This is a genomic window from Sulfitobacter litoralis, assembly GCF_900103185.1.
Taxonomy (GTDB): domain Bacteria; phylum Pseudomonadota; class Alphaproteobacteria; order Rhodobacterales; family Rhodobacteraceae; genus Sulfitobacter; species Sulfitobacter litoralis.
Genome location: NZ_FNJD01000007.1, coordinates 1 through 57,671 on the forward strand (window position 1 = coordinate 1; position 57,671 = coordinate 57,671).

The following is a 57,671-nucleotide window of genomic DNA, read 5'->3' on the forward strand; positions in this document are numbered from 1 at the left end:
CTTAAAGTTACCAAAGTAACGAAAAGCCGTCCAAACAGTGAAGCTGACACCGAATAATCGCTAAACACATAAGTGCGTCGCTATCGGCGCGATATGAAGAGGTTGATCCATCGAATGAACCAAACCGCCCACATATCTCTTCAGATATCAAATTTTCAAAGAGCGTTGAGACAAAAGAAACCAAGATGCGCCGTAAAACTTTCAGCGCGCCCCGCCTCTATTACCTCTGAATTTCCCCGCTACGTAAGCTCCGAACCTCAGCTCGTCGTCCCCGTCTAGCGCCCCGTGTCTGCTTGTCTGCGTCTCCGGTAAGGGGCGTTCTAAGGTTTGTTCCAAATACCCGCAACCCCTTTTTTAGGATTTTCGCATTTTCGTCAAAAAACCTTCACAAACGCCTGTTTTATTGGCCTTTCGGGCCTAGGATATTTTCAGGGCCGACCAGTTCTAGAGCTCTAGCTACGCCAAAAACGCGCCTTTCGCCGTCAACCCACCACCTGAAGTTGCATTTACCCGAGGAATCGCCGACTCGCTCCGCCAAAACGTCGTGAATCCGTTCGCGACCTATAACGCGTGAACCGTCACATCCGTTCCGCACGCTTCTTTCGCGAGGTCGACCACATGCTGGTGGTGGGTCAGGTATATAGCCTGCCCTTTTTTTCCGACCCGCTGCATTAATCGGCATGCAGCGCGGGTACGGTCCTCGTCGAAGGTTTCGAACACATCATCACAGAAGAACGGCAGCACCGTTCCAGTAGACGCCATCTGCTCGTATGCCGCTGCCCGCAAAGCAAGATACAGCTGGAACCGCGTGCCCTTTGACATGGCGGCCGCTTCTTTAGATACGCCGTCATCTGCCTGAACCGCCATCAAGACATCGCCCTGCGGGCCAGGCTGCGTCGTGAGTGCGCGATATGCGCCTTGGGTAAGATCGCTGAACGCCTGCTCGGTGGCGGCTAGCATACTACTGCGATGGGTGTCTCGGTAGCGGCGGATCGCTTCCTCGGCCAGCGTGTGACCAAAGCGTCCTGTGAGATAGCGCAGCAGTACGGCCTGCATCTGTTCTTCTACTGTACGCTTTCGCGAGGTCAGTGCTGCAATATCGCCATCCCCGCCCACCGCGTCCAATGCGGCCTGCGCGCGGGCCCGGGTTGCAATCGCGCCATCCAGCTCAGTTTCGAGCCGCGACAGATCGCCGGCAAGATCCGCAACCTCCGCCTTGGCCTGCTCTATCGGGGTGGCTGCCAATATATCATGCGCCTGCCCCCAGGTGCCGACATTAAGCGCCGCGCGTATCCGGCTCAGGACATCGGCGCTTTGGTGGCGCAATGCAATAGCTTGCTGCGCGGTCGCGGTCGCGCGGCGCAAGGCATCCAGCGTCGAGGTGTCGATCATACTATCAAACGCGCGCGCCAGAAGATGAGCCTGATCGTCAAGCACGGCGATCTCGCGCTGTGCCTCCTGCACTGCCTCTTCCGCATCCGCTGTCCGTGCGGCCAGATCACGGCGACGGGTTTCTGCCTGACGGGCCGCCGTCACCGCTGTTTGCAATGCGGCATAGCGGATCAACGGCTGTTCTTGTGCGGTAGCACCGCCATCCAATGCATCCAGCCGTTCAATGAAAGCTGCGCGATCAAGCTTGATGCCCGCAATCTGTCGCTGGACGCCCACCATCCGAGCGTTGACCTCGCGCAGACTGCGCAATCCGGTCAGACCGTTCCATGTATCCACATCTGCATCAAGCGCGGGCAGATGTTCAGCGACGCAGCTGCGCCAGTGGTCCAGCGCGTCGGCGACCGCGGCTTGCGCTTTTTCAGACGCGGCCGCGCGGCGCGCCGCTTCGGTGCTGGCGTGCCTCATAGTGGCTTGCGCCAGCTTTTGGGCGTTCTGATGTGCGTGCAACGCGGTGATCTGCGCCTTGGCCATTTGCACAACCGTCCGCAAGGAGGCTTCCCCAGCGTGTAGACGGGCGGCAAGATCGTCGCGCATCTGGTCGGCGTCGCGCAAAAGCGCGGCATGGCTCTGCGCAATCGTCTCGCACTTTTCTGCTGCACTTTGCGCCGTTTCAGCATCGCGCAGCCAGTCTAACAACTCCTCAGCCGAGAGGGTTTCAGGCAAGCCGATTGACTGTAGATGCGACCTCAGCTCGGCCGTCAGCTTTTGATGTGCGGCCTCTGCCCTATCGCGTTGAGCTGCGGCAGCTGCATGGGCCTCGCCGGTCTCTATCACCCTGCGTTCTGCTTGCCGCATTTCCGCAAGAGACTGACTTTGGCCGGCACGCAGAGAGGTTTGCGCGTCATCCGCCTGCATCGCGGCTTCAAAAGCCGTGGCCGAGGTCCCATCCAACACTTCTTTATGCACCGCCCAAAGCGCATCCCGCTTCTGGCGGCCACGGGCGGCGGCATCATCGCTTACCAAGTCAGGCGTTGCGGCAACGCTGCGCTGTGTTTCGGCCTGTGCAAGCCGGTCGGCCGCGGCGATTTCAGCCTGCTCGGCCGCACGCAGGGCAAGCTGCGCATCGGTTAAGCTTTGCGCCAGCGCTTGCGCCCGACGTGGGGAGACAGGGAGCACCGGCACCGCATCAAACGTTACCCCCTGCCGCGTCAATCGACGCAGGGATGTATCCGCCTCTTGCCGCGCCGTTGCCAGGATGCGCAGGGCATCACTATATCTACCTATTAAATCCTCGGCTTCGACCTGAAGGAACAGCCGTTCGATATCCGGATCAACGGCGGTCTCTTGCTCTGTTTCATTCAAGGCACGGGTTGCATCTTCGTGTCTGTCGCGTGCGATTGCAGCCTCGCCCTTTGCGGTCTTCAGATGTTTGCGCGCATCGTCCAGCTGCACGCGCGCGTTCTCGAGCGTTGCGAGAGCAGGATCGGCGAGGATGAACTGCGCTAAATCACCGTCGGCGGCGAGGCCCAAGGTGGCCAGCTTGCTGCGCATGTCGGCCGTATCGTGCAACAACTGGGCTTCGCGTTTCGGCAGATCGGACTGCCCGGCCTCTACTTTGCTCTTCGCAAACGCAAGCGCATCCACCTCGTCCCCTCGGGTCAGATCGGCTGCATCCACAGTTATTGCATCATGTTGCGCGCGCAAGGTGCCGGCCTCGGTGGCAGAGCGTTCGAGCTTGGCAACAAGCGCGATACGTTTGGTCATCATTTTAATCAAGTCTTCGCCATCAAGCTCCAGCACCTCAGGATAATGCGAGATCGGGGTCAGCTGGGCCTGAACTGCCTGCCACTCTGTCGCCAACGGATGCGCTTCCAGAATGGCTTCAAGACAAATTTTCCGAAGTGAAAGCTCGGACCTGGCTCTGCGCAGACGGTCTTCCTCTGCGCGCGCGTCTGTCCGCGCTAGACGCAAATCGCGAAAGGCCAACGCGCTGATGTCGTGCTCTTTGATCTGCTGGACCAGATCCGCATGAGCCGACTTAAGGGCCGCGAATTCGGATTTTGTGCCGCCTTTTAAATAAAGCTCGCGATTGCCCTGCTCTACCCGTCCCAGTACCTGCGACAAATCGCTGATGCCCGCCGCCGCCGAAAAGAGAAGCTTGCCGATATCGCCTTCGCTTTTAGTAATCTCTTCGCCGCCGGCCTCGATGGTTTCATCGTCGAGACAAAGCAGGCTCTGGTATTCTTTTCGCGACACCCCGCGCAAGGCGGCAGACAATAGGGCATCCGGAACCGGTTGGCCCGCATCATCCACAAGGTTTCCCGACCGCTTGGGCAAACGCGCCAGCTGGTGGATCTGCCCGTCGATATCAAGGGTACCGCTCACCCGAAGGTTCGCGCGCGGATGTTTAAAGGCATAGGGCTCGCGTGCAGCAAACCCATACAGCAACCTCAAATATCCCTCCATCAATGTGGTTTTGCCGGCTTCGTTGCGGCCGAAAACGATGTGGAAATCAGACCCGTCAGCGGGGCGCGCCCCAAAGTCCAGCACACGGTCAGTGAAGTGGCCAAAGCGATCAAGCGTCAGCTGTTGCAGCCGCATCATGTCCCCGTCCCCCGCATCTGCGCCGCTATTGCCAGCACCGCGTCGTCGGTAAGCTGCTGCAACAGTGCCTCTTGTGCCTCGGCGTCGGGGGCCAAAGCGCGGCGCTGTTCTGCGGGCAAAAGACCCAGAATTTGGCTCAATTCCTGCCGCAAGCCGTCACGGGATGCCGGTTCTGCCGCGACCTCTGTCATCAGTTGTTGCACCTCGGAAACAGCACTGTCTGCGGCGTCCTGCGATAAAGGCGTCACGTCCAGCGTCATCTTTTCGATCCAGAGCGTGCCGATGCTTTCCGCGATCTCATCCGCTTGGGCGCGCCATGCGTCTGCCAGCTGCCTGAGTTGCCACGCCAGCGATGTTTGCCCCATCAGGCGCAATCGCAAAATCGCCGCGCCCCTCCCTGCCTGCGCCTGCAGCGCCGACCGTAGTGCCGCGCGCATATCTTCATCGGTTTCCACACCGGTCAGATCACAGTCGCACCGCCGAAACTCTACCACCGACGTTGCGACTTCGGACACCGATATTTCTCCGCGCTCGACCGTCAAGAGGGTCGCTGATTTTGGCCCTGCCTCTCCGATATCGCGCCCTTGCGGCATGCCGGGCATGACGACCCAAGGGGTTTCACTGTGCACCGCGCGTTTATGAATATGTCCCAAAGCCCAATAATCAAACCCGGCCCCGACCAGGTCCCCCACCGATACAGGCGCATACAGATCGTGCCCCTCTGCCCCGGCAAGCGAGGTGTGCATCATCGCGATGTTGACCGCGCCAGGTTCGGGCGCGGTGTATTTCGGCAGCAAGCTTTCCGGCGCATGGCGGTCGCGAAAACTGACCCCGTGAATAAAGAGAGGATGCCCCCCCAATTGCACCTTTTCACCCCGCCCCTCGAACACATGAACGTTGGATGGCAGATCAATCTCGCCCGCGATGGGGTTTTCCGCATCGTGGTTGCCCTTGATATAGAACACCTGCACCCCGGCCTGCGCCAATCGGTGCATCTGCGCAGCAAGATAGGCGGCGGTTTTCGCGCTCCGCTCTTGTCCGTCGTACAGATCGCCCGAGATCAAGAAAGCCGCGACATCTTCGTCGATGCAATACTGCACCATCGTTTCAAGCGCTTGCCGGCTTGCACTGCGCACCTGCGCCGCCAAACGGTCGTCTTTCATCGCGAGACTGCGAAGCGGCGAATCCAGGTGCAGGTCGGCGGTGTGCAAAATACGAACGGTCATGGTCAGCCACCTTGGTCGGGGAAACAGATACTGGTCTTGTCACGTAGTTCACATTCCGTTGCAACGGGCCTGCTGAACCTGCTTGCAGCCTTGCCGCTCAGGTCCAGCAGGCTAAGACTGTTTCAACGACGTGAAGGAAGGCCACCCCATGCACCGCAGCGATATCCCCCTGACCCAAGATCTGGTCATGATCGGTGGCGGGCACGCCCACGCGCTGGTCTTGCGCAAATGGGGGATGAACCCGCTGCCCGGTGCGCGGCTGACCGTGATCAATCCGGGCCCGACAGCACCCTATACTGGCATGCTTCCCGGCCATATTGCAGGGCATTATTCACGTGAAACACTAGAGATTGATCTTGTCCGGCTATGCCGTTTTGCCGGGGCGCGGTTGATCTTGTCCCATGCGACGCAAATCGACCGGGAGCAGCGTTTGATCCACGTCGACGGACGCCCGCCCGTTGCCTATGATGTTGCCTCCTTTGATATCGGGATTACCGCCACGATGGATATCCCGGGTTTCGCGACCTTTGGGGTTGGGGCAAAGCCTCTTGATGTTTACGCCCGCCGCTGGCGTGATTTCCTGTCCGCCGTTGAACAGGGTGACACCGCCCCCGAAGTTGCCGTGATCGGTGGCGGGGTGGCTGGTTGCGAGCTCTCTCTTGCTATGGCCCACGCGCTACGCGCCAAAAACATCCAGCCGCGGGTGACCCTGCTTCATTCCGGCCCTTCGCTTTCCGGCCTCGGCAATCTTGCCCGTCAGCGCATCGAAGCAAAGCTTCGTCGCGCCGATATCGACATCTATACCGGTGTCCGGGTGACAAAGGTCGCCGCGGACCACGTCGCCCTGCACGACGGGAAAAAGATCCCGTCGCGATTGACCGTGGGTGCCGCCGGTGCCGTGCCACACAGCTGGCTGAGCCAAACGGACCTACCGCTGAGCGACGGGTTCATTGAAACGACCCCTGATCTGTCGATCAGAGATGACCCCAGCGTCTTTGCCGTTGGCGACTGCGCCGCGATGCCCTTTGCGCCACGCCCTAAAGCCGGTGTATTTGCCGTGCGCGCGGCCCCGGTTCTGTTCCACAATCTGCGTGCGGCCCTGACCAACGGCCCCCGCAAGCCCTTCAAACCACAGAAAGGTTACCTAAAGCTTATCTCCCTCGGAGAAAAATCGGCGTTGGCGGAAAAATTTGGGCTGGCGCTTTCGGGGCCGATGCTTTGGCGCTGGAAAGATCGCATCGATCGCGCTTTCATGAAGAAACTGGACGATCTGCCGCGACCACGGCCTGCCGCATTGCCTGACCTTGTCGCAACCGGTGCACGCGAGGTGCTGGGATCAAAACCCTTGTGTGGGGGCTGTGGCGCAAAAATCGGCAACACCGTTCTAAATGACGGGCTATCGCTGCTGCAACATCCGACCGACGATACCATTCTGTCGACCCCGGGGGATGATGCCGCTGTATTAAGACAACCCGGTGGTGGCTTTCAGGTGATCAGCACCGACCACTTGCGCGCCCTGATCCATGATCCGGCTGAAATGGCACGCATCGCTGCCGTCCACGCTTTGGGCGACATCTGGGCCATGGGGGCGCAGCCGCAAGCAGCCCTGTCGAGCATCATACTCCCCCATATGTCACCGGCGCTACAGTCCAGAACGCTTGGTGAAATCACCGCGGCGGCAAACGATGTGTTCTCTCGTGCTGGGGCAACGATCGTAGGCGGACACACAACAATGGGTGCCGAAATGACCATCGGCTTTACCGTGACTGGCACCTGCACGTCGTCGCCGATCTCTTTGTCCGGCGCGCAAGCGGGCGATGTCCTTGTGCTGACCCAGCCCATTGGATCAGGCGTTTTAATGGCCGCACATATGGAGGGGTCGGCCCGTGGCGCGGATGTTGCTCAGGTCCTGGCCGAGATGACGCAGCTGCAAGATCGTCAAGCGTTTCACCTGCGTCACGCACATTCCATGACCGATGTGACCGGCTTTGGCCTTGCGGGGCATATCGCTGCAATCTGCCGGGCGTCGCATCTAAGTGCTGAAATCTTGGCAGATGCGGTTCCTGTTTATGCCGGTGCGCGCGCCCTGTCAGAGCGCGGGGTACAATCGTCGCTCTTTCAACCCAATATCGAAAACGCCCCGACGCTGGGGCGGCAGGACCCGTTGTTTCACGATCCCCAAACCGCAGGCGGGCTACTGGCGGTTTTGCCCCCCGCAGACGCCGAGGCTGCCCTTTGCAATATGGCTGCCGAAGGGAAAAAGGCGTGGATCATCGGGCGTATGATCGACGGCGAAGGTGCAGTCACGATCCTATGAATACCGCCACCAAACACGCGGCTACATCGTTTTTGAACGGTGCAGGCTGGGGTCAGCTGCGATTTTGCGGCACAGTTTCAGAAAATCCTCCCGCTCGCTATCCGTGAGACTGCCCAGCATCTCGTTCTGCCGGGAAAGCACCTTGGCTTTGATTTCGGCCAACAGCTCTGTTCCTTTGGGCGTCGCATAAAGCAGCTTTGCGCGGGCATCGGCTTTCGAAACCTCTTCGCGGACAAGATCGCGATCGACAAGCAGACGCACGACGCGGCTGATCGAATTCTGGGGCCGCGGAAACAGGTGTTGGATATCCTTGCTGCGCAGACCGGGAAAGGACGTGATCGCATAAAGCGCTGACCATCCGTGCACCGGCATCTGATATTCACGCTCAATATGTCGACTGGTGACCTGATTATTGCTCAACACGATATAGCTCACGGCCAAAAGGTAGCGCAGCTCTGAGCCGAACATCTGATCGAGCATTTCCGTCGCTGGTTTAGAGCCTTCGTTAATCATTAATACCCCCTGCCGGAGTTAAACGAAATTTTATCTTGCAAGATACATCCATATGGAACAATTGTGTCGCGCGAGCGGCCGGACCCATGTCAGTACAGCCCCGACGCGTCTTATCGCCACCAAAGGATTTTCGTTATGCCACAGTTAATTGCCTTCTCTCTACTCGCTGCCATTCTATACATAGGCGATGTGTTGTCGACACGAACGAAGTCCTGGTTGCCGTCGGTTTTCGTCTGCGCGGTCTTGTTTCTTTTGGGCTACTGGACGTTCTTCCCTGCCGATATCGTGGCGATCGCCGGGTTCCAGACGCCGATTGTCTATCTGGCGATCTTCCTGCTGATCACAAACATGGGCACGCTTCTTTCTGTTCGCGAATTGATCGCACAATGGAAAACTGTCGTCGTAGCGCTGTCGGGCATCGCAGGGATCGTCGTGCTGCTGTTCACCGTGGGTCTTTTGGTGCTCGATTGGGAAACGGTCGTCGTCGGTGCGCCCCCGTTGGTAGGCGGCGTCGTTTCGTCCCTCATTATGTCACAAGCCGCCGCAGAGGCCGGACTGACCAGCCTGTCGGTATTGGCCATCTTGATCTATGTGATGCAGGGCTTTGTTGGGTACCCGCTGACCGCCATCATGCTCAAGCGCGAGGGAAACACTGTACTTCGCCGCTATAGAGAGGGCACTTGGCAGGTTCAGGCGGACCAACAAACATCGCCCGTGAACGCCGAACCAGCCCCCGCGCGCTTGTTCGCGAAACTGCCAGAGGCCTATAACACCGTTTACTTCAAATTTCTTCGGCTTGGGCTGGTTGCCCTGCTTGCATGGGGCGTTTCTCAGGCTGTTGACCCGATCTTCACCATCAGCCCCTTCGTTCTTTGTCTGATTTTTGGCGTCATCGCCACCTCGGTCGGGTTTCTCGAGCGTGAACCGCTCCGCTCTGCGAATGCTTTTGGCTTCACGATCCTCATTTTGATGGTGTTTATCTTCGATGGACTGAAACGCGCCACGCCGGATATGCTTGCCGAGCTGGCAGTGCCCATGGTGGGTCTGATCGCCATCGGTATCTTGGGGATGTATATCTTTTCCTTCATCGCGGGCAAGCTGGTCGGAATCAGTACAGCGATGGCTTTTGCCTGCTCCCTGACCGCGCTTTATGGTTTTCCGGCAGACTATGTGATCACCAAAGAAGTCGTGAACGCGTTGACCGATGACGTCGAAGAACGCGAGATCCTGACGGCGCATATGCTGCCGCCCATGCTGGTCGCAGGGTTTGTCACTGTAACGATGGTTTCCGTCGTCATGGCCGGCATCTTCGTGGGGCTGCTGTGATGACAAATTTCGCAAATCCCGACCGCATCCAGTCAATGATTGACGGTCTGGACGCCTTTAACGCGACACCGGGCGAAGGGACGACACGCGCGACATTCAGCCCCGAGTTCCGGCAAGCTAGCGACTATTTGCGCGCCCAGATGGAAAAGGCGGGTCTTGTTGTGCGCGAAGATGCTGTTGGCAACCTCTTTGGGCGACTGGTCGGGCGCGACCCCGCTCTTGCCCCCGTGCTTGTCGGGTCTCATTTTGATTCCGTGCCCCATGGCGGCAAATTTGACGGGCCGGCGGGTGTGATCGCGGGCATCGAAACAGCCTTTCTGTTTCAAGAGCTGGGCATTACCCCCACCCGCTCCATCGACGTCATCGCCATGATCGAAGAAGAAGGGAGCCGCTTTGGAAGCGGCCTCATGGCCTCGCGGTTGCTGACAGGAAAACTGCCCACGCAGCAGCTGTCACAGATCAAGGACGCTGCCGGCATCAGCTTTACAGAAGCGATGCGCAGCTATGGTCTGGACCCAGAACAGCTAGACAACGTCCTCCTGCCCAAAGAGGCGGTTCATGCGTTTCTAGAGCTGCACATTGAACAGGGGCCGGTGCTCGGAGCGCAGGGCGAGGACGTAGCAATTGTTGATAGCATTGTCTGCCTGACACAGCTGCGCGTCCGTATCTATGGGGCCGCAGGCCATGCAGGGACAACGCCGATGAATGCGCGGCGCGATGCGTTGGTCGGCGCGGTCGCGGTCTTGTCAGAGCTTCCGGGCCTTGCGAAGGATATTGGCCAGAATGCCGTGCTGACGGTCGGCAAAGTCGACGTAAAACCCGGCGGTGCCAATGTTATTCCCGACGAGGTGGAATTCACAGTCGACATCCGCGCACCAGAGGAAGACGTGGTACGCCAGCTGGTCGCGCAAACACGTGCGGCAGTGGCGCGGGCAGAAAACATTGGATTTAGAACCGATGTGGTCGAAGACCTGTTCGCCCAGCCGACAATGCTTTCATCCGAGATCCATACCCGTTTAACCAAACATGCAGATCAGCTTCAGCTCAAATCTCGTAGCATGGTCAGTGGTGCCGGGCATGATGCTATGATTATGGCGGATTATGTCCCGACAGGTCTGATTTTCGTCCCAAGCCGGAACGGGGTATCCCATTCGCCTGACGAATGGACGGATTATGATCAGCTGGCCCGTGGGGTTGATGTGATCTTTGCCACCATTCGCGAGATGACGGAGTAAAACGCCGTCCGCAGGGGCGAAAGACGTTACTATACCCCTGAAAAAAGCCCTTTTCCGAACCAGATCAGGAGAAGGGCTCCAGCAATCCAAGGACCAAACGCGAGGCGCTCTTTGCGCCCGTGGCCTGACAGCACTGCGTACCCAAGGGCACCCAGAGCCGACAGAAGAACGACCCAAGGCAAGGCGAGAACCCCAACCCAAGCACCCGCTGCCGACAGCAGCTTTGCATCGCCCAGGCCCAACCCTTCTTGGCCACGGCTGCGAAAATAGACAGCTCCGATCAGCCAGAATACGACATAGCCAAGGATCGCGCCCCAGATCGCCTCCGTCGGAAGGGCACGCTGCGCCAGCGCATTCGTCCCCAGTCCGGCCCAGATCAGGGGAAGAGTATAGTGATCCGGCAAGCGATGTTCGCGCAGATCAATACGCACAAGCTGACCCAAAGTCAGAATCAAAATGATCGAGGACAAGATGAACACAGGCATTCGCGCATAAAACACGGCAGGCAGTGAAAACGCCAGTGTGCCTAGGTTCCAACTAAATGAGATATTTTATCATGACCTGTGAAACTTTCTCGGCGGCGGCACGTGACTCGTTCAATGCGGGTAGTGAATAGCATTTTTCAGCGCGCGCAGGGCGATCCGATGACCGTTGGTCTCGGTACATAAATAAGCCAACTAGGGAGTGGAAAATGACTTTTAACCTTCGTACCTTGTTGCAGGGAAGCTGCGCGACAGCGCTTTGCCTGACAGCAAGCATTGCATCTGCATCATCGCACCGTGAGGCACCGGGTATCACCGAGCAGCCAAAGATCGACGCGACAGATTTCTACATGTTCAAAAGCTACGAGGCAAACCGCGGCGACTACGTGACCCTCATTGCAAATTATCAGCCTTTGCAAGCCCCCTATGGTGGACCCAACTATTTCACCATGGACCCCGACGCTATCTATGAAATCCATGTCAGCAATGACGCCGATGCCGAAGAAGAGATCACCTTTCAGTTCCAATTCGACAACAATCTGAAAGACGGCACTGGTATCCAGCTGGACATCGGCGGCGAGAAAGTCGGTATTCCGTTGCGCGCCGCAGGCCAGATCACAGCCAGCAACCCGACCGCTGCTCTGGGTGAAACCGAAAGCTATAGCGTGACCATGATCACGGGGGACCGTCGCAGTGGCAAAAGAACGTCGCTGTCGCATGGCGGCGGGACGACCTTTACCAAGCCGCTCGACAACGTTGGCAATAAGACCCTGCCTAACTATGCCGAATACGCAAACGCCTATATCTATGACGACGTAAAGATCCCGGGATGCGGAACGGGCCGGGTTTTTGCTGGCCAACGCGCAGAGGCGTTCGCGGTGAACCTAGGCGAAATCTTTGATCTGGTGAATCTGGTGCCAGTGCAGGGACCAGACAATCCGATGTGGTCCCAGTATAACGATCCCAATTCCAACGCGAACGGGATCGTGCAGGACCGCGCCAATGACGACCTGATTGGCAAAGCCAATGTTACAACGCTGGCTTTGGAAATCCCGATCTCCTGTCTGACCCAAGGCGATGAGCCGGTAATCGGGGCATGGACAACTGCCAGCCTGCCACAAGGCGAATTGGAAGATCCGTCGCCCACCTACGAGAAGACCTCGGTTTATGGTGGCGCTTGGGTACAGCAGTCGCGCTTGTCCAACCCGCTGGTCAACGAGGTGGTCATCGGCCTTTCCGACAAGGATCTGTTTAACGCAGCAGAGCCCACAATCGACGAGGCACTGGCAGTCTATGTGACCAATCCGACCCTGCCTGCGCTGCTGGACATTCTGTTCCGCGACGCTTTGGGAGCATCGGGCAATATCGCGCCGTCGAACTTCCCGCGGACCGATCTTGTTACCGCGTTCCTCAGCGGTTTCCCCGGCGTGAACCAGCCTGCTGGTTTCGATGCGGCGACAGACCTGTCTGAAATGCTGCGTTTGAACACGACGTTCCCAGCGACACCTGCGTCCGAGCAGCACACCTTTGGCCTTCTGGCTGAAGACCTTGCGGGTTTCCCAAACGGTCGCCGTCCAGCGGATGACACTGTCGATCTTGCGCTGCGCGTAATGATGGGCCGGTTGTGCCATGACGTGCCTCTGGGGCAGGAGCTTAGCGGTGACCCAAGTGCCGAAGACAACGTAAATCTGGGTCTTTGCGGTGCAGGTGATCCCAACGATACCGCGCCTGCTGGCCAAGTACCGTTGACCGATGGGGCACCTTTGCGCGCCACCGAATTGCAATCCGTGTTCCCCTACTTGAACACACCGATTGCTGGTTCGCCGAACAACTAAACCCATAGAATAGGAGAATTCCGATGTTGAAGAGTATCTCAGTTCTTGTGGTTGTGGCTGGCGTTCTAGTCGCTTGTGGTAGCAGCGGCGCGCTAAACGGCATTTCCAAATTGGGGGCAGACTTTGCGCGCGCCTTCAACCAGGATCGCAATGCCGAGCCGATCTCCCTTGCGGGGGTCACCCTGCCACGGTTCCCGACAAGCGAACCTTTCAACCCTTAGGTTGATCGGCTGCCCTTGAAGGGTACGAGAACAGACAAGAGGCGCGGCGGCTCGAAAGAGTGGCCGCGTTTCGCATTTTATCCCTTAGGGACGGAAGGGCGTTGGGACCGGCAAGGCCCCCTTGGCTGCAAGATGCGCTGAAAAGCTGCGCTCGATCGCATAGGTGTCTTTCTGCCCCAGCCTGTCTTCGCGCAGCAACCGTGATGTCAGAATAACCGTGTTGCCATCGACTTCTGCGCGGCTTTCCACGTCATATACGTCTGACGTGAAACCAATACCGTTCAGCGCGACAATGCCAGCGTCGGTCACGGCCCCGCGCGTGAGGAAACCGTTTTGTTCGCGCCGTTTGACCAACTGTCTCGCGGCGGTTGGCGATCCCAGCACTGCCGCGATCACCGCTTCGCTTGCAGTGTTGATGTTCACGTCCCCGGGTTGCGGCAGCAGGCTGACATGTGGGGCCAGTACCGCGCGCGTCTGCGCGTCCAAAAGCTCGACCTCGGACAACGCGCGTATGGGGCCGCGGCGGGAAATTCGGTCGTTGATGTCCAACGCCACGCTGTCGGGCAAGTCCAGAGATTTGACCAGCCGCGCAAGGATTTGCTGTTGCAAAAGGCGGCCCGCTGCAAGCCCGTTTAGATCAAACCGCGCTTGGGCATCTGATACGCTGATCGCAAAGCTACCCGTCTCTAGTTGCACCTCTTCTTGTGCCGCTAGCGCCCATGGTTCGGCCATATGGTCCGTCTCTGGTGCGACGTCCATATCCCGGCGTAACGCCACGATAATCGAGGTCTCCGCACCCAAGGCCAGCGCCTCGGCTTGGGTCGCCGCGGCCGCACGCTGGGTGCGTTCCATCAGGGTCTCTTGCGAGGTAAACATCAAGACAACGATCGCCGACCCCAAAGCGAGCGCCACCAGCACATTGATCAACACGACGCCGGCGTCGGGATATCGCATACCGGCGTGGTTCATCGGGGCGCAGGACGGGTCAAAGACGAAAGCCGCCTGAGACTGCCAATCGCATCGATGTCCACGCGGATATCCACGGCCAGCGCTTCATTCTCGCCGGCGGGGTCAGGCCACGCCAAATGCCAGTTGCGATCCCTATCAAGCACGCGAAACGTCACCGCGCTCACATCCGGTATCAGGGCTTGCCGCAACAGGTCGTCCGCGTTTCGGGGGCCTATCTCGCGGCTGAGCGTATTTGCATCGTGCAGATATTGGCGTTTGGTCTGGCCATCATGCCCGAGAGTGGACAAGACACCATCCTGAAGCGTCACCGTACGTGGGTCCGCCTGCACAATATCGCGCCCGAAGATCAGCAGTGCCCGGTCCAATTGCGCGAGATGCTCGAGCCGGCCATCGGTGCGTTCGCGCACGCGTAAGATTGTGTCCAACGTGGTAAACGAGGCAATGCCGACCAAAGCAAAGACACTAAGCGCGACCAGCATCTCGATCAGAGTCACGCCAGCCTCTTGATCGCGGATAGCAGTCATGCGCCGGTGGAGCCAATCAGGTTATTCGCGCCGGTTGTCACGCTCAAAATAGCCAGCCCGCGTGCGCATTGTCCGTCCTTTTGGAACCGGTAGGGGCCGACGACACCGTCGAAACCGGCTTCGCGCAGCAGCCCTTTGCGGTTCTGCTGGCCGATGCGCCCAAGGATTCGCGCCATTTCGACGGCATCAAAGGCCAACCCGCCAAGCACGCCCGCTTCGGTTTCACTGAACGCGGTAAAGGCTGTGGCAAAGGCTTCGAAACGAACAGGGTCGGGTGCGGCAAACCAACCATCCTGCAGTGCGTCGATCCGGTAAGGGGTGATAGAGGCCCATTGTTCCGAGCCAAGCAGCTGTATCCCCGCGCCCTTGATCGCCGCGGCCTGTTCTTCAAACGGGCCGCCCACAACGGGCAGATAAACCGCATCCGGAAGCGCACCGCCGTTCGCGGCGCGGATTTTGTCGATCAGGCCAGCGGCGGATGACGCGACAATCGCTGCCGGAGCCGTACCACCTGTCGCCGCGGCGACGGATTGCGCTGCCTGCGCGGACAAGGCACCAAATGGCCCCGGAGGAACAACGGTAACAACATTGCGCTTGCCGCGGGTTGCCGCGAAGCCGAGGATTGATTTCGCTGATTGCTGCGGTGTGATGCCGAATACGAACAGGTTATCTCCGGCGATAGAGCTGTCGTTTGACAATGAAACAACGGGCGTACCGCGCCCGACGGCTTCGGTGACGGCGCGGCTCTGGCCTGAGAAAAGCGGACCAAGGAACATCTTCGCCCCTCCGTCCATCGCTTTTTGTGCGGCAGCAACGGCTGTTTCGGGGCTATCGCCGGCATCGACCACCTCGACCTCGGCCCCCGGTCCGGTCGCGTTGCCGCCAAGGCTTGCGGCTGCCAGCATGATCTGTCCTAATGACGCTCGCGGGCCGGTAAGCGGGGCCAGCAAAACGGCCTGCCCTACCGCATTTTCCGGCGGCAGTTCAGTGTCACCTGTCAAAGACAACCCGCCGCAGCCCGACAAACCAATGAGCGCCGATGACCCACCAAGACCCAACAATACCCGCCGCCGCGACAGAGGGGAAAAGGCACCGGAAGCCACGCTTTCGATGGATTTTATCGGCTGTGCTTTTGGCATCTTTTGCATTCCTCGTTTACGTGACGACATTGATTGTCACCCTCCCGGCAACGGCCTTGCGCCGTATTGCCGTCATCCCTGCTCCGATTACTGACCTGTATGGCGGCCTGTGGGAAGGGCGTGCTGTGCTGGACGGTGGATATTCGCTGGATTGGGACCTGCGCGGCTGGCCTTTGTTCGCTGCACGCGGGGTCGCGGACTGGACCCTGCAAGGGCCCGATACCCAATTGACCGGCGTCGCGACCTTTACCCCAGCATCAATAAGCGCGGCAGATATCGTGGGACGGATCGGGCCCGGTTTGGTCGACCTGATCCCCGGGGCCGCATTGAAAAACTGCACGTCGCAGGCCGTCGTTGATGTGCAGCGGATGAGCTGGCGCAAGGGTGCCGCTGCTGCTGCGGGCGCGGTTCTGATCAGCGAAGGGCGATGCAAAGATCTATTGGGACGCGACACAACAGTGCCGCAGATGACGCTGGACCTGACAACCGAAGGCCGCGACGCCCAAGCCCTGTTGAAGGACCGTGACAGCACGCTGGCCAAGGTCACGGTAACAGGGGAACGGCGGCTGATCGCGCGTATTGAGCCCGAAGGCGCCGTGCTTGTGCCGGGCATGCCGACGAGCGGGCCGATGATCATCGAAATGCCATTCTAGTTCACCAGATTGTTGAGGTTAACGATCGGCAGCAGGATTGAGAGCACCAAAAGCATCACGATTCCCCCCATGATCAGCAGTACGGCCGGTTCAACCAGTGCCACCAGTGCGGCTACCAATGCATTCAGATCGCGCTCCTGATCGTCAGCCGCGCGGGTAAGCGTTGTCCCCAGCACGCCCCCCGCTTCGCCACTGGCGATCATCGCGATCAGCATCGGGGGGAAAACTTTGGCATCGTCCAGCGCCCGTGACAGCGATGTTCCTTCGCGTACGCGTGCCGTTGCTTGCGCCACTTTTTCGCGGATGTGCAAATTCGGCACAGTCTGCGTAGCAGCGGTCAAGGCATCAACAAGCGGCACGCGACTGACGGTCAACGTCGCCAAGGTACCCGCGAACTGCACCGAGTTTGTCTTGAGAGAGAACCCCCGCGTCAGCACCGAACGCGATAGAAACCGATGCCAGCGCAGCCGCATCGCCGGTTGTCGCAGCAGGCTGGCCCCGCCAAGGATGATGGCAGCGAGCACGCCCAACATTACAATCCCCCATGCGTTGATAAAATCGCTTACGGTGATTAACGAACGGGTCAGGAACGGCAGCTCCGCCCCGCGAGAGGTAAAAACGCGCACAATGTCAGGCACGACAAAGGTCAACAGCGCGACGATTACCGCAAGCGAAACGACGGCAAGGATGGCGGGATAAAGCAAAGCAAGCTGCACCGTCTGCCGGTTCTTGGCGCGGGTTTCCACGAAGCCGGACAGATGTTCCATCACTTGGCCAAGCTGCCCCGAGGTTTCCCCCGCCGCGACCGATGCGCGGTAGAAGTCGCCGAACACCTGAGGATACGCGCCAAGCGCCTGCGCAAAGCTGCGCCCCTCGAGCACTGAGGCGCGTAGGTTCAACAACAATGATGTAACGGCAGGCTTGTTCTGCTGGTCTGCCACTGTCTTGAGCGCTTGTTCCACACCGATCCCCGAACCGATCAGCGTGGCAAGCTGCCGGGTCAGTAGGGTCAACGCGCGGCGCGAAATCTTGGCCCTGCCAAAGCCCGCCCCCTTCGTCGCCTTCCCCTTCTTTGCAACTGTTGGTTCAACCGACAGCGGCGCGAGGTTGCGCTGGCGCAGACTGCTGCGTGCGGCGGCGGCACTTGCGGCCTCTATGATCCCCTTGGTCGACTTGCCCGCGGGCGTCATCGCTTCATAGGCATAGGCTGGCATTATTCATCCTCTTGTGATGCGGCAAGCGACACGCTGGGCTGCGGCGGGGCACCGTCGTGGATGGCGCGCGCGACTTCCTGTGCAGTGGTGAGGCCCAAACGCATTTTGGCGATGCCGTCGTCCAGAATGCTCGGGCCGCGATCCCGCGCCGCGGCGATCAATTCTGCCTCGGATTGTCCTTCGTGCATCTTGCGTTCAAGCGCGCCGTCGACCTCGATAATTTCATATAACGGCAAACGTCCGCGAAAGCCGCTATCTTGACAGGTATCGCAGCCAAGCCCTTTTCTGACGATCTCTCCTGGCTTTATCTTATGCCCCAAAAGATCGCTTTCGGCCTGCGTGATTTCGTGGTCCCCCAGACAGTCGGTGCAATTGCGCCGCACCAGGCGCTGCGCGATCAGCCCGCGCAGCATAGGGGCCAGCAAGAAGCGTTCGACGCCCATTTCGACCAGTCGAGAGACGGCACCGATGGCCGTGTTGGTGTGCAAAGTCGAGATGACCAGATGCCCGGTCATGGCGGATTCCACGGCGATCTGTGCCGTCTCGCGGTCCCTAATCTCGCCGACCATAATCACATCCGGATCTTGCCGTAGAATGGCGCGCAACCCTCTGGCAAAGCTAAGATCGGTCTTGGCGTTGACCTGCATCTGGCCAACGCCGTCCATCGTATATTCAATCGGGTCCTCGACGGTCATGATATTGCGCTGCCGGTCGTTCAGCATATCCAGACCAGCATAAAGCGTCGTGGTCTTGCCCGAACCGGTCGGGCCAGTCACCAGCACCATGCCGTCGGGCAGCGCCAGAATACGTTTCAGCACCGTATTATCGCGATCCGACAGGCCAAGATGGTCAATCCCGCGCAGTGTCTGCCCGCGGTCCAAAAGACGCAGCACCACGCGCTCGCCAAATTGAGAGGGGATCGTCGAGATGCGCACATCAAGGTCATACCCACCGACCCGCAACGACACACGGCCGTCCTGCGGAAGGCGCTTTTCAGCGATGTCGAGTTTGCCCATCACCTTGATCCGGCTGACGAGCAGCGGCGCGAGCGCCCGTTTCGGGCTGATCACCTCGCGTAGAATGCCGTCGACCCGAAAGCGCACCAAAAGCCGCCGCTCTTCGGTTTCGATATGTACATCAGACGCGCCTTCCTTGACCGCCTCCAGCAGCAGGGCATTGATCAAGCGCACCACTGGCGCATCGTCATTTTGGGCCAGCAGATCGTCTATCGAAGCGGCCGTGTCCGCCAATGAGGCCAGATCATCGTCTGCATCTGCGGCCACTTGCGCGGCCTCGGACGCGGAATCGCGGTAGATCGTGCCAAGGGCCGCTTCAAATTCGCCAGCCGATATTTCTTCGAATGTCACAGCCGCGCCAGATACGCGTTGCGCTTCGATCAGGGCTTCGAAAGAGGCATCATGGCGGTATTGGCAGTGCGGCTCTGCGCGGTCTTCAGAGACAGATAATAGAATGACCCCTTGGCTTTGCGCGAAACCATAGGAAAGGCGGGTCTGGGTGCTGGCATTGGTCATTGCGACGATCCTAAGAGTAAACGCGCCGAGACACGACCCGGTGCCGGGCGTCGATCCACCTCGAGCGCCTCTACCTTCACGTCGTGCTGCGCTTCCAGATCAGAGAGCCACAGCAATATCGTCGCAAAGGGCGTATCATCCAAAGTGACCCGAATGCTGTCATTTTCAGGCTCAATGCGCCGCAGGGTCAGATTTGCCGCGGATGCCGAGGTGGTGATCCGCGTGGCGAGAGGCGTGTCGTTGAGCGGTGCCACTGCCACGATCGTGTCGAATGACGCAAGCGCAGCTGTGTCCTGAACAAGGCGAAACGCCAGAATATCTGCGCGTGCTTCGGCCTGCGCACGTTGAAGGGGGGCCCAAAAGAATTGATAGCCCGCAACCACGATGGCGAGGGGCAGCACAATGCTCACCAGACGCTTTTCACGCGGGTTGAGCGCGGCAAAAGCTTTCATCCGCCATCCCCCCGCCCGATCCGCATTTCGACCTCTGCACCGCCATCGCCCGCTGTGGCGGCACCGCTGCGCACAGCGAAGCCTGACGCCTCTAGGGTCTGTTCGATGCCTTGCAGGTCATCCAGACCAGGGCCCTGCATGAGCACCACCAACGTATTTTCGGTTGCGCCCCATGCCATGCGCCTGAAACCAACCGGCGCGTCCGTCAGCACGCGTGAGATATCGCTGAGCAGGGGCAAAAAGCTGCTTTCCGTTGCAACCACCTGCGCGGGCGTCAGGCGTGCCAGAACGGGTCCGACCTCTCGGGTTAGGGTCATGCCGGGCAGGATGTCCGATATGGCCAGCTCTGCGGCGCGGCGCTCTGTCTCGGCGACTTGACGGAGGGAGCGCACGTTGAAAGCCGCGACGGCCAAATGCAGCACCAAGGCGGAAACCACGGCGGCGGCGGCCCATTTCCACGCAGCCAATCCGCGCGCTGCAGCGTTGCGCGGCCGAGCAAAACTAAAGGCCGCGTCCTTCGGGTCCGGTGGCGGTGGGGCGTCCGACAGGTCTTCGGCTGGAAGAGCACCACCCAATGGTTCGCCGAGCGCGCGCAATGACGGTCGGCCAGCGCGTTGCCACAAAAGCGGTAGCATATCCACATTTGCTGCAAAGCCCGTCCCGTCCGAGCAGCGCACAACCGCGCGATTGCCTTCTCTCCAGACAGCCCAAACGGGACCGGCATCGAAAGGAGGCCGCGGGATAAGAAGATATTCGGGGAGGTGCGGCGCATCTTCCTGTGTCACCTGCGCCATCACATCATTGGACAGGACAAACGCCAGATGATCCCCGGACGCGGCACCGGAAAGCGGGCCCTGGACGATCTGCACGGACTGCAGCGGGGCGGCGACCCGCTCTTCGACGGCAAAGGTGATCAGCGCCTGCCGTTGCCGCGCGTTGGATTTGGGGACATGAACGATAAAGCTGCTGACATGTTCTGCGCTGACCAGTCGGGCGGCCAGCCCATCGACCTGTGGGCAATAGAGTTCGGCACGTGCAACCATGGCCAAATTTTTCGTCGTCAAAGGCACCCTCAAAGCATCAGACGCGGGCAGCCGTACAGGGCGCTCCGAGGCGTTTAAATCTGGCTTAATGCCTTGACTTATCACGAAAAATTACCTTTTCAATCGTCCCGTTGTTGCAATAGTATACGGAAAGCCACGTAACAGATAGGGAAACAGTTTCATGCGTCACTGGAAAAAGCTGCGGGGCCGCCCCGCGTCCCACCGCAGCCGCCGCGACGGTGAAGCGGGCGTAACTCTCATCGAGATGATGGTGGTGCTGGTCATTATCGCGCTGGTGGCGGCGATCATCGTGCCCAACGTTATCGGGCGTCCTGACGAGGCACGTGTGACCGTTGCGCAGTCGGACATCCGCGCGGTTGGCTCTGCGCTTGAACTTTACCGACTGGACAACCGCACCTACCCCACGACCGCACAGGGATTGCAGGCCTTGGCCGTGCGTCCCACCGCGCCGCCCGAACCCCGCAACTGGGTTGCGGGGGGGTATCTGACGGCTGTGCCGGTTGATCCGTGGGGGAATGATTACATCTACGTCTCTCCGGGTGCGAATGGTGGGTTCGATCTGGTATCGCTTGGGGCAGACGGTGCACCCGGCGGCGACGGGGTCGCGGCAGATCTTGCACATGGGCAGTTGCAGGCCAGCAGGTGAAAATCACGGCCACCCCTGCACGACACCAAGACGCGGGCGTAACGCTTGTTGAAGTGCTCGTGGTGTTGGTGCTGGTTGGGATTATGGCCGGGATTGTCGGGCTGAGCATCGGCACCGGATCACGGGGTGATATTGCCAAGCAAGAGGCCGATCTTCTGGTCGCCAGGCTCAATCGCGCAGCGGACGATGTGATCCTGACGGGGGTGCCGATGGGCTTCGTTTGGGGCGCAGAGGGATATAGGTTCGATGTCTATGACGGAGAGATCTGGGTGCCGCATCCTCTGCCCGTCCTGAAAGAACCGCATCTGCTGGCCGGTCGCACGCGGATCGCTGGAAGCGCTGGCACGATCGTCGTTTCCACAGATTCGCGCCCGTCCGAGGACAGCCCCTTGTCGCTTGAGCTGCGTGCGGGAGACGGCGCGGCGGAATATGTTCGGTTCGACGGCATCAGCGCGGCGCACCTTCAGGAGGTAGAATGACACGTCAGGGCGATGCAGGATTCACGTTGATCGAGGCGCTGGTGGCGATGGCCGTCCTTGCCTTGGGCGCGGTATCGCTGCTGTCGGCCACGCAAGGGCATAGCAAACGCATCACCGAGCTGTCGGATCGGGTCGCGGCACGGTGGGCCGCCGAATACCGCCTTTCAGAAGTTCGAGCAGGCGTGCCAACCGGTGCCGAGCCGCTTGAGGTCTACGGCATTGAATTCGATCTCAACGTGACGCGCCGTCCGACGAACGATCCCGCGGTGCAGGCCGTCTCTGTCGACAGCGCCCTTTCCGGGACGGATCAGGTTTTGTTTATTCTAGATGGATATGTCGCGGCAGGAGACCCGTTATGATGCGCTTTGATCATGGGGCCAAATGGCTTCGGTTGGGCGTAATCATGACCGCCGTTTCCAGCGTGGCTGCGGCGGGTGCGGAAGCGACTTGGCATGTGCTGGGCCATGATCGCGTCATCCCCCCTGTCGCGAAGCTTCGGATCCCCGCACAAGAACCTGAGGCACCGCCCGATCTTGCGCCTGCGCTGGCTCTTGCGCCGTTTGGCGCTGCGGAAGTCGTGGTGGTAGATGCGCAGACCGCCGCGATTCCACAGGCCCTGATCTTGCTCGGGGTCATCGTGCGCGATGATCCGACCCGCTCGCTGGCGTTGCTGCGGTCAGACACAACCGAGGGCAACTACCGCATCGGCGATGAAGTCGTCCCCGGTACAACGCTTACCGCTATTTCACAAAACCATGTGACCGTGCTAACGAATGGCACCGAAAGCCGCTTGTATTTTGCTGGCGCGGATCTGGTCGCCGATGGTCCGCAGGTCCCCACCGGCGCAGAACGGCTGCTGGCGCTTATGACCTCTGGGCAGGGCAGTTCCATCAGTGAACAGGTGGATGCCGCTGCACGCGTTCAGCCCGTGACAACACAGGATTACATCGACATGTGGCGCGACCGCATCATCGCCAACCCCGCTGAGGTTTTGGATACGATTGGCTTGGTGCCAGGGGAAAAAGGCTATACCATCGCTGAAAAACACGACGTAGGCGTAAACCGCGCCGGTCTGAGAGCAGGTGACATCGTGACAAGCGTAAATGGTGAAAGCGTCGGCAATGTTGATCAGGATCGCGCGCTGTATGACGTGATCGCGGCCTCTGGCTTGGCCCGTATCGAAGTCGAAAGGAATGGCCGAACGATCGTTATGTCATTCCCGCTGCAGTGAATATCGCGCTTCGCCATATAGCGGCATTTGTCCTTGCAGTTTTGCTGATGTTGCCCGCCCCTGTGCGGGCCCAGGAAACCTTTGTCATCAACCTCCGAGACGCTGACATCTCTTTGCTTGTTGAACAGATTTCCGAGATTACAGGGCGCACCTTGGTGCTTGATCCGGGATTGGTAGGCGAAGTGACTGTCGTCTCCGCGGAGGCGCTGGACAGTGAAGGCGTCTGGTCGTTGTTCCAGTCCATTCTGCGGGTACGCGGATTTGTTGCCGTTCAGGCCGGATCGATCTGGCAAGTGGTCCCCGAGGCCGAAGCACGCACTGCGAGCGGACCCAATCTAGGCGAAGAGGTCACCGCCGGCAGCCAAGACTTCGTAACCGAGATGTTGCGCCTGAACCGACTGCCTTCTGCCGAGGCCGTGCGCGTCCTGCGCCCGCTCGTCGCGGAATCGGGCTATATCGAAGCCGTCGAAGATCCCAATGGCGTGGTCATTACCGATACCCGCGCCAATGTGGACCGGATCATGGCCATTGCGCGCAGCTTTGACGGGGATGCCCTTGTCCGCTCTGAGGTGCTGCGTTTTCGCAGCGCCGATGCGGTCACCGTCGGCAGTGCTATCCTAGAGGTGCTTGGCCAAGCGGGCACAGGCGCGCGCCTGTCCGTTGATGCAGGGTCCAATCTGCTGCTGGTACGTGGCACGCCTGAAGACATTGCAGAAATTCGCAGCCTTGCCATCGCCATGGACGTCGCGCCGCGCAAAGACCCGCGCGAAGCCGTCGCCACGACTGTTTTCAATCTCCAGTATGGCGACGCGCAGATCATCGCGGACATCATCAAAGGTACGGTGGGGGATGCCACTAACATCACCAACGCAGTTGCCGCCGACGTGGGCGCACAGACAGCCGAAGCCACTGCGGACGGGCAATTTGTACCGCTAAACCGCGTCGTCGCCCCTGATGCTGTCAATATCACCGCCTCTGTCGAAACCAATTCTATCGTTGTTCGCGGCACTGCGGCGCAAGTCCAGGAGGTCGGGCAACTTGTTCACGCCCTTGATGTCCGTCGCCCGCAGGTCATGATCGAAGCAGCTATTGTCGAAGTGTCCGGCGAGGTCGCAGAGCGGCTTGGCGTGCAATTGGGGCTTGGCCCGAATGTGCCAAACGGTGCAATCGCCGCCTCGAACTTCTCTAATGGGGGGGGCGTATCGCTGGGGTCCGTGCTTGCTGCTGTTGGTGTGCCCGCCGGATCGGCTTTGTCTACGGGGCTGACGCTTGGTGCCGGTGGCAATGACTTTGGTATTCTGGTGCAGGCCCTGTCTCAGTCCACGAGCGCGCGGCTTTTGTCGACGCCATCGGTCACGACGCTGGACAATGAACCCGCGACCATCGTGGTCGGCCAGAACGTCCCCTTCCGGACAGGCAGCTTTGCCACCGACGGGAATACGGCGACCCCATTCACCACGATTGAGCGGCGCGATGTCGGCATCACGATGAATGTCGTGCCCCGTATCACGGCCGGAGGTGTGGTTCAGTTGGTGATCGAACAGGAAATATCCAGCCTGACCAACGCCAATGTCGAAGGTGCTGCGGATCTGGTGACCAACCGGCGGGTGATCAACACAACTGTAATGGCCGACAACCGCGGAACGGTCGTGCTTGGCGGACTGATAACCGACGACCGGATCAATGGCAGCAGCAAGGTGCCCGGTCTTGGCGATCTGCCGGTGGTCGGTGACCTTTTCAAATCACGCAATGCCCGCAATACCCAGCGTACGCTTTTTGTCTTTCTAAGGCCCACAATCCTGCGCAGTCGTGAAGATATCACCGAAGCCTCTTCGCGCCGGTACAACCGCCTGAAAGCAGCCGACGCCACACAGCAGCCCAGAACGATCCTTAAAAAACAGGAAGTGCAGCAATTGCCGCTGGAAATTCAGGGTCTGTATTGATCCCAGCCGCCGCCCCCCAGCCACTAGGATGCTGCTACCGTGCAAAGGTGAGCGACGCCCAGTAGCTGACCCAGTCAAAATTTTCATGCTTTACCGGCAGCAACTTTACACTGTTGATCATGATTTCACCGCGAATGTCATCCGGAAGCGCCAATATGCCATCCGCATCCGTCGCCATATGCAGCGGTTCGGTCTCGGCCCCGGACGCAGCGTCCCGCGCAAACACCTGCACCGGTTGATTGGCGTTTGCTTCGCCATTCAAGAGCAGTTGAAAGCGGAGCGGTCCCTCCAAAGTGACGTAAGGGTTGTCCAGCGCTACCCATTCGTAAACTGCGCCATATGCATGATCTTGCCCCTTTTTGTCACCAACCCCCACCAAGGTCTTCGCGTAGCGGAAATAGGCTTCTCTGATGGGCTGATCTGGGCTGGTGCCAAAAACTTCGGCCCCACGCCCTACGGTTTCGGCAAATTCACGAAAATCGGCAAGCGTGTCATGCTTTAACGTGCTTGCATTTGAAACAAGCACAATAGCGTGCAGCCCGTTTTCGCCCGACTGGAGGCTCAGAGACGGATTGTCCTGACCGGTAAATGCCAGTTCTGTTTCGACGCCGTTTCTGGAAAATCGGGCCGAGCTGTACCCTTTGGGAATGAAAATATAGTCCTGACCGACAAATTCGGACCCGACGAATAGATCGGCTGCAATCGTTGACTTCGATTCGAAGGTATAGGCGCGGGGTTCAATCCAAAATTCATGCGCCAAGCCAGAATGGGAGGCCAGCAGCCATATTACAAAAGACTTGCTGTAAAGTGTCATGATCATACCGTCTCCAGGTTCAGCCAACCTTGGCGCAATGCGGGATGGAAGGATACTAACCAATTGGTGATGCGGGACCGAGTCTGAGATTTCTGGGCTATCCACAGGATGCCGCGCAACGGTTCTGATGCCGTCCGCGGTCATGTGAATGTCTCTGCTCAGCAGCTTCGTGCGCGTTCGGTGTACCTGTCCATTCATGTGTTCACGAGCACAGTTCTACGCATGCGACGGTGTCTCCGGCAGACGAGGTGCACTTGGATCCGCCACATGTCGCTTAGCAGCTCTGCGGCGATTTTCCTCTATCAAGGGTGGGGATGAAACTGCGCAAAAGTGAGGCGTATCGGCACTTTGGGGAATTGGCGAGCCGTGGAGGACTCGAACCCCCGACCTGAGAATTAGAAGTTCCCTGCTCTAATCCAGCTGAGCTAACGGCCCGCACTTTGTGTTGAGGGTTTCTGTCGAGGCCCTCAACATTGTCAATGTTGGCAGGCTTGCGACATGCCTACCATCAAAAAAAATTCGTTCCGTTTCAACAGCATAGAAACATGAAAGTGCTCGATGCACCATCTTGCTTCAATCCAATTGGAAAACGCGGACGCATTTGGGGAGCTTATCCGCTTGATGCTAACGCGTGTCAATACGCGGTGGCTACTTGTGCCGCCTACCGCCTTGGTATCACATGGTCTAAGCGCGTGCCCTTCAGGGGGCTACTTCTACCTTAATGCCGCTAAGCCTCCGGCATCAGGCGATTTTCGATGCCTCCTATTGATGCGCTAAATGACAAATGGCACATGGCACAGCTAATGTCGTTTCAAAAGCGCGTAAGTTAAGGGCTTGTCCGAGGTATGTAAGGCGTTGACCGACAAACGATGCACCCATTGAACCGCGCCTCTCCCTCAGGAGATAGCGCACGACCGACACCAAAGATGAAATCTGCTAGTGCGCTGTTGTCATGCGCCCCCAGAATTATTCACCTGCCGATATGCCGTCTAGCGGTTCAAGCATCCCCTCAGTGACCTGAGTGCCAAGCATTTTCTTGGCGCCCAACCGTCGACGATCCCAGGTTATCCCAGATCGTACAACGCGCGCAGGCACCCCAACCGCAAGAGAATGCGAAGGGATCGCCCCCATCACCATCGACCGGCTGCCGACAACGGAATGCTGCCCAATGAGCGCTCCCTTCATGATCCGTACCCCTTGGGCCAGCCAAACATGATCGCCGATCTCAATATCCTGCGCTGGGTTCAGCCGCGCACCTGTCTCAGCATCAAGAATAGAGTGCATGTCGCTAACATCCATCATGATGTCCCCTGAAAACATGCAGTCCTCGCCGATCGTGATGGTCCCCGCTTCATGCAGACTGAGATGCGCCATCATCGTGGTGGTACAGTCACCGATTAAAATAGATGTGTTCCGCGCGCGGCATCGAAATGATCCCGCGAGACGGCAATTCGCGCCGATACGTATCACGCTATCGTGGTTTCGCATCTCGATTAGGCCGGCAGAAATGACAGTCTCTTCGCCGATAATCACGTGATTATTGTTCCCATGGAAAACGATGCGCGCCCCACCAGAACACGCAAAATTTGGGGCAATATCTACCTGATTATTATGGCCGTTATCCATCACGGATATGCCGCCCTGCGATCCGCCCACCCAGGCTACCTCCATCCGATGCGCCTAACATTTACCTCAAAAACCAGAATAAAATTAACCTCTCCTTAAGGGCGGGCATGCTGAATTAGCCCTCGATATCTACAACATAGAATCGAAAAGATTGATTTTGTATAAACAGCTCAAAGCCCTTTTTGCCCGATACATCGCCGCCCATTTGCAGGCTGAGGGACGGCCAGTGTCTATCCTTGGCCCAACGGGAAAGGTCGTCGGTGCCATTGACGTTCTGCATGTCAGCTCGGGCAGCATCAGACTGGCAGGCTGGGCCTTTGCAGACGACATTGTTCTGCACATGAACGGCATCAAAGTGAGCACAAAAGCGGACTTGCCGCGCGAAGATGTTGCGCGCGCCCATGGCGCTGGAAAACATGTCGGATTTGATTTCACGAGTCCGCTCGGCCCCACGCATTTACACGAGATAAACCGCTTCGGAGCGGAGTTTCACCATTGCCGCGGAGCAGAAGCTCCAATTGCCAAAAACCTTATCTTTGTGCGACTTTGGTGGGCAGAGTCACGTCTGTTGTTCTCATTTTTTGTCTCATTGATCCTGCAGCTCCCCGCTTTTTTAAAATGGCGCATCTCGCGCGATCCCTCACTTCGATCTCAGATCAAGAGGGGCTTGGGACTCTGCCCTATTCCTCGAATGCGCGAGCTTGATCCGGACCTATTCCGTCCCAAGGCCGTTCCAACAACAAATACCGCGATAACAATAATTTTGCCGGTATTTAATGCCTATGATGTACTGAAAGAGGCGCTTCAACGCATCGTGACGAATACCGACCTGCAGTGGCGCATCATCCTTATCGAAGATTGCTCGACCGACAAACGCGTACTGCCTCTGCTTCGCGATTGGTCAGCAACTCACAAAGATCGAACGACTTTTATTCAAAACCCAGAAAATCTTGGCTTTATAAAGAGCGTGAACAAAGGTCTTAATTGCGCACGACGCTGGCCGGATACCGTAGTATTGCTAAACTCGGACGCTTTGGTGCCCCCGAAATGGGCTAGCCGACTTATTCAGCCCCTATACCATTACCCCCGAGCTGCCACCGCGACGCCCATGTCGAATGATGCCGAAATATTTTCGGCTCCGTTGATCTGTGCGCCTCAGAATCTTGGCTTTGGACAAGGTGACATTATTGATGCGACAGCGGCAAGACTTAATCCTGAAGCCTATACCACAGCCGCACCGACAGGAGTGGGGTACTGTATGGCGATAAACCCTAAATACCTAAAAAAGGTGCCTCAACTAGATACCTCTTTTGGCAAAGGGTACGGCGAAGAGGTTGATTGGTGTCAGAAGGTACGAGCGGCAGGCGGACTGCATTACTGCGCAATTAACCTATTCGTAGAGCATCGTGGGGGGCAGAGCTTTGGCTCGGCAGAAAAATTGCGCCAAATTTTAAAAAACAACGCGCTTATATCCAAGCGCTATCCTCTTTACGACACCGACGTCCAAAACTTTATCAAATCGGATCCGCTCGTTTCGCCACGCATCGCATTGGCGCTGGCCTGGATAGCGGCTCAAAATACCTATCCGGTGTCAATTTACTTCGCGCACAGTATGGGCGGCGGTGCCGAAGCATACCTCCAGCATCGAATAAAATCCAAACATCACGCTTTAGATCGCGCTGCTATTGTCATCAGAATGGGCGGAAAGATGAAATGGCAGATCGAACTACACTGTCGGGATGGTATCATCTCTAGCGGCACGAACAATCTCGACTATATTGTTGAGCTTCTTCGGCCTTTAAAGCAGCGAAAGCTCGTTTACTCTTGCGCTGTGGGGGCACGCGATCCGCTCGGCGTTCCGAGATCCATTTTACATTTAAGTCAAAATGGAAAGTATAAACTAGAATTTCTTTTTCACGACTATTTTCCAATTTCTCCGGCTTACACACTTACTAATGAAAATGGCATATATATTGGCCTGCCGAAGGTCGATGAAAACGCAATAGTTTCGGATGGTGTGCATGTTAGCATCGAGCAATGGCAGAACGAATGGGCGCGACTTTTAGAGACATCTGATGAAATATCGGTGTTTTCGAACAACAGCAGAGATATCGTTTGCAAAGCATATCCTGAGCATAGGTCGAAGATAAAGGTCAAACCGCATAAAATGCTACAGCCGGTTCCGCTGATCAAGCGCCCTGAAGGTCAGATACGCCGTGTCATTGGTGTCTTAGGTGATATCGGGGTGCAAAAAGGCGCAATGATTATAAGTCGATCAGCAACCTCAATTGAGAAGCTTGGGATTGGCCTTGTAATCGTTGGCAATTTCGATCCAGCCATACCTCTCCCGCCCACCGTTCGGATTCACGGAAGCTACAGTGTTTCAGATCTGGGGAAAATTGCGGGGCAATATGATCTAACAGATTGGTTGGTTCCCTCGGTGTGGCCAGAAACCTTTTCATTCACCACGCATGAAGCGTTGGCGACTGGTCTGAACACCCACGCCTTCGCTATCGGGGCTCAAGGCGAGGCCGTTGCAAAGGCGGAAAATGGCTATGCCGTCCCTTATTTTACCGAGAATGATTTAGCTAAAGCCCTACTATCCCATATTGAAACTCGTATCGTCAAAAGGTGGGCGCTGGCCTCATGACACAAGTCAGCGTTTCCCTCTCTTCATTCCGTAAACGTGGTATTGAGGTGCTTAGCCGTGGCGCACCTACGATAAAGCTACCCCAACACACCGTATTGGAGATCCCGACAAGTTTAAAGTGGACGCAGTACGAACATTCTCTCGAAATGGGCGCGTTCTCTTATCAGGTTTCGGGATACTGCTTCGCCGGCCGGATAGGTCGCTATTGCTCCATGGGCGAAAACGTACAAATCGGGCGCCAAAACCATCCTATGAATTGGGTCTCGACGAGTCCCGCCTTATATCTTGGAAATAGAATATTCGACCTAGATGACGGGTTCGAAGCCGCAGAGCAATATCACAGCTCTCGGCTATCACACACCAGGCCGCCAACCAGAGTAAAAGTAACTACGATCGGAAATGACGTCTGGATTGGGCACGGGGCGTATATCGCCGCCGGGGTGACTGTTGGCGACGGGGCGATAGTAGGGGCCCAATCGGTCGTAACACGCGATGTCGCCCCCTATACCGTCGTCGCAGGGAATCCGGCCACTATAAGACGTATGCGCCTTCCGCCAAGCCTTATCAGTGTCTTACTGAGATGCCGCTGGTGGCAATTCGCGCCCTGGCAGATCGATCATCTCGATCCGTCGAACGTGCTCGAATTTAGCAAAGGGATACACAGCATGTTGCGCCAAGTAAAACCATGCACTCCAGAAATAGTGGACTTACGGACAGGTAGCGCTCTATGAAAAAGATTGTATTTTTACATATCCCTAAAACTGCCGGACAATCAGTGCACGCCGAGCTATCCAGAATTTATGGAAAACTCAGAACGTCTCCTATTCGGGTGCACAATCAAGCCGGTCAAAATCAACAGTTTCCCGTTGGATTTGACCTCTATTCCGGGCATCTAGATTGGCACTATCCCACTCAGCTTGGAGAGAATGTCTTTTCTTTCACCATTTTGCGCGAACCGTATGAAAGAATAGCATCGTTTTACTTCTATCTCCGCGAAAAAGCACACCATGCTTCAGAGAGCATGCTTTCATCGCCCGAGCATACCGGATTGCGCCGCGTCAAAAATTGGACGCTCGACGATTACTTTTTTGGAGGGGACGTTGCTTGGCAGAATTTTATCAAGGATCACTACGATAATTTTTACTGTCGTTATATGGCAACCGGCAGAGTCCGCGGCGCAATCCAAACTGCCGGTATTTCCAAAGATGCGCTTATTGAGCGCGCAATCAACAGAGCTCGAACGCTGACCCGCATCTACCAGCTAAGCAATCTTAATTACTTGGAGGAAGATATTTATACGTTAACAGGGCATAAAGTTTTCATTCAGGACACGCGTGTCAACGCTGGCCCCAAAGCCATTCGAAGGAACAGGTGGCAGGATCTCATGGCGCTAACTAACGATGAAACAACACAGACGCGATTAGAAGCCTTTGCCAATACCGACGTCGCCTTTGTAAAACGGCTGGGCGATGAACGATTATTGATCTAAAATTTCTTACAGCCATCCACAGCGTGCGAACAGGTTCAAGGCAATATCACCAACATAGGTTTGTCTGTAGATCCCCATTGAATTCAGGGTTGGGCGCCGCCTAGTGTTACATGTCATCCTCCAATCCAAAAATCTAAGCAACTTCCCTCGAGCCGGTGCATCTAGAACCGAGCTCAAACGAAGCATAGCCGACGCGTTGGAATCGACCCAATTCGCAAATTCACCCTTCGCAATGTGAACCAACCGATGCTTCAGATGGCTGACCGGTGCACCCATCACGTTTGCATTATGTTGTCGATATAATATGCTGGGCTTCCTATCGTGGATGACGCTAAATCCCGCTCCCGTGAGTGCTTGATACATCCACCAATCGTGAAAGGGAATTTCAGCATTCGCCGTGGTATACAAAATACTGCGAAGGTAATCCGTTACGCCGGGGGGGCAAATAATCGTATTTCCCCTGAGACAATTTTGAACAATTGAATTTCCGAAGTGACAGGGTCGCATAGGCTCAGGAGACACTCCAATACCTGATAATTTAGCGTCAACGTAAAAACTTCTACTGCTATAGACATGGGAGTTCTCACGATCTTTAAGAAGCTTCACTCCACGCGAAATTTTATGCGGCAGCCAGACATCATCTTGATCGCAAAATGCGACCCATTGTCCTGCTAACTCTCTTTGCGCCAATAGATAAAAATAGTTCGCAGCCACTCCGACATTCGGCCCCTTGAGTAGGCGAATGTCATATTCAGGCGTATTGGATCGAAAATCTAATAACCCCTCCCACGTGCTATCGATCGAACTGTCATCGCTAATCCAAAGGCTCCAATCGCGATGATTTTGCCGGCGAATTGATGCTAGTTGATCCGAAAGGAACGCACCCGCATTTTTTGTCCCCATTAAAATATGAACATGCGGTTGGTTCATTCCATATTCCTGTAAAGTTCTACTTTCTTTCTTTGGACTATCTTGCAGCGATTAATAAATCATGAGGATTATTCAGTTACTCCCCTGGTTATGAACCAATCAATCGCCCAGGCAGCGGCAAATTTACAGTCCCACGCGGGCCGCAAGGAACGAAAGCGTCAGGAGCGTGAAGAGGCGCTCGCGCGTATAGAGAAGCAGCGCCGCAGAAAAGTGCGCGCAATCAGGGCTCAGGAAAACAGCGCAGATGCGGCGGCCCAGCCGAACGTGTTGCCTCTACCGCCCCCCCCCATTGCTGCGCCTGTGCCGAATGCGCGTCTTCAACTACGGCATCGCCTTGCTTTTGTAAGTTTCGTGCTCTCGGTTTTAGGGTCTAGCCTTTTGGCTTCATGGTATCTTTGGGAACGCGCCGCGGACCGCTACACCTCGGTGTCGGGGTTTTCGGTTCATACCGAAGATATGAGCTCGGCTATTGAACTTCTGGGTGGTGTGGCGAACCTATCAGGCAGTGGCGCTGAGTACGAGGAGATGCTCTATCAGTTCATCAAAAGCCAAGAGCTCGTCTCGCGAATAGATAAGACCCTAAATTTACGCCACTTATGGTCCACTTATTCCACGGAAATGGACCCGATTTTCGGATACCATTCCCCTGGCACCATTGAAGATCTGACCAAATACTGGGGACGAATGGTCAGCGTTTATAGCGATAGCAGCAGTGGACTGATCAGCCTCGAGGTTCAGGCCTTCACTCCAGAAGATGCGCAGGCCATCGCAACTGAAATATTCCAGGAAAGCTCCAATCTGATTCATGAGCTGTCGGCAATTGCACGTGAAGACTCGACCAAACACGCGGAAGAAAGTTTGCGCCTAGCAGCACAGCGGCTTAAGCTTACCCGGCGCGCTCTTTCAGATTTTAGAATTAATAATCAAATTGTTAGCCCGGATTCGCCTCCTCAAATCCAAACGGGGCTTCTATCATCCCTAGAAGCGGAAATGACAGAGACCCTGATTAGTTTAGATATGCTTAATCAGACTACTAACAATACGGATCCCCGCGTCAGACATGCAGAGCGAAGGCGCCAAGTTATCGCAGACCGCATCTCTCAAGAGCGAGAAAAACTGAACTATGGACAAAGTGCTCAACGCCCCGCCGGATTTGCCAAACTATTCGGGCAGTTTGAGAGCTTAAAGGTAGATTTAGAGTTCTCTGAACAGGCCTACCTAGCGGCGCGAGCTTCCTATGACGCTGCAGTTGCTGAGGCGCGCAGAAAGTCGAAATATTTAGCGGCACACATTCCGCCAACGCTATCAGAAACAGCAGCGCTTCCAAACCGCCCGTTCCTACTCGGAATGACATTTATCACTAGTTTCACGCTATGGACAATAGTAATGATGATTGTGTACTCGCTACGCGATCGGCGATAGCCTCGCCAATGATCATCCTTCGAGATTTAACAAAAATTTATAAGATCCGTGGTCGTCGGAAAACGGTTGCATGCGGTATGAACGCCGTCTTCCCGAGTGGAATATCGGTGGGATTGCTGGGCCGAAATGGAGCGGGGAAATCAACGCTCCTCAAACTTATCGCAGGCTCTGCCGATCCAACGTCCGGACACGTGATCACCAATGGACGGATTTCATTCCCCGTTGGCTTTGCTGGATCGTTCCATCCCGACATGACGGGGGCACAAAACACTCGGTTTGTAGCAAGGATCTATGGTGCAGACACATCAGCATTGATCGACTATGTCGCAGATTTTGCAGACCTTGATATTCATTTCCATCTGCCTTTTCGCACCTACTCCGCAGGCATGAAATCGCGTCTAGCTTTTGGTGTGTCCATGGGGCTCAAATTTGACACATATCTTATTGATGAGATTACTGCAGTCGGTGATGCCCGTTTCAAGCAAAAAAGCCAGCAGATTTTCATGGACCGGCTTACCACAGCAGGGGCCGTTTTTGTTAGCCATTCCAATGGGATGCTGCGCGAACTATGCACTGCAGGTGCTGTCATCGAAGGGGGCAAGCTGACATACTTCGATGACGTTAACGATGCGATAGCACATTATAAATACAGTACAGCCAAGTGATGACTTGATCCCAAGGCGTAGCATATGGCCCCACCCTTCCTGCCCGAAACCACGAAGTTAGCGTATTGCATCGGCGCGCAAAAGGCTGGGACGACATGGCTGTATGAGACGCTGCGAACTAGCAACGAAATACACTTTTCCCGCAACAAGGAACTGCACTATTTCGATGTAATCTCTGGTAAAGCTGAACAGGTCTTCAGGCTTCGCATTAACGCAGTCAAGACTTTGGCGAAGGAACTGATTTCGGAGCACGGCAAAATAAACAGAAGACGGCTTCAAATTCTGACGGAATTGACGGATCTTTTGTCCATATACACCGATGATGAGGGGGATCATGAGGCATATCTGACCTACCTTTTACAAGGGTTCACCGGACAACGAGTAATCTGCGATATCACCCCAGCCTATGCAATTCTTGATGCTAAGGAGTTTGCTGAGATGGGCAAGCTCGGGCAGGCATCTTTTATCTTTATCATGCGAGATCCGATCGACCGTATGTGGTCACAGATCAGGATGGCAGTCAGTTCAGACCGTTCCCAGTTCAGTGATTTCCAACATGCGTGTGAGGTACGAGCCCAACATCTGATCGATAGCAATAGATTGGCCAACCTAGAGCGGGCAAATTATCGTCGCACAATGTTAGAACTTGAGGCAGCTATACCTCGTGACCGGATCAAATATGTCTTCTACGAAGATCTTTTTCATGCCCGCACCATGCGAGATATCTGTACCTTTCTGGAAATAGCGCCACTGACACCTAAAGCTGGCCTTCGCAGCAACACCGGGCGTCACGCTATGCTGCCCGAGGTATTGAAAGAACAATTTCGCCATGCCTTCTTTGCGCAGTATGCATTTATCCTGGACCGTTTTAAGTCAGCAACCCCAGCCAGATGGCACATTAACTTTTCGCCTCAGGGCATGGGTTAGTGAAGTTAAACTTGCGTCATAAACGAACGATGCTTTTCGCAACGCCCCGCATAATTTCTGCGCTCATTTTGCGTGAGATCGGAACAAGCTACGGCAGATCCCCGGGGGGCTACCTTTGGGCCTTGGCCGAACCGGTTCTGGGAATTGCACTTCTAACTGTCATTTTTTCAATCGGTTTCCGGACACCTCCAATCGGCGTAAATTTTCCACTTTTCTACGCGACCGGGTTGTTGCCTTTCTTAATGTTTGTTGATCTCAGCAATAAGGTTGCGCAGGCCATTAATTATTCGAAGCAGCTACTCGCTTACCCCAGAGTGACCTTCATAGATGCTCTATTGGGTAGGTTTATTCTGAATTTTTTAACACAGTTTCTTGTGGCATTTATCACTTTAGCTGGTGTTATATTGTGCTTCGACACACGGGCAGCACTCAACTTTTCACAAATTGCGTCCGGGTTGGGGTTGATCGCCGCATTGTCGTTTGGCCTTGGCACATTCAACTGCTTCATGATGTCTATGTTCCAGATTTGGCAGCGCATTTACGCAATCTTCACGCGACCGCTTTTGCTGCTTTCTGGCGTCATTTTCGTGTATAGCACGGTGCCCGAACCCTATCGCGGGTGGCTATGGTATAATCCTCTTGTTCATATTGTGGGGCGCGTGAGGGCCGGATTCTACCCCAACTATGACGCACCTTTTGTCTCCGTATCATACGTTTATGCCATATCAGCATTTTTCGGTATATTCGGGCTATTGCTTCTCAGACGCTATCACCGTGACATCTTAGAACGCTAGAGGACCGCATGCGGTGGTCCGCTAAAAGGATTCGAAATCCCCTTTTAAGTCGGAAAGGTCAGCCACACCCATTAGGTCAAGCGTCCTCCCACTACCGAAATCCAACGCGATATCCCCGCCATCACTTTGGCGAGCATACGATTGCAGCAGTGTCAGGGTAACACTGCCTCCCCCCCACAAAGTGGAGTCCAATGCGAGTGTGTCAATTCCGGGCTGGAAGCTCAAAATTGTATCTTGGCCCGACCCGTAAATAAATGAGTCCGCGCCAATCCCGCCCGACAGAATATCGTCGCCCGCGCCTCCATCAAGCGTATCACGACCGGCGTTTCCCTTCAGCAGATCATCGCCATCGCCCCCTATGACCAGATCTGACCCATTGTCGCCCGACAGCGTGTCGTTTCCTGACCCTCCGTTAACTGTATCGTTATTGATCCCACCGGCCAAACGGTCATTCCCGCTGCCGCCTTGCAGCACATCAGCGCCCGCATTTCCAAATATCTGGTCATTCCCACCACCGCCAAACAGGTGATCCGCGCCCGCGCTCCCCTCTAGTCGGTCCTTGCCCGCCCCGCCCCACAGGCTGTCCGCGTTCAAGCCACCGATCAAATGGTCGTCGCCGCTATCGCCATAGATTTTATCTGCACCGTTGTTTCCTATTAACGTGTCGTTCCCGTCGCCACCACCTAGCGCATCATATCCATCCCCCCCGGTCAGCGTGTCATTGCCATCGCCACCTCGGATGGTATCCCACCCGATGCCCCCCCAGATCTGATCCGCATCGGCGCCCCCGTCGATCAGGTCGCTGCCGGCGTTGCCATAGATCATGTCGGCACCGCCTTCGCCCAAGAGTGTGTCGTTGCCGCCCCCCCCGCTCAAACGGTCCTCCGACCCGCGCCCGCTGATATGATCGTTTGCACCCTCCCCCACCAGAGTATCTGACTGGGGCGTCCCGACCAGCACCAACGGGATTGGCGCGGCTGGTGCGGTTGACGTGTCAGGCTCTTCTGGCAGGATCCAATTGGGCATGAAACGCGACTGCCCGACCACATCTAGGGATTGGATGTCGCTGATGCTAAGGGATTGACCGTTCGACGTTTTAATCACCAATTGTTCGTCACCGAAGGACAGAACGGCACCGTCACTAGTAGAGACAACCGACAGCTGCGAAGCATGCCGCAGAAACGGCCATCCGGAAAGATCGATGCTGTCCTGCTTAATATCAAAATCAACAATTGTATCTATGGTACCATCTGAGGACAGAACAAACCGATCACGACCAGCACCGCCAGCCAGCGCGTCTGCGCCCCCACCGTCACGCAAAATATCGTCGCCCTCACGCCCCGATATTTGGTCCCCTCCCGCCCCGCCGGACAACAGATCATCCCCCGAACCCCCACTAATCGTATCCCCTTGCCCGGTCCCTATTACTGCGTCGACACGGGTAGAGATATCGACCGTGAAAACGCTTAGTCCCGCTTCTGCCCCTGACGCTACGGCAAGGTGCAGCACATCACCCATGAGTGAAAAGTTAATGGCTGAAACAGCATCGAGGGTGCTGTCCTCCGTGTCTTCAATCGAAACAAGATGCAGCAACCGTCCGTCGTCCAACAGCTCGAACACCGAGACGCCATCGTCCCCACCCGCAGCCGCGAGGTACGCGCGGCCGTTGTGCGCCACGGTTTCAATCACATGTACACCGTCAAAACGCGTCGCCCGTGTATCGAGCACATGATCGGTTAAGGTTAACGTACCATCCGGCGCGAGCTTAGCGACGCTAAGAGATGAGCTCCCCGCGGCGGCCAATACTGCAAATCCCTGCCCCCCGGCTTCGACAAATGTGGTCGCTATCGGCACACCGATCCCCACGCCCTGCTCCGCCGCGATGCGGGAAACCTCTTGGGGGACACCGTTTTGGTCAATTTCGTACGAAACCAATGCGTTATCTTGGGCCGACGCCGCCAGAAGATAGGGTGTCCCGCTCGCATATCCGACGCTCAATCCGGTGAGACCCGCCTCTGATCCGGTACCGCTTTCGCTTGAAATCCGCGAAAGGGTTCCGTCATCGTTCAACCGCCATGCTCCGATGCTATCGGCCCCGCGCACCAGACCGTACAAATAGCTTTGGCCGTTGGCGTCCAGCATTTCGGTCCCAAGCAGTTGCGCTGGCATGTCCCCCCCGGTCACGGCGGACGCCTCTCCAAATCGACCATCATTGGTCAAGCTTACCCGGGTGAGCGCGGCATTTTCCGCACCTGTTAGCAGCAATGCCCCTTCAACAACTTCAATCTTGCTGGTGACACCAGCCTGCGTCCCCCCCCCAATGGGGCGACTGTCCAGAAACCGTAGCCCCCCTGCGTCATCTATACGATAGGCCAGTAAATCACCGCCCCCAAAACGCGAGGTCGTGTATAAAACCGACCCGCCAGAGGACTGTACAACAGCCATATCCGTTACCCCCGTCAGCGCCAGATCCGCCCGGCTGGGTAGCGTGATTAAGTGGTCAAGCTCCATCGTTTTGTCCCCGCATTGGTGTTGCGGGGACCAAGATGCGCTGAAGGTCTTAACGGTGGCTTCATGATTTATGGCGGCATTATGGTTCTTTCATACAATTTTCGGGATTTACGCGCTTAGACATATATACCGCCGCTTTGGACGCTGCCCGCCGTATCCCCAGGCAGCACAATACCGCCACTCTGGATCACGCCCTGGGTCGCCACATCAAAGCGCTTTCCCGTGGCCGCCCCCGCGAAACTATGCCCGCTAAAATCCGCCTGTCCCGCCATCGTGCAGATCGCAAAGGCAGTGGTGAAATTTGGCGTATTGGATAAGGTTAGAGCATGAACACCGCCCCCAAGCACTGCCCCCTGCGACAGCCGCAAGTGATAGGCCGCGCCGCCGTCGATCGCGTAAGAACCGCCCCCTTCTAGCCGCCCGCCCACGAGATCAATATGCCCGCCAGCAGTACCAAAGGTGACCTGATCCACCTCTAGCACGCCACCGGACAAGACGCGGAGTGTCGGCTCGGTGCCGGACATCTCCAGCCTTACCCCACGCAGCTTCAGCCGTCCCGTGACCAGCTCCATCGCAGCCCCCGAGGAGGTCACGGTCACAGCGTTGGGGTTGGTGACATTACCAATAATCTCAATACCGCCGCCCCCCAACGGAGCCATGATCCCAACCGGCACAGCGCCCAGATCATAGACACCATCGGCAAGCTGCACCGTCACCAGATGCCCGCTCCCGTCGACATGCGCTACTTCCGTCACTGCACGGTCGAGCGTCGCAAAGGCACCCTGGCCAGCGGCCTGCCCGTCGCGGGTATCGCTTCCCAACAGCGGATCGACATAGTAGGTGCGCGGGCCGGTCAGCATCTCGCGCCAACCCGAAACCGGGGCCGTCACCCGCCCCGTCGCCGCTTCGATCCGCAAGGCTTCGGCCCAGCTGCTGCCGTCCGCGCTCACCTTGAACGTGAAATCATCGCTTCCCGCAGTCCCCAACTCCGCACGCCCGCCGAATCCGGTTTGGAACAACAGACTGGCGGTATCCCCCGCCGCCGCTTTGTTTATCTTGACCTGATGGCCGGCACCGGCATGGTTAAAAAGCACCGCATCCGACGCCACAACCAGCCGGTTATAGCCATCGGGGGTCGCGCCCACGCCCAATTGCGGCACATCGCTGAGACTGGGCACCGCCCAGCGCGTCCCGTCATACACAACATGTGCTTGGCTCGGACTGACAAGCGCCACCCAACCGGGCAAAGCTGCGATGAACTGCCAAGCACCATCTACAAAAACCGCTATCTCGTGGTCATGCCCGGCCCAGTCTGCCTGACCGTCTGCCGCCACAAGAAATCGGTCCCCCTCCGATGCTGTCGAAGGCGGCACCTGCTGGGTATAGGATTGCACAGCCAGTTGAACCACAGCATCCAGCAATCGCAACGCCTCGTTATGGGTGACATGCTTTTGGGCCTGTGACGGCTGGATATACGGCAGGGCAAGGACGGGGGACGTATCGGTCATATGGCGGCTCCGGTTTTGGTGAATTCAATCGACCGACACCCTGCGGCATTTCGGTTAACACACCCCTGCACCACCGCACGGCACCAGTGGTGGGCGCGCCCCAAGACGCTGGCCCTGCCGCTTAGGAGCTCGTAGCGCCATTACGCATCCAGCGGCTGACATTCCGTGCGCGACCCGCTAGACACTTGCTAGCAAGGATCGGCCAACTGGCCACAAGGACCAGAACAGCGGATATGACACCACCACGACGCGACCAGAACAGGGCAGCCATATGACCACGATGATCCCCGCCTGGGTCAACGGAAGGCTCTCTCCCGTCGAAAAGCTGGAGGTCCACGAGCGCGGCCTGCGCCACAAGGCGATTTCGGTATTTGTGATGCGCGGGCACGAAACGCTGATCCAACGTCGGGCGCTTGGGAAATATCACACCCCCGGCCTTTGGGCGAACGCCTGCTGCACGCACCCATTCTGGGACGAAGCGGCCCTGACCTGCGCTAAACGGCGGCTGGACGAAGAACTAGGGATCACAGGGCTTCGGCTCGAGCATCGCGATCAGGTCGAATACCGCGCTGACGTGGGCAATGGCCTGACGGAACACGAACTGGTAGAAATCTATGTTGCCGAAGCCGTCGCGCTGACCGATGTTACCCCCAACCCCGCAGAAGTGATGGACACCGCCTGGGTCGATCTGACCGAACTGGCCCGCAAGACCCGCGAGACGCCAGAACACTTCACTCCCTGGCTGCGCATCTATCTTGCTGACCATATGGACAGCATTTTTAGCGATTAGTCCTCAGCGTCCTTGGGTGGCTTCGGGGTGAAGACCATTAACAACGCATCGTCCTCGCGCAGCAAATGCACTTCAGCCCCGCTTGCGACGACCTCGGGCCGTGTAGGGCAGTCTTTTGGCGCTTCGACACAGGCGACAGCAGTTTTGCCGGTCAGCTGCTTCAATCGCGAGGGCAGCGCTTTGTAGGACTGTATACCCGCCTTCACCCCCGAGGCGATTTTCGATGGATCGCCAAAGATATAGACCGGCCCTTCGGTCGCCTGCACCTCCTGCGCCCAGGTCTTTGTATCACTGCGCCAGGCATTCGCCTGACCATAGGCCAGAAACAGCTGGATAAACCAAACACCGATGATCAGCAGCAGCGCATTACGCCCCAATCTACCGGATAGACCCTCCTCATCGCTCAGCAGCTGGACGGCACGTACTGTGGTCATCGCAAAAAATACCCAGAAAAAGATGAACGCCCGCGGCGGTACGATCACACCAAGTTTCAGCGCCTGAACCATCACCAGCGACAGCCCGATGGCCAAGCCAGCCCCGAGATAAAGCGCCTCAAGCGGCGCGCGTTTACGCAGCACATTCAGCGCCAGAATATACATAAAGGGAATAAAGCCGATCAACGGCGGATACCCGATGCCTGTGCGGTTCAGGAAAAGCATCAGGCTCTCCCCCAGTTTCGGAAAGTTCGCGATCATCCCGCCAAGCCCGTGCCCGGCCGTCGGCTCACGCCAATCAGCCACGGGCACGCCAAACACGCCATGCACCTGCCAGTTCAACGTATAAACAGTCAGGACCGCCGCGACAAAACTGGCGCAGAACAGCACCAGTAATCCCGCAAGGTCGCGCACTGAACGGTCCCGCGTGCGGGCAATACACACCGCCAGCAGCAATAGCGGATAGGTGGTATAGGCCATAAAGCTGACAATCACGAACAGCGGCAACAACCTGCGCAACTGCGCACTAGAGAGATAGCACGCCAACACCGCAAACAGCGTCACAACGGCCAGTCCCGGTATCAGCGTATTGAACCAAAGCGAGATCAACATCTCGGACGGGCAAACCAGCACGAGCAGGGCCAGAACGACCGTGAACCACCGCGACGCGTCCGGCCCTATTGTGGTCACCGCAAGCGCTGCCACGAAGCCCGCCCATAGGCTCTGATACAGGGCAAAGTTCAACCACGCGGGCGTCACGACCTCGCGCAGGTGCCAGATATAATTCAGCCATCGCCCCTCGTGCAGCGTCTTGTTCCAAAACACAGGCGCATCGCCGAAAAAGGCAGGATAGTCATCATGGCGGATCATCGGGTCCAACAGGTTTTGTCCCGTCAGCAGAAAAGCCGCCGCCAGCGTGATCCAGAACATTGGCGCAAGCTGCACCCGTTCGGCATCAACCCGCATCGCCGACCGCTCCTCGACTGCCGCCGTCATACAGCCGCGCGACCCACAGTCTTTGCCCGACGGGCCCGCAGCGCCAAAACCAAAGCCCGCGCCTGTGCAATCGCAGTGACTGCACCGCGTGGCAGGGTCTTTACCACGGCCAGACGTAACCGCCAAACCAGACTGCCCGCGTTTCCGACCTTCTGACCTGCAGGGACCTCGGTCGCAAGGATCTCTGCTGGCAACCCGTCGCGACCGGCTGCATTCACATAGAGGATCGCGTTATAGCGATACCAAGGTGCGATATCCTTGTTGTCCTTCAATGCGGGGCGCACGCAGTCATAAGCGACATAGCCCTTCGCGGCGAACAGCTCTTGCCAGAAAGACAGGGGTTGTTCGTTTACGTGAAACTCTCCGCCCTGACCCGTGACCGCAGCAGAAAACAACACCCGATCCGATGCGCGTGTCAGACTGTCGACCAGAACCTGCGACGCTTCGGTCGGCAGATGCTCCCCGACCTCAAGGCTTTGCGCCAGATCAAAGCGCCGGCCCGTCTCGACCGGTTGGGTCAAATCGGCCGCCATGAACTGCTCGGGCGCGACCGCAAGCTGCGCCCGATCGACATAGTCCCCGTCAACGGCCAGCACATCACCTGCACCGCCTTTGCGCCATTCATCCATCCAAACGCCGCGCCCACTGCCCAGATCAATAACCGAAGATGGCTTGAGCAATGGAAACAGCAACGACACAAACGGTTTGGCCGACGCGCGCGCGCTTTGGTTGATGTAGTCGAAAAACGTATCGCTATAGATATGGCTCACGATGTGTACTCCTTTGTGGGGTGCGGCAGGGCGAACACCCAGAGGGTCATCAAAATAAAGTTTTGCACCGGCAAGTACAGCGCGACAGCCAGCGCCGCGGCCCAGGCAGGTACGCCCAATGCCTGCGCGAAAGGACCCGTCACAAGCGCCGACATCGCAAAGCCGCAGCCAGTCATAATGGCAAACTTGGTGATCTGCCTGCGATCGACCAATCGGCGTTCAAAAGTGAACAGCGTGTGCCCGATATATTGCAGTACGATAGCTAGAAAAAATGCTGCGGCATTCGCCTCTACCTGCGGCAGCCCCGCCGCCAGAAACGCCGGATACATCACCACATAGGACGCTGCAGTCACAGCCCCAATGAGAGCAAAACGGGCACATTTATAGTCTAAAATAGGCATTATGCGCGCAACCTTTTCACGTCAGGGACCATATCCCGGGTATCGTCGCTCACGAAGTACAGCGGCCGATCCTTGGCTTCGACGTAAAGGCGACCGATGTATTCCCCCAGAATTCCCAGCGTCAACAGCTGCGCCCCCGAGAAGAAGCTGACTGCCAGCACCACCGAGGCCCAACCGGGCGCGGTCTGGTAAACGATCAGCGAATAAATCACATAGACTGCCATCAACGTCGCCATCAGCAGGCTGACAAAGGACAGACGTGTGGCGAGCTTGAGCGGCTTCGTCGAAAAGGCGGTCATCGCGTCGATGGCAAAGCGCATCATCGCGCGGAACGGGTATTTGGTCTCGCCCAAGGCGCGTGGCGCACGGATATATTCGATCCCGACCTGCTTGAACCCTGCCCAAGCAAACATGCCACGAATAAAACGGGCCTTTTCCGGCATCGCCAGAACAGCGTCGAGCGACCGGCGGTTCACCAGACGGAAATCGCCGGTATCCTGTGGGATCGGCACATCAGACATGGCGTTCAGGAAGCGGTAGAACAGATGCGCCGTGGCCTTTTTGAACATCGTCTCGCCCTGACGCTCGCTGCGCCGACCATAAACCACGTCAAATCCGCGATCCATCATGAACATCATATCCACCAGCAACTCGGGCGGGTCTTGCAGATCGGCATCCAGCATGAAGATGCGTTCACCCTGCGCGGCCTCGAGCCCCGCAGTCAGCGCGATCTGGTGGCCACGATTGGCAGACAGTTTGACCCCCACCAACTGCGCACAGCTTGCTTGGGCGACCTCGATCGCTTTCCATGTGGCGTCTGTGGATCCGTCATCGACGAGAATGATCTCTGCACGGTCTTTCCAAGGCGCGATGGCCTGCGTCAGCCGCGTCACCAAACCCGGGATCGAGGCTTCCTCGTTCATGCAAGGAATAACAACAGAAAGATACATTTCACACCGCCTGAATAGTTGACCTCTTTAGGGGTAATCAGGCGATGTGGCTGAAATAGGGCACTGATTGGTTCAATTTACGGAGACCTCGACGACCTCAGAACCCATCCGGCCATCCAGCCCCACAACGCAAAAGGCCGGACATTTCTGCCCGGCCTTTGCTAGTCAATCGTGGTCAAATCAGTTGCTGACGGCGCTCCCCACGCTTAGGATCTGTGGCAGAATTTGCGAGACAGCGCGGCTCCATTTGGTAACGGGCTGTTGCGCGATAAAGATGATGTCATCGGGGCGCAGCTCGAACTTCGGAGCCAGGGCAAAGTTCGCCGCATTACGAGCATCAAGATGCCATGCCGTGATCGCCCCCAGCTCGCGCGGATCAGACGATGCGCGCAGAACATACACTTGCGACACATCACCGGTCGACGACGCCACGCCACCTGCATCGTACAATGCGTCGGCCAGACTTGCTTTGCGTTCAAACGGCAGCGCAAAACGCGACTGCGTCCCGACCTCACCTGCCAGATAAACATATTCGCGGTCGTCAGCACCAAGCTCGCGACGCGTCTGATAGTTGCTGCGTGCCTCCTCTAAGCTTGAACGACGCAGGGACACCTCAAACTGCAGCTCTTGCAACGCAGAGGCACGGGCTGCCTGACGCGCTTGCACCAAGGTGATCTGTTGGGCGAAATATTCCTGCGCGCGGACCAGTTCATATGCCGTATCAACGAAAATCGCATCGCCGGGCAGCAGGCGCGTCTTGGTCAGGCTGGCGCGGGAATAGAGCTGCGACAGAGGAATCTGGTACAGCGTGCCATCGCGGTACAGACGGATCGAGGCATAGTCCTGATCTTCGACCGTGATCCCGCCTGCAGCGGCCAAAGCCTCTTCCAGATACAGCGGCGTCAACGTCACCGGCACAACCGTTGGCTGCGACACCGCACCGCCGATAGAAACACGCCGCGAATTGAATTCGGAAATCTCGAGGCTGAACGTCGGGTCAATCTGGTTCTCGACCAGACGCTGGAACAAGGCAGCCTCGGCGTCCTCGATGGTCAGACCGGCGATGCGCACGCGGCCCACGTCGGGGATGTTGATCGAACCGTCATCCTGCACGGTATAGCCTTGGCGCGAGTTTTGCGCGGCGAGCAGCCCGGACAGTTGTTCAACCGATCCAGCCGCACGTGGCGTGGCCAGCAGCACCACATCACCGACGCCAATTTCATAGGGGCCAGGATCATTTGAGGGGGGCAACCGCAGCTCAAGCGCGTTAGGCCGCGTTTGAACGTCAAGCGTGGGCGAAGGCAGCACCCCGGTCCCGCGCAGGCCGGAACCGCTTCCGGCAGTACGCGAAAAGACAGCCGGCAGGCTTTGCGGCGCATATGCAGATCTATTCGCCTGAATGACAGTTTCAGCGGTCAGGTTCAGCACGCGTACATTGGTGCCGCCTGCTGCGCCCTCTACCACTTTAGGTGTTCGGTAAACCGTACCACAGCTCGCAAGGGCCAGACCCAAAACAGTTACCAATAGGTATCGCACTTGAATACTCCTATTTCACTGTAGCTAACCTTGCCCCCAACAGGTTAATCATAGGTAAATTTAGCGTGCCGCAGCCTTGGTCATAAGATACCCGACTTCGCCGCCAGCCCATTGCCGCGCCTGAACAATGGCACTGCTGTTTACACTGACCCAATACGTATTCCGAAACGACTGGTCCAGACTTTTACAATCCTCTGTCACCTTACGCGTCGCCACTGCGCCGATTTCAAGCGCCAGTGTTGCACTGCCTTGATTTTCGACCAAACACCGGTATGCCCGCGTAGAGATTTCATCGGTCCCCGTCAGATTGCTGTGCAGCCGGTCGGAATAACCGCCACGCCCAGACAAGATCAACGCTTTGGGCTCGGACACATCCGCGGCAAACAGCTCGGAGCCAAGCCCACGCGTGCCCTGCAGCATGCCGTCTTCCAACATCAGCGCCGTCAAATCCGAACTCAGCCAGGTATCGACGCCGTTCACCCGCGCTTCGCGCAGCATACGGCCGGTTTGCTTTCGGTTTTCCACCGTGAGCAGCAGCGCGGGATTAGAGGTGTCCTCCACCAGCGCAGCAAAGCGTGGTGGGAACCCCTGCGAGGTCTTGGGCACAACAGAATCGTCGTCCACAGCAACCGCGACACCACGTGCCAGCAGGCCTTTGCTTTCACTACAGGCGGACAGGCCCGCCAGACATAACCCGAGGGTAAGCGCACGTAAGATCATCGCAGGTATCTCCCCCAGCTGTCCCGCAGCTCTTTGCCGCGATAATCGCGCACGACCCCATGCAAACGGTTGGCCACAGCAAGACGCGCGCCACCGTCACGGGTGATCGGTTTGATGGTTTGTTGGATTTTCGTACGCGACGGACGCCCGGTGATCCACGACAGAGGCACCTCGAACCGCAATCCTTTGTCAAAGGACCCTTCGCCAAAATCGTCAAACGACACATCCGTCAGCGTGAAATACCCGCCAACCTTGAACCCGTTGTTGAACTCGCGATCCAGTGACAACGTCGCGCCGTAATCGCCCGCAAGATAGCGACCCACGTCAAGCTGGCCGTAAAACCCGTTGCCCAGATCGTAATAGGCCGAAGCGTGACCGGTCACGACATCGTAATCCTGAAATCCGAACAACATGTCAAAATCACGCTGTTTGACATAGTTCAGCTCCGCACCAAGCGCGAGACGGCTGGCCATCGGGTACCACAGCACCTCGGTCGAAACACCACCGAACATCCCTTCGAGATACCCAGCCGAGACGCGGCCAAACAAGTCCTTGCCCGGACGGAACAGATATTCGGCTGTCAGGCTGTTAACCTCAAGATCAGATTCCTTGGCATAGCGCACAGCATTCGTACGCACTGGTTCGATGACCGAGTCAGACACGCGGAATGAATCGGCGATATTGCCCACCAGCGGGTAGCGGAACCGACCGGCAAAGGTCAGGCCCGGACGCGGCCGGTAATCCATCTTGAGCTGAACACCAAAATCGGCCCGAACTGGGCTGTTCGGGTCAAAATACGACGTCGCCAGATAGGGTCCGAAAGACGTGTCGAACACGGGATAGATATCCGCCAACTCGCCATCACGCCCCTGCGTATGCCCGTCTTCCAAACGCGCCCGCGCCAAGCTGCGCCACGCACCGTCATAATCATACTGCAGCTCTTCCAGATCAGACCGCTGCGTGACTATCTGGCTAAGCGGCACGCCGCGTTCAAGGAAAACGACGGTGAATTCTTCGATAGCGGGCGGCAGTGTCACCGCCATGGCCCGCGCTGTGCGTCCCGCCGCTTGGGCTTCGTTATTGAAACGGCTATTCTCAACACGCACCGTCGCGCGGGTGCCCGACATGATGAACCCTTGCAGCTCCAGCCCGTCTTCCGCGAGCACGCGCTGCAACACAGTCTCTACCGCATTACGCCCACCACCCGCAGCCGAGTTGTTCCATTCTGCAATGGCCAACCGATTGCGTGCGCCGACCGTCCGCGGGGCCTGCTCCAACCCGCCGGGAACCGATGGGGTCTTGGGATTGATGATATAGCTCAGTTGCGCGCCGACCTCATGCCCACCCACAACGAACCCCTTGAGGTTGACGCCGTTCTTAAACCGATACTCCAGCCCCACATTGATCGGCGAAGACACGTCAATACCGGTGTTCACCGATTCCCGCGTGTATTCATCAGGCGAGTATTCCGCAAACAGCGTCGCTTGATCAGAGAGGTTCCATTTCACGCCGACAAAGGGAGAGGTAGGACCGCTGAACCAATTGCCGGTCTCTAACTGCCCGCCACGGTTCGCATCCCGCGTCCTTGTATCAAAACGCTCAGAGAGCACACTGAACGGGTTCGAAAATGAATTCCGCCCCGCAAGACGCCCCCAGCCCAAGCCGCCGGTGACTTCCAGCTTTGAGCCAAAGCTTTTGGTGGCAACGAAATATTCGCTGCTCAGGATACCGGTACCCAGAAAGTCGCGCAGGCCCACGGCAAACGCGGGGCGCACATCGGTTTCGTCCCAAATCTGGTAATGAACATCAAAACTACGGTCAAAGGTATCGCCGTCCAGTACCGCACTGGAGCTGATATCCTTGATACGAGAGTAGCGGAATGTACCATAAAGGCGCGGCAAAACCTGAAAGGTCGCGGAATACCGATAATTTGGACCAAAGGCGCTGGCCGTAAATGCCAGATCGCCATCCTTCAGCACTCGCGCCGTTGGCATTTCGATCAGACCGGGCGTCCCGTAGGTCGACAGCGATTGGGCAGATGTCTGGGAAAGGCTGACAACGCCGAACACTCCGGCTAACATCGTACAAGCGAGTTTCCTCAAGTGGCCTTGCATCTGACAACCTGCCTATTAATTAACTGTTTCCAATACCGGGACCGTAGAGAAGTTTGAGGTGGACTACACTTTGTGTGCCGCCAGTCAACGGATTTACCATTACGTTGCGCCAGTTTTGCAACACAGAGGACGCTTGAAAAACGATGCTAAACCGTTGGTTTAAACGCCGTCAACCAGACCCAGAGCCTGAACCGCATTTCGACCCCATCACGCCGGACGTACCCGTGGTCGCGATTGGCGATATCCACGGTCGTTTCGACTTGCTGGAGCGGCTTCCAGAACCCTCTCGTGGTACGCAGGTGATTTGTGTCGGTGATCTGGTCGACCGCGGCGAACAAAGCGCACAGGTCTTGCGCGCCCTGCACAGCCAGCCGGATATCATTACGCTGATGGGCAACCACGAGCAGATGATGCTAAAATTTATTGATAATCCGAAAGAGAACGGCCAGCGCTGGCTGCGCTATGGCGGGCTGCAAACCCTATCGAGTTTTGACGTCTCGGGCGTATCGCAAACCTCTTCTGGAGCCGAGCTTGAGCGGGCCCGTGATGCATTGCGCGAGGCCATGGGCGATGCGCTGGTTGACTGGGTGACCAACCTGCCGACCTCTTGGGTCAGCGGCAATGTTGCCTTTGTTCACGCCGCGGCTAACCCATTGATTTCTCTAAAGGATCAGGAAAGCCGCACGTTGCTTTGGGGGCATGAGGATTTCGGGCGCAAACGCCGTCGCGACGGTATGTGGATCGTGCACGGGCATACGATTGTCGACACGCCTATGGTCAAGGGCGGCGTTGTTTCGATCGATACCGGAGCCTACGCAACCGACAAATTGACCGCCGCAACCATCCATAATGGTGAGGTCGAATTCAGCTACGCCTGATCTGATAGCGGCCCGGCTTTAACCGCGCCTTAGGATACCTCTGCTTTAGCTGACACATCGGCAAAGTCGCCGGTTTTACTTGTTGGTTCAAAGCACGGGGTGATGATGGCGTTTATCGAGGTAGGGATAAGACGGGGCGGTGGTCCCTACGTGGGCCGGCTACTGTATCATCGCGTAGGAAAGCGGCTGTTCGATCTATCAGTCAGCCTTGTGCTGCTGCCCTTGATACTACTGCTGATCGTTCTGTTGTGCTGTTATATGGCCACTCACGGGCAAATCGGTCTATATGCCCATCCACGAATCGGACGGGCTGGCAAACCGTTCCGCTGCTGGAAAATCACGACAATGGTACCCAACGCTCAGGCCGTCTTGCCAGCGATTCTTTCTGCCCGACCGGACTACGCGCTGGAATGGGCCCTGTACCAAAAGCTGAGAAATGATCCCCGTGTCATCCCCGGCGGCCAATTTCTGCGGCGCACGGGCTTGGACGAGTTGCCCCAAATCTGGAATGTCCTCCGGGGCGATATGTCGTTGGTCGGACCTCGTCCCGTGACGCGCAGCGAGTTGCACAGCTATGGGGAAGCACGTGGCGCGTATCAATCGGTGCGCCCCGGCATCACCGGACTATGGCAAGTCGCAGGGCGCGGTGTAATGCTGTTCGATGAACGCGTCACGCTTGATGAACGCTATACGCAGCAGATGTGCTTTGCCGGTGATCTACAGATCATCGCACGGACCCTGCCCGTTTTGCTGCGCCCCACCGGTCACTAAGGGGGCGCAGCACTGGCCACAGTATGTGGCAATCGGCTTGCGCGCTAAACCAACCCTTTGATCCCTGTGGCCGTCGTACCGGTGCCCCGCACTTGCGCGACCCGAAACGGATAGACGACCCCGGCCATCAGCCCGACCAACGTGATCGCATCCCCGCTCTTAAGCGTCACCGCTACATCGCCTGGCCCACCAATCATAAAGCCTCGTGTGACCTGCGGCAGGTCGGCGGCATCATCTGGCACGACATCAAAGGCCCCACAAATCGGGCCGGTTAATCCTGCAGTATAGTCCCTGAAATTGTCAGTAATTGGCATGTCACTCTCCTTTATTGGACAGCGCAGCTTGGTCTACTGACCCTACCTAAAACTTATCCCACCGTACGGTCCTGCCGCAAAAGGGGCCTCCAAGGCCGTCAAGCGGCCTTGGAGCTATCACTTACGCAAGCTTGCCGTGGCAATGCTTGAATTTCTCACCAGATCCGCAGGGACATTCGTCATTGCGCGAAGGGTTGCCCCATGTGGTCGGGTCATTCTCGTCAAACCCAGCAACGGCAGTCGATCCCGTCTCCGTAGTCGCCGTAGTCTCCGTAGCCGTCGGCGCTGCGCTGTTGTCTTCGGCCGCTTGCGCTGCTGCAACCTGTGCACCTGCCTGACGTTCCTGCATTTGCGACATCAGCTGCTGTTGTTCTTCTTCCGTCATCGGACGGATTTGACCCAGTTTCTGTGTCACTTCGGTCCGGAGACTGTCCAGCATGCTCTCGAACAGCTGGAAGGATTCGTTTTTATACTCGTTCAACGGATCCCGCTGCGCGTAGCCGCGGAAGCCCACGACCGACCGCAGATGCTCTAGCGTCAAAAGGTGGTCACGCCATTTGCCGTCGATCGCCTGCAACAACACCTGCTTTTCAATGTTGCGCATGTTCTCGGGGCCGAACTGTTCAGCCTTTTGCGCCATCATGGAATCGCTGGCCTCGATCAGACGTTCGCGGATCACTTCGTCGTCCACGCCCTCTTCTTCACACCAGGCCGCGACAGGTTCGTTCAGGTTCAACTGTTCGACAACCGCGGCTTGGAAACCTTGTGTATCCCACTGATCTGCATAAGTTTTTGGCGGCATAAACTGGTCGATCAGATCGTCAATTACCTGCTCGCGCATGTCGGCGGTGATCTCTTGCAGGTCGGCGGCTTCCATGATGTCGCGGCGCTGGCCAAAGATGACCTTCCGCTGGTCGTTCATCACATCATCGAACTTCAACAGCTGTTTCCGAATGTCAAAGTTGCGGCCTTCGACCTTGGCCTGCGCTCGTTCAAGTGACTTGTTGACCCAAGGGTGCACAATCGACTCGCCCTCTTTGAGACCAAGTGTGGTCAACACTTTCTCAAGCCGTTCCGACCCAAAGATACGCATCAAATCGTCTTCGAGCGACAGATAGAACGACGACCGGCCCGGGTCACCCTGACGGCCGGAACGACCACGCAGCTGGTTATCGATCCGCCGGCTTTCGTGACGTTCAGAGGCCAGAACATAAAGGCCACCGGCCTCCAGTACTTTTTTCTTTTCGTCCGCGTGCTCCGCCTCGATCTTTTCACGAATGGCAACGGGATCGGCCTCTGGATCGGCGTCCAGTGCTTCGATCACCTTCAGCTCGACGTTGCCGCCCAGCTGAATGTCGGTGCCGCGACCGGCCATGTTTGTGGCAATGGTCACCGCGCCGAATTTGCCCGCATCTGCGACAATCTGGGCTTCTTGTTCGTGCTGGCGTGCGTTCAAAACATTATGCGTAATGCCCGCTTCGGTCAGCATCTGGCTAAGCATTTCAGATTTCTCGATAGAGGTCGTTCCCACCAGAACCGGCTGGCCTATCGCATTGGCTTCTTTGACCTTTTCGATCATCGCCTGATATTTCTCCAGCGCGGAACGATAGACTTGGTCATCTTCGTCCACGCGTGCGACGGGCACGTTGGTCGGCACAACCACAACACCCAGACCGTAAATTTCGGCGAACTCTTCGGCTTCGGTTTCGGCAGTACCCGTCATGCCCGCCAACTTGTTGTACAGTCGAAAATAATTCTGGAACGTGACGGAGGCGAGTGTCACGTTTTCAGGCTGGATCTGGCAACCTTCCTTCGCTTCGATCGCTTGATGCAACCCGTCGGACAGACGACGACCAGACATCATACGCCCGGTGAATTCGTCGATCAGCATCACTTCGCCATCACGCACGATGTAATCCTTGTCGCGCTGAAACAACTTATGCGCCCGCAAACCTTGGTTTACGTGGTGCACGACCGTGGTGCTTTCGGGGTCATACATCGTGAACCCTTCTTCCAGCAGTCCGCGGCTCAGCAGCTCTTGCTCGAGGAAGTCGTTCCCTTCGTCAGTAAAGGTCACGTTGCGGGTTTTTTCGTCCAGCTCGTAGTGGCTTTCCTGCAGCAGCGGGATCACATCGTCGACGATTTTATACATCTCGGAGCGGTCTTGCGACGGGCCAGAGATAATCAGTGGCGTCCGGGCTTCATCGATCAGAATACTGTCGACCTCATCCACGATGGCGAAGTTGTGCTGCTTCTGGAAAATCTGACTCAGCTCGGATTTCATGTTATCGCGCAGATAGTCAAAGCCCAGCTCGTTGTTCGTGGCGTAGGTCACATCGCACTCATACGCGGCGCGTTTGTCTTCCTCGGTCATGCCGGACACCGCAGCACCCGTGGTCAGCCCCAGCGAGGCAAAGACCTTACCCATCCAGTCGGCATCCCGCTTTACGAGGTATTCGTTCACCGTCACGACATGCACGCCCTTGCCGGTCAGCGCATTTAGATAGGCGGCCAGCGTGGCGGTCAGGGTTTTACCCTCACCGGTTTTCTGCTCGGATATGTTGCCCTGATGCAGGAAAATCGCCGACATCAACTGCGTGTCAAAGGCGCGCAGACCCAAGGTCCGGCGTGCGCCTTCACGGCAGTTTGCAAAGGCTTCCGGCAGCAGGTCATCCAGGCTTTCGCCATCGTTTGCCCGCTTGCGCAGCTCTTCTGTTTTTTGCTTTAGACCGTCGTCGGTCAAAGCCAAGAATTCGTCTTCCAGCGCGTTGATTTGTTCAACCAGCGGGCGGGTCGCCTTGATTTTACGGTCGTTTGGAGTCCCAAAGACTTTTTTGGCGAGTGTTCCGATGCCCAGCATGCAATCTCCTGCCGAAGTTAAGTTCCTAGGCGTCCATCTGCTTGCCGAGCCGCCGGACAGCCCCTAGATACAAGACTGAACGTGCGCCAAGGCCGCGCCCATAGGGCGATGTAAGGGTCGCACTAAACCGTGTCAATGTAGCAGCCCTTTGCGGCTGCCAAACCAAGGACAGATACATGCAAAAACCTCTCACTTTTCTGGCACCATTCATGGTGGCAGCGTCGCTTGCCCTGCCCGCTTTTGCGCAGGACGACGCTGCCGCAAACACCGATGCGCAGACCGATGCACAAACGGACGTTACCGCTGAAACAGTAGTTGCTACAGTCAACGGCACCAACATTACGATCGGCAACATGATCATCGCCCGCGCCACCTTGCCAGAGCAGTATCAACAACTGCCGCCAGAGGTTCTGTTCAAAGGTATTCTGGACCAACTCGTGCAGCAAACCGCTCTTTCGCAGGATTACGAAGGCGATCTGCCAACGCGCATCACACTGGCGCTGGAAAACGAACGCCGCCAGCTGATCGCAGGCGAAGTGATCGAAAAAGCGATGGCACAGGACGTGTCGCAGGAAGAGCTGCAAGCCGCCTATGACGAAGCCTACACCGATGCGGAACCAACCGAAGAGTTCAGCGCGTCGCACATTCTGGTAGAGACAGAAGAAGATGCCAAAGCCGTCAAAACAGAGCTTGATGAAGGCGCGGATTTTGCCGAGCTGGCGAAAGAGAAATCCACGGGTCCCTCCGGTCCTGCAGGTGGTACCTTGGGGTGGTTCGGGCCCGGCATGATGGTGCCCGCGTTTGAAACCGCTGTCGCCGAGCTTGAAGTCGGTGCTGTATCCGAACCGGTTGAAACCCAGTTTGGCTGGCATGTCATCAAACTGGACGAGAAGCGCCAGAAAGAAGCGCCTGCGCTCGACGAAGTAAAAGACGAGTTGGAAACTCAGGTGCGCCAAGTCAAAGCGCAAGCGTTGATTGAAGAAACCACCGAAGCCGCAGATGTTGACCGTTCGGCTGCTGAAGCAGTTGATCCCACGGTTCTGACCAACCTGGGCTTGTTGGAGTAATCAATGGGCAAGATCACCGCTGTATCCCCGCTGGCACCCGATCACTTTCCTGATCTTCCTGTCATCGATGGTGTGCGTTTCGCCACCATCGCGGCGGGGGTACGGTATCAAGGCCGCACGGATGTGATGCTGGCTCAATTGACTCCCGGCTCTACGGTGGCGGGGGCGTTCACCCGCTCTGCCACCCGTGCGGCCCCTGTTCTGGACTGTCAGGCCAAAATCGGCGCGACATCGGATACGGGCGCTGCGATCCTGGTCAATTCGGGCAACGCCAATGCCTTTACCGGCAAAGGCGGCGTCACCGCAGTCGAGGCAATTACCGCCGCGGTTGCCGATGTGTGCAACATCCCCCAGTCGCGGGTTTTCACCTCGTCGACCGGCGTGATTGGCGAACCATTGCCCCACGACCGGATCACGGCTGTTCTCGCCGACCTCAAGGGCGCGCTGTCCGACAAGGGGATTTCGGATGCCGCCAAGGCGATCATGACCACGGATACCTTCGCCAAAGGGGCGCGTGCCGAGGTCGAAATTGACGGAAAAACAGTCTCTATTGCGGGGATTGCGAAGGGATCGGGTATGATCGCGCCGGATATGGCGACGATGCTGGTCTATATCTTCACCGACGCAGTTGTTAGCCAACCTGCCCTGCAAAAGATGCTGTCGACCCACACGGATAGCACTTTTAACTGTATCACCGTCGACAGCGACACATCGACCTCCGACAGTTTGATCCTTGCAGCGACCGGCGCGTCGGGCGTGGACGCAAGCGAGAGCGAAGCGTTTTCTGATGCGTTGCACGGCGTCATGTTGAACCTTGCGCATCAGGTTGTGCAAGACGGCGAAGGGGCGACCAAATTCGTCGAAATCGCCATCACAGGTGCCGCGACGGATGCGGATGCCAAAACGCACGGCATGGCTATTGCCAACTCACCGCTGATCAAAACCGCGATTGCCGGCCAAGACCCGAACTGGGGCCGCGTTGTTATGGCGATCGGTAAATCCGGTGCCGCGGCGGATCGTGATCGGCTGTCGATCCGCTTTGGCGACGTTGAGGTCGCAAAAGACGGCTGGCGCAGCCCCGACTACTCGGAAGAGGCAGCGGCGGCGCATATGAAGGGTCAGAACATCACCATCGGTGTTGATCTGGGCCTTGGCGACGGCAAGGCAACGGTCTGGACCTGCGATCTGACCCACGGCTATATTGAAATCAACGCGGACTATCGCTCGTGAAGGTTGTACTGGTCTCGGCGGTTGCCCTGATCGATGTGGACGGGCGCGTGCTTTTGGCACAGCGCCCGCCCGGCAAATCCATGGCTGGACTGTGGGAATTTCCGGGCGGCAAGGTCGAAGCGGGCGAAACACCCGAAGCCGCGCTGATCCGCGAATTGCAGGAAGAGCTGGGCATAGATACATGGACGTCCTGCCTTGCGCCGCTGACCTTTGCCAGCCACGCCTATGATGATTTCCACCTGCTGATGCCCCTGTTTGCCTGCCGCAAATGGAATGGCACACCGCAGGCGCGCGAAGGACAGACTCTGAAATGGGTCCGTGCTAATGCGCTGAAAGAGTATCCGATGCCCCCTGCGGACATCCCCCTGATCCCGATCCTGCGCGACTGGCTTTAGGGCCAGCGCCCCTACGCCTCTGTTTCTTTAAGCGTTAAAATGCTGCGCTATCGACTTTTTTGTTGCTAGACTTGAGCAAACAGTCGCTTATAAAGTTGCAACTGCAGGTTCTTCGGGGAGGAAGTAATGCTACGTACAATTACAATTGGCTCTACAGTGTCCGTACAGGGTATTTTCGTACGCGACATGCCAGATGGCCGGATATCGGTTAAGGTCGATAACGCGATCTACACAGGCAAGCCAATCCAGCGCCTAAGCTAACCCTTCAACACGCCAAACTGCCGCGAAACATCTGAACTATCCTCTTTCCCAAGCGTTTGCTTAGGTCATCAAGGATGGATCAAGCATGAAGCCTTCGCGCGTAATCGTTATTCTGAACAAGGGCTCTGGCCGCAAAGACGGCATAGAACGCAGGTCCCGTATTTCAGACCGATTTGAACACCACGACATTTCCGTCAGCTTCGTTGAATTTTCGCCCAATGGCGCGGATCTTGGCAAGTTGGCGCAATCTACAGCCGAGGATAACCCCGACGCGACCATCGTCGCCTCCGGTGGGGACGGCACTATTAGCGGCGTTGCCGCTGGGCTGGCGCATGTGCCCAATCAGATGGGCATCATTCCTGCTGGTACATTCAACTATTTCGCGCGTTCTTTGAACCTGCCCGAAACGGTTGATGAAGCCGTCGATGTCATCGCCAATGGTGCGTTGCGACCCACGGATATCGCCAAGATTAACGGCAACGCCTTCCTAAACAACGCCAGCATCGGGGCCTATGCCGCCATTCTGAAAACCCGTGAAGGCATATACGACCGCTGGGGCCGCAGCCGGATCGCCGCCTATTGGTCGGTGGTCAAGGCGTTGGCAACGCTTCGTGCACCTCTTAAACTGACAGTCACAGTCGATGGAAAATCGTTTAAACACCGGACCCCTTTGGTCTTTGCGATCAGCAACGCTTTTCAATTGAACCAGATGGGTCTCAGTGGTGAAGACTGTATCGCCAAGGGCGGCATGGTGCTGCTGGTCGCCCCGGACACGAACCGTTGGGGCTTGTTCAAACACGCCGCAGCACTGGCGTTTGGCATTGCGAAACGTGAAACCGACTATCAAATGC

51 protein-coding genes and 1 tRNA gene (1 of these 52 running past the window's edge) are annotated in these 57,671 nt (G+C 57.2%); 26 read left to right on the forward strand and 26 right to left on the reverse strand.

Features of this window, described 5'->3' with window-relative positions; all coding sequences use genetic code 11:
- Window positions 1–561 precede the first annotated feature (561 nt).
- The gene (locus BLQ98_RS07340) at window positions 562–3,996 is read right to left on the reverse strand and encodes a YhaN family protein (RefSeq protein WP_093732697.1); all 3,435 of its coding nucleotides are present in this window, start codon (window positions 3,994–3,996) and stop codon (window positions 562–564) included.
- Complete coding sequence (locus BLQ98_RS07345; protein WP_093732698.1) at window positions 3,993–5,222, reverse strand: metallophosphoesterase family protein; 1,230 nt, start codon at window positions 5,220–5,222, stop codon at window positions 3,993–3,995. The genes BLQ98_RS07340 and BLQ98_RS07345 overlap by 4 nt, the downstream gene beginning before the upstream one ends.
- 148 nt (window positions 5,223–5,370) lie before the next feature.
- Here BLQ98_RS07345 and selD point away from each other — a divergent pair, with 148 nt between their 5' ends.
- On the forward strand, window positions 5,371–7,539 hold the full coding sequence (gene selD, locus BLQ98_RS07350; RefSeq protein WP_093732699.1) for a selenide, water dikinase SelD: 2,169 nt from the start codon (window positions 5,371–5,373) through the stop codon (window positions 7,537–7,539).
- A gap of 21 nt (window positions 7,540–7,560) precedes the next feature.
- Here the strand turns inward: selD and BLQ98_RS07355 are convergent, their stop codons facing one another.
- Window positions 7,561–8,052 (reverse strand): MarR family winged helix-turn-helix transcriptional regulator, encoded by a 492-nt coding sequence (locus BLQ98_RS07355; protein ID WP_093732700.1) that lies wholly within the window; start codon window positions 8,050–8,052, stop codon window positions 7,561–7,563.
- Window positions 8,053–8,187: 135 nt separating this feature from the next.
- Here BLQ98_RS07355 and BLQ98_RS07360 point away from each other — a divergent pair, with 135 nt between their 5' ends.
- Together BLQ98_RS07360 and BLQ98_RS07365 are read left to right on the forward strand one after the other, a co-directional pair.
- On the forward strand, window positions 8,188–9,378 hold the full coding sequence (locus BLQ98_RS07360; protein ID WP_093732701.1) for a hypothetical protein: 1,191 nt from the start codon (window positions 8,188–8,190) through the stop codon (window positions 9,376–9,378).
- Complete coding sequence (locus BLQ98_RS07365; protein ID WP_093732702.1) at window positions 9,378–10,613, forward strand: Zn-dependent hydrolase; 1,236 nt, start codon at window positions 9,378–9,380, stop codon at window positions 10,611–10,613. The genes BLQ98_RS07360 and BLQ98_RS07365 overlap by 1 nt, the downstream gene beginning before the upstream one ends.
- A 29-nt stretch (window positions 10,614–10,642) precedes the next feature.
- Here the strand turns inward: BLQ98_RS07365 and BLQ98_RS07370 are convergent, their stop codons facing one another.
- On the reverse strand, window positions 10,643–11,098 hold the full coding sequence (locus BLQ98_RS07370) for a prepilin peptidase (protein ID WP_093732703.1): 456 nt from the start codon (window positions 11,096–11,098) through the stop codon (window positions 10,643–10,645).
- Window positions 11,099–11,304: 206 nt separating this feature from the next.
- On the opposite strand from BLQ98_RS07370, the gene BLQ98_RS07375 reads away from it, so the two are divergent.
- Window positions 11,305–12,930, forward strand: coding sequence for a DUF4331 domain-containing protein (locus BLQ98_RS07375; protein ID WP_093732704.1), 1,626 nt, complete (start codon window positions 11,305–11,307; stop codon window positions 12,928–12,930).
- Window positions 12,931–12,953: 23 nt separating this feature from the next.
- Window positions 12,954–13,151 (forward strand): hypothetical protein, encoded by a 198-nt coding sequence (locus BLQ98_RS07380; protein ID WP_093732705.1) that lies wholly within the window; start codon window positions 12,954–12,956, stop codon window positions 13,149–13,151.
- 84 nt (window positions 13,152–13,235) lie between these two features.
- On the opposite strand, the gene BLQ98_RS07385 is transcribed toward BLQ98_RS07380, so the two are convergent.
- Genes BLQ98_RS07385 through BLQ98_RS07395 form a run of 3 tightly spaced genes read right to left on the reverse strand, consistent with a single transcriptional unit; the run spans window position 13,236 to window position 15,783 of the window.
- Complete coding sequence (locus tag BLQ98_RS07385) at window positions 13,236–14,105, reverse strand: type II secretion system minor pseudopilin (RefSeq protein ID WP_167354520.1); 870 nt, start codon at window positions 14,103–14,105, stop codon at window positions 13,236–13,238.
- 11 nt (window positions 14,106–14,116) lie between these two features.
- A complete protein-coding gene (locus BLQ98_RS07390) occupies window positions 14,117–14,644 on the reverse strand; it encodes a PulJ/GspJ family protein (protein WP_093732707.1) in 528 nt (175 codons plus the stop codon).
- Complete coding sequence (locus BLQ98_RS07395) at window positions 14,641–15,783, reverse strand: penicillin-binding protein activator (protein WP_093732708.1); 1,143 nt, start codon at window positions 15,781–15,783, stop codon at window positions 14,641–14,643. The genes BLQ98_RS07390 and BLQ98_RS07395 overlap by 4 nt, the downstream gene beginning before the upstream one ends.
- Window positions 15,784–15,803: 20 nt before the next feature.
- Between BLQ98_RS07395 and BLQ98_RS07400 the strand changes: the two genes are divergently transcribed.
- Window positions 15,804–16,436 carry a hypothetical protein gene (locus BLQ98_RS07400; protein ID WP_208596031.1) on the forward strand — a complete coding sequence of 211 codons (633 nt, stop codon included), beginning with the start codon at window positions 15,804–15,806 and terminating at the stop codon, window positions 16,434–16,436.
- Here BLQ98_RS07400 and gspF read toward each other — a convergent pair.
- From gspF to gspL, 4 genes are read right to left on the reverse strand one after another with little or no spacing between them, the layout of a single operon-like run.
- A complete protein-coding gene (gspF, locus tag BLQ98_RS07405) occupies window positions 16,433–17,650 on the reverse strand; it encodes a type II secretion system inner membrane protein GspF (protein WP_093732710.1) in 1,218 nt (405 codons plus the stop codon). The genes BLQ98_RS07400 and gspF overlap by 4 nt on opposite strands.
- Window positions 17,650–19,182, reverse strand: a complete 1,533-nt coding sequence (locus tag BLQ98_RS07410) for a GspE/PulE family protein (protein WP_093732711.1) — start codon at window positions 19,180–19,182, stop codon at window positions 17,650–17,652. The genes gspF and BLQ98_RS07410 overlap by 1 nt, the downstream gene beginning before the upstream one ends.
- A complete protein-coding gene (gene gspM, locus BLQ98_RS07415; protein WP_093732712.1) occupies window positions 19,179–19,634 on the reverse strand; it encodes a type II secretion system protein M in 456 nt (151 codons plus the stop codon). Before gspM ends, BLQ98_RS07410 begins: the two co-directional genes overlap by 4 nt.
- Window positions 19,631–20,698, reverse strand: a complete 1,068-nt coding sequence (gene gspL / locus BLQ98_RS07420; protein WP_208596032.1) for a type II secretion system protein GspL — start codon at window positions 20,696–20,698, stop codon at window positions 19,631–19,633. The genes gspM and gspL overlap by 4 nt, the downstream gene beginning before the upstream one ends.
- A 160-nt stretch (window positions 20,699–20,858) precedes the next feature.
- Between gspL and gspG the strand changes: the two genes are divergently transcribed.
- The 5 genes from gspG to gspD are packed head-to-tail and all read left to right on the forward strand — an operon-like array spanning window position 20,859 to window position 24,997.
- Entirely contained in the window at window positions 20,859–21,344 is a 486-nt protein-coding gene (gspG, locus tag BLQ98_RS07425; RefSeq protein ID WP_093732714.1) for a type II secretion system major pseudopilin GspG, read from the forward strand.
- Complete coding sequence (locus tag BLQ98_RS07430; RefSeq protein ID WP_167354521.1) at window positions 21,341–21,823, forward strand: prepilin-type N-terminal cleavage/methylation domain-containing protein; 483 nt, start codon at window positions 21,341–21,343, stop codon at window positions 21,821–21,823. Before gspG ends, BLQ98_RS07430 begins: the two co-directional genes overlap by 4 nt.
- Entirely contained in the window at window positions 21,820–22,182 is a 363-nt protein-coding gene (gene gspI, locus BLQ98_RS07435; protein ID WP_093732716.1) for a type II secretion system minor pseudopilin GspI, read from the forward strand. Before BLQ98_RS07430 ends, gspI begins: the two co-directional genes overlap by 4 nt.
- Entirely contained in the window at window positions 22,179–23,054 is an 876-nt protein-coding gene (locus BLQ98_RS07440) for a type II secretion system protein N (protein ID WP_093732717.1), read from the forward strand. Before gspI ends, BLQ98_RS07440 begins: the two co-directional genes overlap by 4 nt.
- On the forward strand, window positions 23,051–24,997 hold the full coding sequence (gene gspD, locus BLQ98_RS07445) for a type II secretion system secretin GspD (protein WP_237273546.1): 1,947 nt from the start codon (window positions 23,051–23,053) through the stop codon (window positions 24,995–24,997). The genes BLQ98_RS07440 and gspD overlap by 4 nt, the downstream gene beginning before the upstream one ends.
- Window positions 24,998–25,031: 34 nt before the next feature.
- On the opposite strand, the gene BLQ98_RS07450 is transcribed toward gspD, so the two are convergent.
- The 3 genes from BLQ98_RS07450 to BLQ98_RS07460 form a co-directional block, all read right to left on the reverse strand.
- A complete protein-coding gene (locus tag BLQ98_RS07450) occupies window positions 25,032–25,817 on the reverse strand; it encodes a DUF4198 domain-containing protein (RefSeq protein WP_167354522.1) in 786 nt (261 codons plus the stop codon).
- 351 nt (window positions 25,818–26,168) lie between these two features.
- Window positions 26,169–26,246, reverse strand: a tRNA-Arg gene (locus tag BLQ98_RS07455).
- A 531-nt stretch (window positions 26,247–26,777) separates the two neighbouring features.
- Window positions 26,778–27,437 (reverse strand): acyltransferase, encoded by a 660-nt coding sequence (locus BLQ98_RS07460; protein WP_244148392.1) that lies wholly within the window; start codon window positions 27,435–27,437, stop codon window positions 26,778–26,780.
- 151 nt (window positions 27,438–27,588) lie between these two features.
- Here BLQ98_RS07460 and BLQ98_RS07465 point away from each other — a divergent pair, with 151 nt between their 5' ends.
- The 3 genes from BLQ98_RS07465 to BLQ98_RS07475 all read left to right on the forward strand — a co-directional run bounded on the left by BLQ98_RS07465 (window position 27,589) and on the right by BLQ98_RS07475 (window position 31,576).
- Complete coding sequence (locus BLQ98_RS07465; RefSeq protein ID WP_244148387.1) at window positions 27,589–30,087, forward strand: glycosyltransferase; 2,499 nt, start codon at window positions 27,589–27,591, stop codon at window positions 30,085–30,087.
- 251 nt (window positions 30,088–30,338) lie between these two features.
- Entirely contained in the window at window positions 30,339–30,818 is a 480-nt protein-coding gene (locus tag BLQ98_RS18460; protein ID WP_272903457.1) for a CatB-related O-acetyltransferase, read from the forward strand.
- On the forward strand, window positions 30,815–31,576 hold the full coding sequence (locus BLQ98_RS07475; protein ID WP_093732721.1) for a sulfotransferase family 2 domain-containing protein: 762 nt from the start codon (window positions 30,815–30,817) through the stop codon (window positions 31,574–31,576). Before BLQ98_RS18460 ends, BLQ98_RS07475 begins: the two co-directional genes overlap by 4 nt.
- A gap of 6 nt (window positions 31,577–31,582) precedes the next feature.
- Here BLQ98_RS07475 and BLQ98_RS07480 read toward each other — a convergent pair whose 3' ends face one another.
- On the reverse strand, window positions 31,583–32,506 hold the full coding sequence (locus tag BLQ98_RS07480) for a glycosyltransferase (RefSeq protein ID WP_093732722.1): 924 nt from the start codon (window positions 32,504–32,506) through the stop codon (window positions 31,583–31,585).
- Between the two features lie 90 nt (window positions 32,507–32,596).
- Between BLQ98_RS07480 and BLQ98_RS07485 the strand changes: the two genes are divergently transcribed.
- Genes BLQ98_RS07485 through BLQ98_RS07500 form a run of 4 tightly spaced genes read left to right on the forward strand, consistent with a single transcriptional unit; the run spans window position 32,597 to window position 36,314 of the window.
- Window positions 32,597–33,928, forward strand: a complete 1,332-nt coding sequence (locus BLQ98_RS07485) for a KpsE/RkpR family capsule polysaccharide export protein (RefSeq protein ID WP_244148388.1) — start codon at window positions 32,597–32,599, stop codon at window positions 33,926–33,928.
- Window positions 33,929–33,936: 8 nt separating this feature from the next.
- Window positions 33,937–34,593 (forward strand): ABC transporter ATP-binding protein, encoded by a 657-nt coding sequence (locus BLQ98_RS07490; RefSeq protein WP_093732723.1) that lies wholly within the window; start codon window positions 33,937–33,939, stop codon window positions 34,591–34,593.
- A gap of 24 nt (window positions 34,594–34,617) precedes the next feature.
- On the forward strand, window positions 34,618–35,520 hold the full coding sequence (locus tag BLQ98_RS07495) for a sulfotransferase (RefSeq protein ID WP_093732724.1): 903 nt from the start codon (window positions 34,618–34,620) through the stop codon (window positions 35,518–35,520).
- Between the two features lie 29 nt (window positions 35,521–35,549).
- Window positions 35,550–36,314 carry an ABC transporter permease gene (locus tag BLQ98_RS07500; RefSeq protein WP_093732725.1) on the forward strand — a complete coding sequence of 255 codons (765 nt, stop codon included), beginning with the start codon at window positions 35,550–35,552 and terminating at the stop codon, window positions 36,312–36,314.
- Between the two features lie 21 nt (window positions 36,315–36,335).
- On the opposite strand, the gene BLQ98_RS07505 is transcribed toward BLQ98_RS07500, so the two are convergent.
- Together BLQ98_RS07505 and BLQ98_RS07510 are read right to left on the reverse strand one after the other, a co-directional pair.
- Complete coding sequence (locus BLQ98_RS07505) at window positions 36,336–38,825, reverse strand: calcium-binding protein (RefSeq protein ID WP_093732726.1); 2,490 nt, start codon at window positions 38,823–38,825, stop codon at window positions 36,336–36,338.
- 116 nt (window positions 38,826–38,941) lie between these two features.
- On the reverse strand, window positions 38,942–40,333 hold the full coding sequence (locus BLQ98_RS07510; protein ID WP_093732727.1) for a DUF2793 domain-containing protein: 1,392 nt from the start codon (window positions 40,331–40,333) through the stop codon (window positions 38,942–38,944).
- Between the two features lie 271 nt (window positions 40,334–40,604).
- Here BLQ98_RS07510 and idi point away from each other — a divergent pair, with 271 nt between their 5' ends.
- Window positions 40,605–41,123, forward strand: a complete 519-nt coding sequence (idi, locus tag BLQ98_RS07515) for an isopentenyl-diphosphate Delta-isomerase (protein WP_093732728.1) — start codon at window positions 40,605–40,607, stop codon at window positions 41,121–41,123.
- Here the strand turns inward: idi and BLQ98_RS07520 are convergent.
- The 7 genes from BLQ98_RS07520 to BLQ98_RS07550 form a co-directional block, all read right to left on the reverse strand.
- Complete coding sequence (locus BLQ98_RS07520; RefSeq protein WP_244148389.1) at window positions 41,120–42,523, reverse strand: hypothetical protein; 1,404 nt, start codon at window positions 42,521–42,523, stop codon at window positions 41,120–41,122. The two genes, idi and BLQ98_RS07520, sit on opposite strands and share 4 nt — an antisense overlap.
- A 26-nt stretch (window positions 42,524–42,549) precedes the next feature.
- Entirely contained in the window at window positions 42,550–43,323 is a 774-nt protein-coding gene (locus BLQ98_RS07525; RefSeq protein WP_093732730.1) for a methyltransferase domain-containing protein, read from the reverse strand.
- Complete coding sequence (locus tag BLQ98_RS07530; RefSeq protein ID WP_093732731.1) at window positions 43,320–43,724, reverse strand: GtrA family protein; 405 nt, start codon at window positions 43,722–43,724, stop codon at window positions 43,320–43,322. The genes BLQ98_RS07525 and BLQ98_RS07530 overlap by 4 nt, the downstream gene beginning before the upstream one ends.
- Window positions 43,724–44,674 (reverse strand): glycosyltransferase family 2 protein, encoded by a 951-nt coding sequence (locus BLQ98_RS07535; protein WP_093732732.1) that lies wholly within the window; start codon window positions 44,672–44,674, stop codon window positions 43,724–43,726. The genes BLQ98_RS07530 and BLQ98_RS07535 overlap by 1 nt, the downstream gene beginning before the upstream one ends.
- 180 nt (window positions 44,675–44,854) lie before the next feature.
- Window positions 44,855–46,099 carry a polysaccharide biosynthesis/export family protein gene (locus BLQ98_RS07540; protein ID WP_093732836.1) on the reverse strand — a complete coding sequence of 415 codons (1,245 nt, stop codon included), beginning with the start codon at window positions 46,097–46,099 and terminating at the stop codon, window positions 44,855–44,857.
- 171 nt (window positions 46,100–46,270) lie between these two features.
- On the reverse strand, window positions 46,271–46,930 hold the full coding sequence (locus tag BLQ98_RS07545) for a YjbF family lipoprotein (RefSeq protein ID WP_093732733.1): 660 nt from the start codon (window positions 46,928–46,930) through the stop codon (window positions 46,271–46,273).
- The gene (locus BLQ98_RS07550; protein ID WP_244148390.1) at window positions 46,927–49,011 is read right to left on the reverse strand and encodes a YjbH domain-containing protein; all 2,085 of its coding nucleotides are present in this window, start codon (window positions 49,009–49,011) and stop codon (window positions 46,927–46,929) included. The genes BLQ98_RS07545 and BLQ98_RS07550 overlap by 4 nt, the downstream gene beginning before the upstream one ends.
- Window positions 49,012–49,187: 176 nt before the next feature.
- Between BLQ98_RS07550 and BLQ98_RS07555 the strand changes: the two genes are divergently transcribed.
- Both BLQ98_RS07555 and BLQ98_RS07560 read left to right on the forward strand, forming a co-directional pair.
- Window positions 49,188–49,922, forward strand: a complete 735-nt coding sequence (locus BLQ98_RS07555) for a metallophosphoesterase (RefSeq protein ID WP_093732735.1) — start codon at window positions 49,188–49,190, stop codon at window positions 49,920–49,922.
- A 105-nt stretch (window positions 49,923–50,027) separates the two neighbouring features.
- Entirely contained in the window at window positions 50,028–50,693 is a 666-nt protein-coding gene (locus BLQ98_RS07560; protein ID WP_093732837.1) for a sugar transferase, read from the forward strand.
- A gap of 44 nt (window positions 50,694–50,737) precedes the next feature.
- Here the strand turns inward: BLQ98_RS07560 and BLQ98_RS07565 are convergent, their stop codons facing one another.
- Together BLQ98_RS07565 and secA are read right to left on the reverse strand one after the other, a co-directional pair.
- On the reverse strand, window positions 50,738–51,007 hold the full coding sequence (locus tag BLQ98_RS07565) for a spike base protein, RCAP_Rcc01079 family (protein ID WP_093732736.1): 270 nt from the start codon (window positions 51,005–51,007) through the stop codon (window positions 50,738–50,740).
- Window positions 51,008–51,128: 121 nt separating this feature from the next.
- Window positions 51,129–53,867, reverse strand: a complete 2,739-nt coding sequence (secA, locus tag BLQ98_RS07570; RefSeq protein WP_093732737.1) for a preprotein translocase subunit SecA — start codon at window positions 53,865–53,867, stop codon at window positions 51,129–51,131.
- 176 nt (window positions 53,868–54,043) lie between these two features.
- Here secA and BLQ98_RS07575 point away from each other — a divergent pair, with 176 nt between their 5' ends.
- From BLQ98_RS07575 to BLQ98_RS07590, 5 genes are all read left to right on the forward strand, one after another.
- Window positions 54,044–54,934 carry a peptidylprolyl isomerase gene (locus tag BLQ98_RS07575; protein ID WP_093732738.1) on the forward strand — a complete coding sequence of 297 codons (891 nt, stop codon included), beginning with the start codon at window positions 54,044–54,046 and terminating at the stop codon, window positions 54,932–54,934.
- A gap of 3 nt (window positions 54,935–54,937) precedes the next feature.
- Window positions 54,938–56,164, forward strand: a complete 1,227-nt coding sequence (gene argJ / locus BLQ98_RS07580) for a bifunctional glutamate N-acetyltransferase/amino-acid acetyltransferase ArgJ (RefSeq protein ID WP_093732739.1) — start codon at window positions 54,938–54,940, stop codon at window positions 56,162–56,164.
- A complete protein-coding gene (mutT, locus tag BLQ98_RS07585) occupies window positions 56,161–56,559 on the forward strand; it encodes an 8-oxo-dGTP diphosphatase MutT (RefSeq protein ID WP_093732740.1) in 399 nt (132 codons plus the stop codon). The genes argJ and mutT overlap by 4 nt, the downstream gene beginning before the upstream one ends.
- A 126-nt stretch (window positions 56,560–56,685) precedes the next feature.
- Window positions 56,686–56,820 (forward strand): hypothetical protein, encoded by a 135-nt coding sequence (locus tag BLQ98_RS18585; protein ID WP_272903362.1) that lies wholly within the window; start codon window positions 56,686–56,688, stop codon window positions 56,818–56,820.
- An 85-nt stretch (window positions 56,821–56,905) separates the two neighbouring features.
- On the forward strand, window positions 56,906–57,671 hold the 5' portion of the coding sequence (locus BLQ98_RS07590; RefSeq protein ID WP_093732741.1) for a diacylglycerol/lipid kinase family protein. The gene runs 158 nt beyond the window's last position; only the first 766 of its 924 coding nucleotides appear in the window; the start codon lies at window positions 56,906–56,908; its stop codon lies beyond the right edge, outside the window.

Bases quoted from the DNA above. Each gene is read 5' to 3' on its own strand.
- gspM (WP_093732712.1), bottom strand. From the start codon at position 19,634: ATGAAAGCTTTTGCCGCGCTCAACCCGCGTGAAAAGCGTCTGGTGAGC.
- BLQ98_RS07560 (WP_093732837.1), top strand. From the start codon at position 50,028: ATGGCGTTTATCGAGGTAGGGATAAGACGGGGCGGTGGTCCCTACGTG.
- BLQ98_RS18585 (WP_272903362.1), top strand. From the start codon at position 56,686: ATGCTACGTACAATTACAATTGGCTCTACAGTGTCCGTACAGGGTATT.
- BLQ98_RS07535 (WP_093732732.1), bottom strand. From the start codon at position 44,674: ATGTATCTTTCTGTTGTTATTCCTTGCATGAACGAGGAAGCCTCGATC.
- gspI (WP_093732716.1), top strand. From the start codon at position 21,820: ATGACACGTCAGGGCGATGCAGGATTCACGTTGATCGAGGCGCTGGTG.
- BLQ98_RS07480 (WP_093732722.1), bottom strand. From the start codon at position 32,506: ATGAACCAACCGCATGTTCATATTTTAATGGGGACAAAAAATGCGGGT.
- gspG (WP_093732714.1), top strand. From the start codon at position 20,859: ATGCGTCACTGGAAAAAGCTGCGGGGCCGCCCCGCGTCCCACCGCAGC.
- BLQ98_RS07500 (WP_093732725.1), top strand. From the start codon at position 35,550: ATGCTTTTCGCAACGCCCCGCATAATTTCTGCGCTCATTTTGCGTGAG.
- BLQ98_RS07550 (WP_244148390.1), bottom strand. From the start codon at position 49,011: ATGTTAGCCGGAGTGTTCGGCGTTGTCAGCCTTTCCCAGACATCTGCC.
- BLQ98_RS18460 (WP_272903457.1), top strand. From the start codon at position 30,339: ATGAATTGGGTCTCGACGAGTCCCGCCTTATATCTTGGAAATAGAATA.
- BLQ98_RS07340 (WP_093732697.1), bottom strand. From the start codon at position 3,996: ATGATGCGGCTGCAACAGCTGACGCTTGATCGCTTTGGCCACTTCACT.
- BLQ98_RS07345 (WP_093732698.1), bottom strand. From the start codon at position 5,222: ATGACCGTTCGTATTTTGCACACCGCCGACCTGCACCTGGATTCGCCG.
- BLQ98_RS07440 (WP_093732717.1), top strand. From the start codon at position 22,179: ATGATGCGCTTTGATCATGGGGCCAAATGGCTTCGGTTGGGCGTAATC.
- BLQ98_RS07380 (WP_093732705.1), top strand. From the start codon at position 12,954: ATGTTGAAGAGTATCTCAGTTCTTGTGGTTGTGGCTGGCGTTCTAGTC.
- BLQ98_RS07495 (WP_093732724.1), top strand. From the start codon at position 34,618: ATGGCCCCACCCTTCCTGCCCGAAACCACGAAGTTAGCGTATTGCATC.
- BLQ98_RS07355 (WP_093732700.1), bottom strand. From the start codon at position 8,052: ATGATTAACGAAGGCTCTAAACCAGCGACGGAAATGCTCGATCAGATG.
- BLQ98_RS07370 (WP_093732703.1), bottom strand. From the start codon at position 11,098: ATGCCTGTGTTCATCTTGTCCTCGATCATTTTGATTCTGACTTTGGGT.
- BLQ98_RS07555 (WP_093732735.1), top strand. From the start codon at position 49,188: ATGCTAAACCGTTGGTTTAAACGCCGTCAACCAGACCCAGAGCCTGAA.
- secA (WP_093732737.1), bottom strand. From the start codon at position 53,867: ATGCTGGGCATCGGAACACTCGCCAAAAAAGTCTTTGGGACTCCAAAC.
- BLQ98_RS07450 (WP_167354522.1), bottom strand. From the start codon at position 25,817: ATGATCATGACACTTTACAGCAAGTCTTTTGTAATATGGCTGCTGGCC.
- BLQ98_RS07485 (WP_244148388.1), top strand. From the start codon at position 32,597: ATGAACCAATCAATCGCCCAGGCAGCGGCAAATTTACAGTCCCACGCG.
- BLQ98_RS07410 (WP_093732711.1), bottom strand. From the start codon at position 19,182: ATGACCAATGCCAGCACCCAGACCCGCCTTTCCTATGGTTTCGCGCAA.
- BLQ98_RS07385 (WP_167354520.1), bottom strand. From the start codon at position 14,105: ATGCGATATCCCGACGCCGGCGTCGTGTTGATCAATGTGCTGGTGGCG.
- BLQ98_RS07565 (WP_093732736.1), bottom strand. From the start codon at position 51,007: ATGCCAATTACTGACAATTTCAGGGACTATACTGCAGGATTAACCGGC.
- BLQ98_RS07460 (WP_244148392.1), bottom strand. From the start codon at position 27,437: ATGGATAACGGCCATAATAATCAGGTAGATATTGCCCCAAATTTTGCG.
- BLQ98_RS07365 (WP_093732702.1), top strand. From the start codon at position 9,378: ATGACAAATTTCGCAAATCCCGACCGCATCCAGTCAATGATTGACGGT.
- selD (WP_093732699.1), top strand. From the start codon at position 5,371: ATGCACCGCAGCGATATCCCCCTGACCCAAGATCTGGTCATGATCGGT.
- BLQ98_RS07505 (WP_093732726.1), bottom strand. From the start codon at position 38,825: ATGGAGCTTGACCACTTAATCACGCTACCCAGCCGGGCGGATCTGGCG.
- BLQ98_RS07360 (WP_093732701.1), top strand. From the start codon at position 8,188: ATGCCACAGTTAATTGCCTTCTCTCTACTCGCTGCCATTCTATACATA.
- BLQ98_RS07510 (WP_093732727.1), bottom strand. From the start codon at position 40,333: ATGACCGATACGTCCCCCGTCCTTGCCCTGCCGTATATCCAGCCGTCA.
- gspF (WP_093732710.1), bottom strand. From the start codon at position 17,650: ATGCCAGCCTATGCCTATGAAGCGATGACGCCCGCGGGCAAGTCGACC.
- BLQ98_RS07545 (WP_093732733.1), bottom strand. From the start codon at position 46,930: ATGATCTTACGTGCGCTTACCCTCGGGTTATGTCTGGCGGGCCTGTCC.
- BLQ98_RS07490 (WP_093732723.1), top strand. From the start codon at position 33,937: ATGATCATCCTTCGAGATTTAACAAAAATTTATAAGATCCGTGGTCGT.
- BLQ98_RS07375 (WP_093732704.1), top strand. From the start codon at position 11,305: ATGACTTTTAACCTTCGTACCTTGTTGCAGGGAAGCTGCGCGACAGCG.
- idi (WP_093732728.1), top strand. From the start codon at position 40,605: ATGACCACGATGATCCCCGCCTGGGTCAACGGAAGGCTCTCTCCCGTC.
- BLQ98_RS07475 (WP_093732721.1), top strand. From the start codon at position 30,815: ATGAAAAAGATTGTATTTTTACATATCCCTAAAACTGCCGGACAATCA.
- BLQ98_RS07390 (WP_093732707.1), bottom strand. From the start codon at position 14,644: ATGACTGCTATCCGCGATCAAGAGGCTGGCGTGACTCTGATCGAGATG.
- BLQ98_RS07395 (WP_093732708.1), bottom strand. From the start codon at position 15,783: ATGCCAAAAGCACAGCCGATAAAATCCATCGAAAGCGTGGCTTCCGGT.
- BLQ98_RS07530 (WP_093732731.1), bottom strand. From the start codon at position 43,724: ATGCCTATTTTAGACTATAAATGTGCCCGTTTTGCTCTCATTGGGGCT.
- BLQ98_RS07520 (WP_244148389.1), bottom strand. From the start codon at position 42,523: ATGCGGGTTGATGCCGAACGGGTGCAGCTTGCGCCAATGTTCTGGATC.
- argJ (WP_093732739.1), top strand. From the start codon at position 54,938: ATGGGCAAGATCACCGCTGTATCCCCGCTGGCACCCGATCACTTTCCT.
- BLQ98_RS07575 (WP_093732738.1), top strand. From the start codon at position 54,044: ATGCAAAAACCTCTCACTTTTCTGGCACCATTCATGGTGGCAGCGTCG.